The sequence below is a fragment of the Olsenella kribbiana genome (genome assembly GCF_036408795.1).
GTDB lineage: Bacteria > Actinomycetota > Coriobacteriia > Coriobacteriales > Atopobiaceae > Olsenella_L > Olsenella_L kribbiana.
On the sequence record NZ_JAZGJP010000001.1, the window covers coordinates 169,241 to 226,518 of the forward strand.

Genomic DNA, 57,278 nt, shown 5'->3' on the forward strand with positions numbered 1-57,278 from the left:
CAGTTCGCAATGAAATACTATCCCGATCCTGCTCTGGTGGAAGAAGAGATCGTGCGCTCGGGGCGCGCTGTGCAGATGTTCGTGATCGATATCGAGCATATGAGCGGCAAGGAAGTCCAGGAACGGTAGAGAAGGGCAGCGCGAACCCCCCAAGCCATGATCTTTTCGCTGCAGGACATGTCCTGCAAACCTTTACGTCAATGACGCGTCATCACATGCAGGAATGCCTCGTTGAGCATTTGTTCAATCTGCGTGCCCTATGCAGGCAGTTCCTGCATGCAAATGTGCAGCTGCTACAGCGACGCTATGAAGCGCATCTGCCCCGCGCGCCCGGCTTCATCCCATTTGAAGACGCCGGCATCCTCGAGCACATGCGAGAAGACTTCGCCGACAGCATCTTTCACGATGGCCTGGATGTTGTCTTCTGCAAGCTCCGGATGCGTCTGGGCAAGCCCTCTTGCCCAGACGGCATGGGCGGAAGCGAGCTCATCCTGCCTGAGCTCTTCGAGGGAGGCACCCTTGAGGAGGAGCTCCTCAGTGCGCTTGAGCTCGGGCACGAGGCGGGGAGGGAGGATGGCCAGACCCATGACCTCGATGAGGCCGATGTTCTCGCGCTTGATATGGTGCCACTGCTCATGCGGATGGAAGACGCCGAGCGGATGGTCCTTCGAGGTGATATTGCACCTGAGAGCGAGGTAGGCCTCATAGGTGCCGTCATGCTTCCTGACGATAGGCGTGACCGTATTGTGGGCGCCATTCTCGTCGTGGGCGATGATGCCGAGATCGGGGTCGCTCCAGGCTCTCCAGCATGTGATGATGTGCTCTGCTGCATCGAGGATCTGGCTCCGGTTCTGGGAAGTGAGCCTCAGGACCGAGAGCGGCCACTTGAGGACTTCGCCCTTGATGTTGGGATATCCTGGGACCTCGAATGTCTCTGCCGTCTCTGCCTTCATCATCGCGAATTCATGCCTGCCGCCCTGGTAGTGGTCATGCGAGAGGATGGAGCCACCGACGATAGGCAGGTCGGCATTCGAGCCGATGAAGTAGTGGGGGAAGAGGTCCACGAAATCGAGCAGGCAGGAAAGCGACGCCCTGTCCACATGCATCGGGCGGTGGTGCGCGCTCATAGCGATGCAGTGCTCGTTGAAGTAGGCATAAGGGGAGTACTGAAAGCCCCACCGCTCGTGCCCGAGCTCGATCGGGATGATGCGGAGATTCTGGCGCGCTGGATGGGCGCCGAAGGCATCGGACGCAGGACGGCCCGCATATCCTTCGTTCTCGATGCAGAGCTGGCAGGCAGGATATTTCTCGCCTGCAGGCGCCTTGCCGGCTGCTGCAATCTCTCTGGGGTCCTTTTCCGGCTTCGAGAGATTGATCGTGATCTCGAGAGGACCGTAGGCGCTCTCATATGTCCAGCAGATGTTTCTGGCAATGGCTGACCTGCGCACATAGCCGGCATCGCAGCAGAGGCTGTAGAACCAGTCTGTTGCGGCCTGGGCGCCCTTGGTGCTTCTCTGATCAGCGAACTTCTTTACTATCTCAGACGGCCTTGGCATGAGGAGCCCCATGATCTCCATTGCGATGCGGTCGCGTCCCGAGGCAGTATTCTCCTCCTTGCCGGCAGCAATCGCATGCTCGGCAAGATCTGCCAGGAGCTTGTCGGGGACGTCAGATGACGCAGCAGGGGAGACAGCAGGATCTTCTGCATTCTCGGCCAGTGTCCATGCATCTTGAGGTCCAGGGCCGGTGTGTCCTATGGCAGAAAGCACGCTGTTGTATGCCCAGATGCGGTCTTCCCAGGCTAGCAGGCCGTGCACGGCTGCATAGTCGCAGATGGCTTCGATCTCTGCTGCAATGTCTTCAGCTACTCCCATGATGCAAAAGCACCCCTTTCTGCAATGTGATAGCGGCGCGTGGCATCCTTGCCGAGCCAGGCGTCCATCCTCTCCTGGAACTGGCCTGCTTCTGCAAGCGGGACGAAGCACTGGATCGTGCCGCCGAAGCCGCCGCCGTGGATCCGGCAAGCGCCTTTGCCTTCTAGAAGGCGCTCGGCAAGTGCAAGCGCAACCATTGCCGGCTGCTCGGCATTGCCTGTCGTCACATTCTGGAGATACATGGCAGAGCTCTTGCCCGACGCGCGCGTGAGTGCCAGGAACTCTTCGATATTGCCTTCCTGGAGTGCCTGCCACCTCTTCTGAACGAGCCGGTCCTCGTTCCAGTAATGGAGGGCACGGAGCACCGGCCTGTCGCCGAGCTTCTTCCTGAGCTCCGGCACCGCATCAAGGAACTTCTTCTCGTCCACATCGGCGAGACGGACCTTGCCGAAGGTGCGGGCCACTTCCTGCATCTCTTCGGGGATGGCGGCATAGGCGTCGGTCAGGTCCTCATGGCTCGCTCCGACCTTTGCCAAGATCAGGGCGTATCCTGCATCCTCGAAGTCATAGACAAGCTTCTCTGCCTTGGGATTCTCCTTATCGAAGAAATCGATGAAGGCAAGGCCGCCGAGACAGACCGAAGCCTGGTCCATGAGGCCACAGGGCTTGCCGAAATAGACGTTCTCGACTTTCTGGCACATGCGGGCAAGCTCGAGCGCATCGTAGCTCTTTCCGTCCCAAAACGCTTCCATGGCACGGCCGAGCGCCGCTTCGATGGCAGCGGAGGAGGAAAGCCCGCCACCCACGGGAATCGTGCTCGTAAGGGCGATATCGAAGCCGGAGGGCACCCTGCCATCCTCAGCCATGGATGCCGCCATGCCACGCACAAGCGCAGCCGTCGTATTCTTCTCGTCTTCGCGGATCGAGAGGTCGGAGGCATCGACCGTGACGAGAGGGTAGCCATCGCTTGCAAGGCGGATCAGCGTGCCTTCTGTCTTTCTGGCTACGGCGTCGATTGCGACATCGAGGGCGCCCGCAATGACATGGCCACCCTCATGATCGGTGTGATTGCCGGCGATCTCGGAGCGTCCTGGTGCATGCACCTGAAGCAATTTGGCTCCCTTTTCTGGCTCGCCGAATGCTTCGTCGAAGACTTCGTGCGCCCGCATCTGTCCTTCCGTCATCTTTGAGGATTCCATCTTGTGCTCTCCTTGTCTTGTCTGTCCAACATGCGGCAGCCTATCGCTGCGCATACGTGCCAAGCATCCAGGCAATGCCTATTTCGTAAGGCCTCTCTGGCGTGCAGACGGGCTGGGGCCACGACGGGTGATGTACGCAATCGGGGAAGTACTCAGCCTCGGCCGCAAAGCCAGCGCCTGCTACGTAGCTCGTCCCATCTTTCCCCTCCGGATCATCGAGCCAGTTTCCGGGATAGAGCTGGATGCCGGGAGTCGTCACAGAGATGTCGAGCGTACGTCCGGACTTCGGATCATGAGCTGAAAGGGCATGCCTGAGCTTGCCATCAGGCTCCCAGCCCCTTGCGCAGAAGCAGTGGTCGATGCCATGCCCCCGCTCGAGCTGAACCGATGCCTGACCGAGATCTTGGCCCAATGCCTTGGGAGTCCTGAAGTCGAAAGGAGTGCCTGCCACGGGCAGGATGCGTCCATCCGGCACATGGTCGCCTGCTATCGGCAGGAAGCTGTCTGCATCGATTGCGACAACCGTATCGAGGGCAGAACCTGAAGCATGGCCCGCGAGATTGAAATACGTGTGGTTCGTCACGTTCACGAACGTCTCTTTGTCGCTCTCGCACCGGTAGCGTATGTCGACTCTATAGCCATCCTGCTCTTCTACCCGAGAGAATGTTGCGGTGAAGCGGCGGTTGCCCGGAAGGCCAAGCTCTCCGTCTGCCAGATTGCAGGCAAGCGTCAGAGAATCATCCGACTCATCTTCGATGCGTTCCCAGAGCCTCTTGTGGAGGCCTTTCGTCAGGCTCGAGTGGAGGTTGTTTGCGTTGTCAGGCCCATCATTCCTCTCGAGTGCATATGGCTGCGAGCCAATCGTAAGCTCGGCGCCGCGGGTCCTGTTCGCGACAGGTCCGATTGTCGCGCCGTAGCAGGCGGGGTCATTGAGGTAGCCTTCAAGCCCGGAGAAGCCGAGCACGATATCATCCACGTTCCCGTCCCTGTCCGGAACGGAAAGGCCCAGTACCGTTGCGCCGAAATCGGTGACGGTCAGGGCAGCTTTGCCTGCTGGAATCGTATATTTCATGGCGCAGCTGCCATCTGGCAGCATGCCGAACATCGAGCTCTCGACCATATGCATCCTCCCTGCTTCCGCTACAATGTTAACGTACGCATTGCTCAATTGCAGCGAGATTCTTGGCTCTGTGCTACTGTTTTCGCCAATGGAACCAAATGGCAGGGGAGCGGCAGGAGGGATTCGCGTGACGAAGAGAGAGCAGATGCACCGTCCGGTATCGGCAGCGGATGTCGCTCGTGCCGCGGGCGTATCCCAGCAGACTGTCTCCCGCGTCGTGAACCGGCAGCCCAATGTGAGCGAGAAGACGCGCCTCGCTGTGACACGTGCGATGGAGGAGCTCGGGTTCCGCCCCAACTTTGCCGGGCGCTCGCTCAGGAGCGGCCGCTACCATTCGGTGGGCCTCACGATCTACAACATCACGCAGTACGGCAATCTCTCGACGCTTGACGGTATCGCCACTGCTGCACGTGAGCATGGGTATGCCATAACGATGGAAGAGGAACGTGACGACAGCCCTGTCTCGCTCGAAGCGACAACGAGGCGCATGCTTGCCCTTCCTGTCGATGCGATGATCGTCAGCATGAGCATCAAGGCAGAGGACTTCGATGTCTTCCGTCCGGCACAGGGCTTGGGCTGCGTGCTTCTGACCATGTATCCGCACCCCGGCTGCACGTCAATAGATTCTGACCAGTATGGCTGCTCCCGCCTTGTTATGAATCATCTCCTTTCCCATGGACACAGAGAGATCCGCTTCGTTGCCGGCCCCTCATATTCGGTCGACTCCACATTCCGCGAAAAGGGCTGGCGAGATGCGCTGGAAGAGCAGGGGATTGAAGCAGTGGAGCCCCTTGCCGGTGACTGGACCGCAGACAGCGGCTACGAGGCAGGTGCCGCGCTTGCGACAGACGCGTCAATGACCGCCGTCTATGCAGCAAACGATCAGATGGCCTTGGGCGTCATTGCCGCGCTCGAGGATGCCGGAAGGCAGGTGCCGGAAGACGTGAGCGTCGTGGGCGTCGATGATTCCCTTGGCGGCACCGTACCCAGAAACCGCCTTACGACGGTGCGCTTCGATATGTTCCAGCGCGGCACCCGCGCCTTCGAGGAAGCGCTCAAGGCAGGGGAGCCGGGCTACGAGGTCCAGGACATCCGCATTCCCGGCACTCTCATCGAGCGCTCCACGGTACGGGACATCCGATAGCCGAAGCCGCTCTCGGGTACAATTCATTCGTCAAACGTATTGGAAGGAACCTTCCGTGTTCATTGCATTGTTCTCTACGGTCTTCGGGCTGTGGCTCGTCGGCTGCATCATCGCCTTCTTCTTCAAGCTCGTCTGGTGGACCTTTGCCTTCGCCTTCAAGGCACTCGGCTGGCTCATACTTGCCTGCATCGTGCTGGCTCTTCTGAGCGTACCCTTCATAGCCGCTGTCATCGCCTGTGCAGCGCTCCTCGCAGGCCTTGCACACGCGGGTGCCCATTAGGATGCCTTCGCAGGAAGGCGTCTCCTTCATCCTCTATGCAGGTGACACCCCCGTGGAGGTCACGAAGCGCCATGTCAGGAATCTCAATCTGCGTGTAACCCGTGAGGGACGCTGTGTCATGTCGATCCCGCTTCGCTGCTCCCGTGCTTTTGCCCAGTCCTTCCTGGATGAGCGCCAGGCATGGATAGAGGAGAAGATGGCGGCATCCAGGAGAAGGATCTCTGCCATATCCGCCGAGCGCTACCTTTCCGGCTCCCACACGATGCTCTGGGGCGAGCCCTGCACCGTAATGCTCGAGGAAGTCCAATCAAGCAGGCAATCCGTCTCCTTCGATCTGGATAAGAAGACCGTGACGCTCAGACTCGGCCGCACGGCGCTCGAAGACAGCGATGAGGGGTGCCAGATTCGGCATGATGCCATCCGTGAAGTGCGCAGGCTTGCTCTCGAGACGCGGCTTCCCGAGCTGGCAGAGCAGGCCGAAGTACGCGTCGGAGCAGCAGCTTCCGGCTGGCATGTACGGGACATGAAGACGCGGTGGGGCTCCTGCTCGACCGGCACAGGCCAGATCAGGCTCGCCTCGGCACTCTCCGCCTATCCCATATTCTGTGCCGAAGCTGTGGCCTGCCACGAAGCATGCCATCTGATCGTTCCCAACCACAGCGCTGCATTCTATCGGGAGCTCACCCGCGCCTATCCTGACTGGCAGCACGCACGGCAATACCTCAAGCAGGCGCCACGCCCCATCTGACAAAGGCCATTTCCGTTTCTTGTACGTTGCGCCTCTTCCATAAGCGGCTATATGCTGCCATTCTGGAAACATAAACGCCGATGGAGGGAGGCAGCGTGGCAGAGCTTGGCACAGAAGAGCTCAAGAGGCTCTTTGCCGAGGACCATTTCGCGAGCGATGCCTGCGGCTGCAGGATCGAAGAGGCACGTCCTGGATATGCCCGCGTGAGCTTCGAAATCGAGAGGCGCCACAGGAACCAGAGGAACGAAGTAATGGGCGGTGCCATCTTCACGCTCGGCGACTTCGCAATAGCCGTCGCTTCGAATGCCACGGGCACGGCCCATGTGGCAGTGAGCTGCTCGATCGATTTCCTGACGACCGTAAAGGGCACCCGCCTCATCGCAGAAGCCAGAACGGAGCGTGACGGGCGCCACCTTGCCTTCTATTCTGCCAAGATCACAGATGAGCTTGGCACCTACGTGGCACGCATGAGCTCGACCGGCTTTGCCGTCGGAGAGATTCCCGAAGATGTTCTCGCACGCATATCGGGCACAACGGATACTAAGGAGAGATAGCCATGAAGAAAGATACCGCGGTCCTCGTGATCGATGTCCTCGTTTCCGGAGCAGACGACACGCTCTACAAGCAGGACCCCGCAGAAGCGGCTCTCGTAAAGAAGGCCGCTGCGGTCGTCGATGCTGCACGTGCAGCAGAGCTTCCCGTCATCTTCCTCTGCGACCAGCATATCAAGGGCGTGGACAGAGAGCTCGAGCTCTGGGGAGACCATGGCATAAAGGGCGATGCACGTCCGAATCCAGAGTTCGAGGCAGGTTCTGGCGCACTTGACTTCATCATCCCCAAGAGGCGCTATTCGGGATTCTTCGGAACCGACCTCGATCTGACGCTCAGGGAGCTCGGAGTCACCAAGCTCATTGCCGTCGGCGAGGACACGAACATCTGCGTCCTCCACACGCTTGCCGACGCCTGGAACCTGGGCTATGCGACGGAAGTCGTCACCGACGCAACGAGGACCTTCCTTGTCGGGACGCAGGAAGGGGCGCTCGAGCATATGCAGAAGTGCTTCGGCACGAAGCCTGTCACGGCAGATGAAGCAATGGAAGAGCTTGCGTAAGTACTGAACAGGAAATCACGAACAGGGGGAGTCTGCATCAGCAGGCTCCCTTTTTGCACTTTCATGACTCAATCAGGTACCAATTTTCAGATACCTCAGAAAAATATTGAAGAAATTTGTTCAAGTTGTGTACTTCTTTTGTACAATACTGAAATTGCTGTGTTGGGAAAGCAACAGACGGGAGAGGGTCTGTATGGACAAGAACCAGCGTATCTGCATCGTAGGTGGCGGTCCCGCAGGAACATCGATGGCAATGTATCTGCAGAAGCAGGGATTCCATAACTACACGATCTATGAGAAGTCGGGACGTGTCGGCGGCAAGGCATTCTCGCCGAAGATGGAAGTCACGACAAAGGACGGCAAGAAGGAGCAGCGCACCATCGAGATGGGTGCTGTCATGGGCTGCGATACCTACTTCGCCGTGCATGAGTGCGAGGAGTTCGGCGGAGCCACGCATGCCGATGGCCCGGCCATGGGACGCCGCTTCACGAATACCGATGGCACCCCGATCAAGCAGTCGAAGCTTGCTCTTCTCAAGAAGGTCATGAAGATGCGCAAGCTCTCGAAGCTCCTTGCCACGAAGTACAAGGGCTACGACGTGAATGGACACCGTGGAGTCGCCCAGGGCCGCTATGAGGGCCTCTGCCCTTCGCCCGAGCTCAAGCTTGCCCACATCGAGGGAGAGAATCCGAACCTCAAGGACCTCTCGATGCCGTTCTCGGAGTTCCTGAAGCTCAACCACTGCGAGGATGCAGAGCTCGTCTGGAAGGGCCCCTTCACGTCCTTCGGCTATGGCTACTTCGACGAGATACCTGCAGCCTATGTGCTCAAGTATCTCGATGCCTTCACGGTGAAGCAGTTCCTGTCCACCGGCAAGCTTTGGACCTGGAAGAACGGCACCGAGTCCATCTGGCAGGGCGTGAACAGCCATCTCGAGCATCCGGCAGTCCTCAATACCGAGGTCACCGGCATCAAGCGCGAGGACGGCAAGGTCACGGTCACGCTGAACGGCAAGCAGGAGGAAGTCTTCGACAAGCTCATCATCTGCACGCCGCTCGAGATGTTCCTCGGATACGGCGACCCGACCGCAGAAGAGACCGAACTCTTCTCCAAGATCCAGAACAAGGAATACTTCACGATGGCAGTGAGGACAGAAGACGAGAAGTCGCCTGACATCTCCTACTACTATTTCGCGAACATGACGCCTGAGACCCGCGGACATCTCATGGTCTTCTATCACCGCTGGCCGGACTGCGGCCCCCAGCCGCTCGTCACCTTCACGCTCAGGAACCATGAGGGCATGAAGGACGTGCCGTTCGAAGAGGCCCGCGACACGACGCTTGCCGACATGGCAAAATCGGGCCTTCCTGTCGTCAAGACCGAGCGCATCGATGACTGGTACTACTTCCCGCATGTGTCCTGCAAGGACTATGCTGACGGCTGGTACGACAAGGTCGAGGCGCTCCAGGGCGAGAAGAATACCTACTTCGCTGGCGAGGTCATGGCATTCGGCGACATGGAGGAGACTGTCGAGTACTCCAAGGACCTCGTGCGCCGCTTCTTCACTGATTAGACAAGGCTTGGGTCACATGGAAGAAATCAAGATCATCGAGCTCAAGGAGAGCGTCTTTGCCGACAATGATGCCGAGGCAGAGAAGCTCCGCCAGAGCCTCAAGAAGAGGGGCACCTTCCTCATCAATGTGATGAGCTCGCCTGGTGCCGGAAAGACTTCGACGCTCAAGGCCCTCATCCCGAAGCTCGCCCAGAACCACTCCGTTTCCGTCATGGAAGCAGACATCGACGGTGCCATCGACGCCGACGAGATCCAGGAAGAGACAGGTGCCCATGCCGTGCAGCTCCACACGGGCGGCATGTGCCACCTCGATGCCGGCATGACTGAGCAGGGAATCGATTCTCTCGGGGACATGCCTTCTGACATCGTCTTCCTCGAGAACGTGGGCAACCTCGTCTGCCCGGCAGAGTTCGATACCGGTGCAGCCATCAATGCTGTGATCCTTTCTGTTCCTGAGGGAGACGACAAGCCGCTCAAGTACCCGCTCATGTTCGAGAAGGCAGACGTCGTGATCCTCAACAAGTGCGACGTCCTGCCGTACTTCGACTTCGACCTCGATACGTTCAGGAAGTATCTGAGGGACCGGAACGACAGCTGCGACCTCATCCAGATCTCCGCCAAGACAGGAGACGGCACAGATGAGCTTGCTGCCTGGATTGAGCGCACCTACGAAGCATGGAGGGCCTAAGCCATGTCTGAACAGTTCGAATCCCCTCGCTCCATCTACCAGAACGAGGCGGAGCGCAATGCGGCCGTGGCCAAGCTCGGCCGCAAGATCACGGACGTCGTGAAGCACAAGATCACCGGCGTCTCCACCAATGATGCCGAGTACTGGGGCCTCAAGGAGGTCCTGACCGACGAGATGGTCGAGCTCGGCAACAAGATGAAGGTCAGGAAGTTCTACGAGTTCGAGGACCTCATGAAGCTCGAACCGAACATGGAGCCGGTCCATCTGCAGAAGCTCCTGGACGACATGTCCGTCATCGGCATCCTCGAGTATGACTACGGCGACCACTACGACGACAACGGCCCCATCAAGGATGCACCGCACACGAAGCGCTGGAGGCTTCCATACTTCGTGCCAGGCTCTGCCGAGCTCTTCAATTCGACGAAGGACCGCATCGACAAGAATCCTGCCGTCGCTTCATTCTTCGAGCGCATGACGTTCGTGCCTCTGGCCGGCATCACCGAGATGGTTCCACCCGGAGGAGACGGAATCGGCATGCATGTCATCCCCGTCGAGGAGGCTGTGAATTTCCAGAACGAGGCCATCGACAAGGAGCGCATCTCCTACTGGCTCAAGAAGTATGAGGGACACATCTCTGCCGGCATGTGCTCCTGCCGCTACTCGCGCACGAAGCTCGGCGAGGGCTGCGCTGACGACCCCGAAGACTGGTGCATCCAGGTTGGCGATATGGCTGACTACACGGTCGAGACGCACCGTGCCCACTACATCACGTCCGATGAGGCGCTCGAGATCATCCAGAAGGCAGAGGACAACGGCTTCGTCCACCAGATCACGAACATCGACGGCGAGACGAAGATCTTCGACATCTGCAACTGCGATGTGAAGATCTGCAATGCCCTGCGCACGAGCATGCTCTTCAATACGCCGAACCTGTCCCGCTCTGCCTATACGGCAAAGGTCACGCCGGAGAACTGCGTTGCCTGCGGCCTCTGTGTCGAGTCCTGCCCGGCAGGAGCCGTGAAGCTCGGCCAGAAGATCTGCAAGAAGGATGGCACGCTCCCGAAGTATCCGAAGTCCATCCTGCCTGATGCCATCCACTGGGGCAAGTATGCCTGGGACGAGAACTACCGCGATACGGCCCGCATGCACAATACGTGGCCGACGGGCTCCTCTCCCTGCAAGGCGGCCTGCCCGGCACACGTGCCTGTCCAGGCCTATCTCAGGAAGGCGCGCGAGGGCAAGTACCAGGAAGCAGTCGGCCTCATCAAGACGCAGAACCCGTTCCCGGCTGTCTGCGGCAGGATCTGCAACAAGCGCTGCGAGGATGCCTGCACAAGGGGCACGATCGATGCACCGGTCTCCATCGACGAGGTCAAGAAGTTCGTCGCCGACTTCGACCTTGCCCAGGAGAAGCAGTTTGCTGCAAAAAAGGCCGTGCCTTCCGTCGAGGGACACTTCGACGAGAAGATCGCAATCATCGGTGCCGGCCCTGCAGGCCTGAGCTGTGCCTACTACCTGGCCCTCCTCGGCTATAAGCCAACCGTCTTCGAGAAGCATGAGCTTCCTGGCGGCATGATGCAGTACGGCATCCCGACCTACAAGCTCGAGAAGGATGTCATCCAGAAGGAGATCGACCTCATCAGGGATCAGGGCGTCGAGATCCGCTGCGGCGTCGAGATCGGCAAGGACGTCACCCTTGAAGACCTCAAGAAGCAGGGCTATCAGGCCTTCTATATCGCAATCGGCTGCCAGGGCGGACGTCGCCCGGGTGTCGCAAACGATACCGCAGAAGGCACCGATATCGCTGTCCATTATCTGCAGAAGTCCATGGCTGAGGGCAACCCGGCAATGTCGGGCAAGGTTGTCGTGATCGGCGGCGGCAATGTCGCTGTCGACTGCGCGAGGAATGCTGCACGCCGTGGCGCCGACGAGGTCCATATGGTCTCGCTCGAGGCCAGGGATGAGATGCCTGCCTCCGAGGATGAGATCCAGGAGACGCTTGCCGATCATGTCTTAGTCGAGTGCGGCTGGGGACCCAAGGAGGTCCTCGTCGATGCAGCAGGGCATGTCGCGGGCATCGTCCTCAAGAAGTGCACGCGCACGATCGATCCTGAGACCCACCGCTTCTCGCCGCTCTACGACGAGTCCGAGACACGCACGATCGAGTGCGACAAGATCGTCTTTGCTATCGGCCAGGCCATCGATTGGGGCAAGCTGCTTGATGGCACGAAGGTCGAGTTCCACCACGGCAACTATCCGGTTGCTGACGAGCTCACGTTCCAGACGGCTGAGCCTTCGATCTTCGTCGGCGGCGACGTCTACACGGGCCCGAAGTTCGTGATTGACGCAATCGCCGAAGGACACCATGCTGCAGAGTCGCTCCACCGCTTCGTGCATGAGAATGCATCGATGACAATAGGCAGGGACAGGCACGACTACCAGCCCTTCGATAAGGACGACCTCTCCTTCGGCTCCTATGACACCTACCAGCGCCAGGAGCCGGTCGCAAAGCCGGAGGGCAAAGACCGCTTCCGCGATGTCTCCGGCAAGCTTACGCCTGAGCAGGTCGAGCGCGAGTGCTCTCGCTGCCTTGGCTGCGGTGCCTCGGTCGTCGATCCGAACAAGTGCATCGGCTGCGGCATCTGCACGACGCGCTGCCAGTTCGATGCCATCCACCTCTATCGCGACCATCCTGAGATGAGCTCGATGAGGAAGGCAGAGGACAAGGTCGGAGGCCTTGCTGCCTACCAGCTGAAGCGCATGGTCAAGATCGTCGCAAACTCGGGCTCCGAGGAAGCGAAGATCATGCGCGCGAAGCGCAAGGAGTACGAGCGCACGCACGGCAAGGATTGGCAAGCAGCCCATCCGAACACCGGCAATGCGGTCGAAGAGGAAAAGCACTAGCACAAATCTCGGTGCGCCTGGACGTCTGCAATCCAGGCGCACCTTCCAGGAAGGAATCCGCCCATGCATGAGCTCGGCATCGTCGTCCATGTGATCGATATGGTCGAGAAGGCGGCCGAGGAGAACCATGTGCACAAGGTCATGAAGCTCGACCTCGAGGTGGGGGAGGTCTCGACGATCGTTCCCGACTACTTCCGCGACTGCTACCAGTGGGCCATCAAGAAGACCCGCTATATGCAGGAGTGCGAGCTCAACCTCATCGTCGTCGAAGGAAAGTCGTACTGCCAGGACTGCAGGAAGACCTACCGCACGACAGAATATGGCAAGGCATGTCCCTACTGCGGCGGCTACCATACCTACCTCGTAAGCGGCCGCGATGTGATGATCCGGGATATCCAGGCTGTCTGACAGGCATCTGCATATGATTCTGTGGCCCTCCGGTCTCAAGCAGCCGGAGGGCCTTTTCCATGCGTGCAGAATCCCGCATCTCGGATAGGATAGAGGCAGGCAATTCCTAGGTCTCCTATTTGAGGAGGAAGGCCATGTCCATACGTTTCCGCAAGAGCATCAAGCTCGGTCCGGCATTCCGCATCAATATCTCGAAATCGGGACTCTCGTTCTCGGCCCATGTGCCCGGCATGAAGGGCCTCTCGGTCAGCACCGGACAGAAGGGCACCTATCTCAACGCCGGACTGCCTGGCACAGGTCTCTCGTCACGCACGAAGCTCTCCGACAAAGGCGTCGGCGTGAACTTCAAGGACGTCGTGAAGAAGATCCAGGGCGGAAGCGCAGAAGGGGAGTGCGAAGAGAGGGAATCGCGGAAGCTGCCTGAGCGTGACGTTGCATCGGCAGAGACGCACGAGGTGCCGCATCCTCTCAGAGAGGTGCTTGCTCCCTATCTGGACCTCTACCGCACAGCTCCTTCCGTGGGACCGCTCGATGAGGCAGTGCCGCTTTCAGAAGAGCCTGTCGAGGCATCCTGCGAGAAGATCCTGAAGGACGTGCAAGTGCCCTATCTCTTCTCTGCCTCCTATGAGTTCGATGCGGAAGCGAGCACGCTTCTGCTCGATGTGGATCTGCCAGAGATCGAGGATATTCCCGACGAGGAAGAGAGCCTGACCTCCACGGGCAAGCTGACAGAGCACCGGATTCCTGCAGCCGAAGTGCATGAGAACTATGTGCGCTGCATAGAGAGCCTTGCCCTCTATCTGGCTGCATCGATCTTTGCGGCTAATGCTTCGCTTCCTGGCATAATACTTTCCGGCTATACGCAGCGCCGGAACAAGGCAGGGGAGCTCGAGGATGCCTATGTGCTCTCGGTGCGCTTTATACGCGGGAGCTTCGTTGGGGAGAGCCTAGCCGAGACGGACAATCCCGAAGCATTCCTGCTTGGCTTCGAGAACCGCATCGCGAAGACGAAGACCGGGCTCCTCAAGAAGATCGTTCCGTACGGGAGCCTCCACGAAGAGAAGAAGAGCTGAGAGGAAGGATCTGCCATGCTCCTTGCGAACTACCACACCCACACGACGCTCTGCGATGGCTCGGATACGCCCGAAGCGGTAGCTGCCGAAGCCTACTCTCGCGGCATGAGGCATCTCGGCTTCTCCGGACACATGGATCCTGACATACATATGGTCTGGCCGGACTATGTGAAGGCCATCACAGCTCTCGAGCAAGAATACCAGGGCCGCATGGATATCCTCATGGGCGTCGAGCTCGACAACATGTACGATCCTGCCTCCTGCCCCGGAGCGGAATACGTCATCGGCTCCACGCATTTCCTCGATGTCGAGACGCCCGTGCCCATGAGCGTCGACAGCTCCCCCGAGATAATGCAGAAGCTTGCAGACGACTATTACGGCGGGGATTTCTATGCACTCTCGAAAGCCTACTACGAGCTCGAGGCGAAGGTCTATGACAGGACGATGTGCACGTTCATCGGGCATTTCGACCTCGTGACCCGCTTCAACGACGACATGCACTTTCTGGACGAGACCTCGAAGCGCTATCTCGGCCCGGCCCTTGAAGCCATGGAATACCTCGTCTCGGAAGGCGTTCCCTTCGAGATCAACTGCGGCGCCGTGAACAGGGGTAGGAAGAAGGAGCTCTACCCGAGGACGGAGCTTCTTCGTGCGCTCCATGGCTTCGGTGGAGAGATCTTCATCAATTCCGATGCCCACCAGAAAGAGCGGCTCCTCGGTGCCTTTGACCAGGCCGTAGCGGCTGCCATTGCAGCTGGCTTCACGCATGTGAACATCCTCGTGCACGACGATTCAGGCAAGGTATCAGCGAGACAGCTTGCACTTGACAAGCTCTGATTGCCCTCTGCTGCATAGAACAAGGCCCGGATATCTGCAGCGATATCCGGGCCTCATGCATGCATGGGAGAGTTCGGTGAAAGCTATTTCACCTCGAACGGCGTCTCTTCGCCCCTGCTGAAGGCAAGAAGGGCTCCCGTGGAGCTTGTGATCATGTTCTTCACGTCTTCCCTCGTGTAGAACGCCATGTGCGGCGTCACGATCGCGTTCGGGAAGGCATCGAGGATGGCGCGATCGCGGTGGGGGAGGATGTCGCGCGAACGGTCGAGGTAGTAGAGCCCTGCCTCGTTCTCGATCGTATCGAGGGCGCAGGCACCGACGTGTCCACTCTCGAGTGCTGCGATAAGGGCATCTGTATCAATCAGGGAGCCGCGCGCGGCATTCACGAGCACGACGCCCTCCTTCATCTTCGCGAGAGCGGCAGCATCGATAAGATGGTAGTTGTCAGCTGATCCCGGTGCATGGAGGGTGATGATGTCAGAGGAGGCATAGAGCTCGTCGAGCGAGACATAGTCTGCGAACTTTGCCACCTCATCCTTCGGATAGGGATCGTTTGCCAAGAGCTTGCAGCCGAATGACGAGAGATGCTTCACGACCGTAGCGCCGATGCGTCCCGTGCCGATGACGCCGACCGTGGCAGACGAGATATCCAGGCCGATCTTGCCCTTGAGGCCGAAGTCCTGGACAAGGTTCTCGCGCTCGATGAACTTGACCTTCCTTGCTGCCATCATCATGAGCATGATTGCGTAGTTCGCGACGCCTTGGGGCGGGTAGGCGGCATGGGCGATCTTCATGCCGAGCTTGTGTGCATACGCGACATCGATGTGGTCGTAGCCGATGGAACGGGTCGCGATGGCCTTGACGCCAAGCTCATGGAACTGGTCAAGAATCTCGGGCGTCATCGGATTCGTGATGATGGATACTGCGTCAGCGCCTTTGGCAAGGTCGAGATTGGAAGCATCAGGATAGTCGGCCGTCCAGGCAAACCCGAATCCCTGCTCCTTCGCAAAGTCTTCCATATAGCCAAGCTCATCGTATGGTCTCAGAGCATAGGCAAAGAGCTTCATGTGATTGCACCCTCTTCGATAAGCAATTCCTGTCTTTCATTCAAGTCATGTTCCATGGAAACACGCATGTTTTCGGCTACCGAAAGATTTGTGCAATCCGAAATATATTTGGCGCAAAGATTTCAAAGATTTTTGGATTTTTTGACTCCGATTCAATTATTATAGCAACGTGCAGAAAGGTCATCTGAGAGGGCTTGCCCTAGGCAAGAAAGGATGTGCGTGACCATGCAATCGAAGTTGGCACATGCTGCAGAGCGCAAGGCATTCAGCCTTGCCCTCGATGCGGCAATAAAGGGCGTCAAGAGCGACCACCCCGAGGAGGCTGTCGAGAAGTTCCTCGATATGGGCGTGAAGCTTCTTTCCGACACCGCACCGGATATGGCAATTTCGCTCAGGAAGGCTTTCTATCCAGGCTCCAAGTGGGAAAACTTCCTGATCGGGCTTGCCAACCGTCTCGATCCGAACATCCTCAAGACCGCAACGCTCAATGGTGCCTATGAGGCAGCATTCCGCGGCCTGCGCGAGACGACGCAGTCTGCCGAGAAGTATCAGTGCAATGTGCCCTGGATCATCATCTTCGACCCGACGAGCGCCTGCAACATGCATTGCGTCGGTTGCTGGGCTGCTGACTACTCGAAGTCGCTGAACCTTTCCTTCGACGATATGGACAAGATCGTCTCCGAGGCAAAGGAGCTTGGCTGCCACTTCTTCATGATGACTGGCGGCGAGCCGATGGTCCGCTGGAAGGATGTCGCAAAGCTCGCAGAGAAGCACAATGACTGCATCTTCGGCCTCTTCACGAACGGCACGCTCGTGACCCAGAAGGTCTGCGACGACGTCAAGCGCCTCGGCAACATCGTATTCTCGCTCTCCCTCGAGGGCTTCAAGGATGCCAACGACGGCCGCCGTGGCGATGGCTGCTTCGACAAGGTTATGGCTGCCATGGACCTCATGCGCGAGAACGGCCTTGCCTTCGGCGTCTCCACGGCCTACACAAGAAACAACGTCGAGTCTGTCACTTCCGATGAGTACTACGACCTCATCATCGAGAAGGGCGCGCTCTGGGCATGGTACTTCCACTACATGCCGGTGGGCGAGGGCGCCAATGCCGACCTCATGCCGACGCTCGAGCAGCGCAAGTACATGCTGCACCGCATCCGCGAGGTGCGTGACTACGAGGGCGGCAAGCCGATCATGGCAATGGACTTCCAGAATGACGGCGAGTTCGTCGGCGGCTGCATTGCGGGCGGCCGCGTCTTCTGCCACATCACCGCTCGCGGCGATGTCGAGCCCTGCGTCTTCATCCACTACTCGAATGCGAACATCCACGACAAGTCGCTCCTCGAGTGCCTCCAGCAGCCGGTCTTCCAGGCATACCGTGCTCACTGGCCCTGGAACGACAATATGCTCCGTCCGTGCCCGATGCTCGAGAACCCCGAGATCCTTCCTGAGATCGTGCACGAGTCAGGCGCAAAGTCGACCGAGTATGTGACGCCGGAAGATGTCGACCACCTCTGCAAGAGGACCGCTCCTTACGCGAAGGCATGGGCTCCTGTGGCCGATCGCCTGTGGCGTGAAGAGCACCCCACCGGAAAGAAGGTCTATGAGGACAACATCTCGATGATGCCTGTGGACCAGAAGGCAAAGCGCCTTGCCGAAAAGGATGCCGAGCTCGATTCCGCAATTGCAGCCGGCACCGAGTTCACGAAGTAGCCTTCGCAGCCAACACGCAGCAGAGACAGGAAAGAGCCCCGGGTGACCGAGGCTCTTTCTTTCTGCCATGATTGCTGATGGGATGGCCTATTCTACTGCGTGCTGTCTGACCATGCGCAGGAATGCATCCACGGCAGCACGTCGCACGGCGGTGAGCGCAGACGGACGGGCAGCGGACCAGTCTATGGGGTGTTCCTCGATCATCTGGCGCGCTTCCGCTATGACCTGCTCGCCTGTTCCTGCCTGGAACGCGTCGTCTCCTGAGACCGGCAGATTGATATAGATGTCTGCTGCCTGCGAGTAGATGCGGTCAAGCTGGTTGGCTCCGCAGTTCATCGTCTTCTTTGCAATCGAGAGTGGCGTCATGTCAGGAATCGGGCGGGCATGGCGGATCATGCCGACACCGACGACAGCGTCCACCATGGAGCGGTCGAAGAGCGGCGTCGGCAAATTCATGCGGCACCCGCCATCCATGAAGGTACGGCCAATATAGGCGGTAGGCGTGACGACAAGCGGATAGGAAGCGGAGCATGTCACGCACTTTGCGACCTCGAGCTTCTCGTCGGAGAGGATGCGCCAGTTGCCATTCTCGTCGTGGAAGAGTTCAGGGTCGTTCGTGAAGACGCAGAGCTCACCCGTGACCACATCCACAGCACAGAGGGCAACGGGCTTCTTGAAGTCTGCAAAGGTATAGATGCCCGCCTCATCGAGAATGTTTCTTGCAAAGCGCTCCATGATGGCAGAGTCGATGATGCCATGCGTGCCGACAGCATTGAAGAGCTTGATGGGGTTCATCTTGAGGACGCCCTCATCGACGATCTTCTGGTCCATCATGACAAGGAGCTCTTCCATGCGCCGGGAGTCGATGCCTATACCGGCAAGGGCAGCGACAAGGGCACCCATCGATGTGCCAGCAACTGCGCCGATCTCGATATTGTTGCGCTCCATATCCTCGATAGCGGCAACTTCTGCAAACGAGCGGAAGCCGCCACCGCAGAAAGCGACACCTACACCCTGGATTCTGGCCATAGGACCCCCTTTGTCAGAGTCTGTGAAAGCAAGCTTAGTATGCCCGATTTTCTGGAGCATCGACGATAATTGTGGCGCCTGGTGTCCTGAATTGCGTTTCTCGACATTCATTGGGTAGTATGGATAAGTCACGAGCTCGATTGAAAGACATGAGGCAACGCTTTGTCATTGAGGAAACAGATAGAACGCAGCGCAAAGGCGAAGGTCGCACCTGAAGTTCTTGCGAAGCAGGAAGCCGGGCAGGATCTGGGTCCTGTTGGCACTCCCGACAACCCTTCGAACCAGATTCTCACCGCTGCGAACGTCATAACGCTCTGCCGCTTCATCCTGACAATCGTCTTCCTCATGCTCTTCATCCAGCATGAGCACAGGGTGGCAGCGCTCACCTGCTATGCAGTGGCAGCAGTCACCGACTTCCTCGACGGCCAGGTTGCACGCCGCACGCAGACGGTAAGCTGGCTCGGCAAGATTTCCGACCCCGTCATGGACCGCATCCTTCTCTTCACAGGCGTCCTTGGCCTTGTGATCACCGGCGAGCTTCCGCTCTGGGTTGCCATCTTCGTGATCGGACGCGACGTCTACCTGTTCTTCGGCATGCTTGCCCTCCAGAAGTACCGCAAGCGTCCCGTCGATGTCATCTATATCGGCAAGGTCACGACAGCGCTTCTGATGTTCGGCTTCTGCGACCTTCTGCTCGGCGCTCCTGTCATCCACGGGCTGGGGCTTGTCTCTGCCTCCTGGCTGCCAGGACTCAACAGCGTCGCGGCGCCTCTCGGCATCTTCTTCGTCTATGTCGGCATCATCACCTCGACAATCACTGCCGTCATCTATACGAAGGAAGGCATCGGCTACAAGCACGAAGCGCTTGCCGCACGGGAGCAGGAAGAGCAATAGCGAGGCCAGAAGATCGAAGCAGGAAGCCTCTGGCAGGAAAGCAAAGAGCATGAAGCAGCAGCACGCGAAGCATCTTACGAAGCAGCCGGGCAGCAAGGCTGAAAGCCGCAGGCAAGCAGTCCTCATCGCTCTTGTCTGCGCCGCTGCTGCCGTGGCGCTCCTGGCGGTCTGCGTCTTCCTGCCTCGGAACTCAGCCACCCCGGCCCCATCTTCTGCTTCAGCAACAAGGACCGCGACCATCACCCGTGCAGTCAGCGCCTCCAAGGGGACCGCACCTACGCTCTCTGAGGCAAAGGCGGCCATCGTCACGGATAGCGACGGCAATGTGCTCTGGGAAGAGAATGCCGACGCCGAGATGCCCATGGCATCGATTACGAAAATCATGACAGCAATGGTCGTGCTCGACAATGTCGATGATCTTGATATGCCGGTTACCTGTTCTGACATCACGCTCGAGGAAGGCGCCCAGGCTGCCGGCTATGCTGCAGGAGATGTGACGACCGTGCGCGAGCTCTTGAAGGTCATGCTCGTCTATTCGGCAAACGATGCAGCAGAAGAGCTTGCTGCCAATGTCCTTGGCAGCCGCGAGGCCTTTGTCGCAGCCATGAATGCCAAAGCTCAAGAGCTCGACATGACCCACACGCATTTCATGAATCCCTCAGGCCTCGAGGAGGATGGCCACTACTCGGCAGCCGCAGACCTTGCCCTCATGGGCCGGTATGCGCTTGCGAACTATCCCGTCATCGCGCAGACGATACGCCGCTCTTCGGTCACTACCGCAATCGGCGGCACGCAGAAGACGTTCAAGAGCACAGATACGCTGCTCCAGACGGCTGCAGGCATGCTCGGCATCAAGACCGGCGCAGTCGAGAGCGGCACGGCCTTCCTCGGTGCCTATGAGCAGGACGGCACAAGGGTCTATACATGCGTCCTTGGCTGCACAACAGAAGAAGGCCGCTTCACGGATACGAAGGCGCTCATCTCGTGGGCATTCTCCGATGCCTTTGAGACGCTGCCGCTGGCAGAAGCCAGCACGAAGGCAGCCACGCTTGCCTTTGCCGACCACTTCGGCTGGGTTCTCGATGTCACACCTATCGAGTCTGTCACAGGCTATGCAGAGTACGGTGGAGACGACATCGTGGAGACCAGCATCACGAGCACGCAGGCAGCAGCGCTTCCCGGCTCCTGCTGGCAGAGCATCGTCTGGACGCAGGGCACACGCCAGGTTGCCGAGGCCACCTATGTGGCGGGATATCCCTATCCCAAGCAGCGCAGCATCGATGAAATACTCATTCCAATGGAAGCTGGTTTTGCCGCATGGCAGATGAAGTGAACGAAGAAGAGAAGATCGTCCTCGAGGCAGAGCATCTTCTGCTCGGCGCCCTCATGGGATCTCTGGACGAAGAAGGCCCGGACGTGCCTCTTCGCTATGCCGATCAGGACGCAGAGGCATCAGCGCTTGCAGATGGCACGGCGCTCTGCGATCTTTCAGGCCTCTATGCGCTGAGGATCGCAGGAACTGCGGCAGAGGCCTTCTGCTTTGCTGCCTTTGGCGGCAGTAAGCTTGCAGTCGGGGAGTGCGCCTTCGAGCCTGTCTTTATGGGCGATGGCAGGCTGGTCTCCGTGCCGCTTCTGGCAAGGACCGGAGACGAGGAATACGTGCTCTGGGACGCGAGCCCTTCTGCCGATCTTCTTGCAGCATGGCTCTCGTTCCTGTCGGATATCGAGCAGAATGGCTACCGTCCCTACGCTGCACTCGATCTTGAAGAGGAGAGCACCGCACTCGTGCCGCTCCTTCTCTGGGGCGATGCTGCCACATCCATCCTGCACGACTATGTGAGGAAAGACGATGAGCTGCCCCGTGCTGGACATATCTCCGACGTATCGCTCGATGGGACGATAGCGACGCTCGTGCTCTCGCCTGAGCTTGATAGCCGGCCGAGCTACCTCGTGCTCGTTCCTTCTTCATACGCACGCATCGTCTGGAGGAGCCTTCTTTCCTTCCAGGCACTCACACCGGTGGGGCGCGTTGTCTGCCGGCAGCGTCTTTCCGAGACGCTGCCCTGGGGCAAGCTCCTGCTCGATGCAGAACCCCATGAGGTGGATGCATCGAGCCTAAAGGCTTGGGGAATCATGAGGAAGGACCATGATTTCGTCGGCGCTCGCGCGCTTCTGTCCTGAGAGAGCATCTCGAGGAGGTCTTCATGAAGTATGCCATCAATGCCCACGGCTTCCCTGACGCTATGGGATCGAGCTCTCAGGGAACGACTGCAGGACGCTTCGTCTTCATATCGGGACAGATCGCCCTCGACAAGGTCGACCCGGAATGCCTTGTCGCAGGAGGCATCGAAGATCAGACAAACCGCGTCATCGATCTGGCCGAGCAGCTTCTCGCCGAAGTAGGCTGCCAGCTTTCCGATGTCGCGCAGACAACGGTCTATCTTGCGCATATGGAGGACTTTGCCGCAATGGATGCCGTCTATGCAGAACGGTTCGGAAGGCCGGCCCCCGCACGCTCCGTCGTGGAGGTCTCGAAACTTCCTCTTGATGCCCTCATCGAGATGGACTGTGTCGCCTGCAGATAGCGCTAGAATGGAAATGTTGAAGAAGCACTGTGAAGGGAGCCTCAATGCAGCCTCAAGCAAACCCTCCCGAGGGCGATAAGACTGAAATTTTCCGTATGCCAGCAACCGATGCCACGATTCCCGATCTCATGGGTGCGGCACGGCGGAAGCACCCTTCGCTCACCATCGTCAAGGGTCCCCAGAGCGGCGAGACCTTCGAGCTTGAAGATCCCGAGATCACGCTTGGCCGCGATCCTTCCAACAGCATCTTCCTGAACGACATGACGGTTTCCAGGCATCATGCCGTGATCGATCTTTCCGGCCTCGACTCCGGAGCTGTCACGATTCAGGACCTGGGCTCGCTCAACGGCACGTGGGTGGATGGCGCAATCATCAGCAAGGCCTATATCAAGGATGGCTCCACCATCCAGATCGGCACCTTCCGCCTGATCTTCCATACGAACCGCATCCCCTCGAGAATCGAGACCGGAGCGTAGACGCATGGCAGATGCGGGATATCTGACAATCGGCAAGGTCGTCAAGAAGCTGCAGCCTGAATATCCCGAGCTCTCCATCTCGAAGGTACGCTATCTCGAGGATGAAGGGCTCCTGACTCCTGCCAGGACCCCTGGCGGATACCGTCTCTACTCACAGCGCGATGTGAAACGCCTCGAGACGATTCTGTACCTCCAGAAGACGCGCTTCATGCCGCTTTCCGTCATCAAGGAAGAGCTCGGCAAGCACGAGAATGCAACGACTGCGGAGCTCGAGCAGGCGCTCTCCCAGGAAGCGCAGGCACAGGGCGCTAGCACCGTCGCATCTCTTCCTCTGGACGACGAGGAGACGATCTCGAAGCTCCATCCAATCGACCGCATGCCAGAGCTTACCGGAGCTCCCGTGAGCTTCGTGCGCCAGCTAGCCGACGCCGGCGTCCTGGCACTCAGGAAATCGCCTCATGGCAGAGACCTGGTGGACGGCAAGGACTTCACGATCATCCGTGCGGCCGAGCGTCTCCGCCATTACGGCATAGGACCCAGAAATCTCCGCATGTATGTCGTCGCAGCGAACCGCGAGGAGGGCATGTTCGAGCAGGCGCTCGGTACGCTCTATGCCAAGAGGGGAGAGGACCCCTCCGCTTCCCAGCGCATCGAGTTCGCTCAGGCAACCGACGAAGTGCTTGCGCTCACGGACACGATCCGCGATACGCTGATACGCCGCATGCTCAGCAAGGCTTTCAAGGACATGGAGCTCGGCTCAGACCAGCAAGATGTCCTGGAACATAGATAGACCGATCACCCAAGGAAAGGACCTGCATTGTCGAGCGTCGATTACGAGAGCCTGATTGTCAGCATTCCTGACTATCCTGAACCAGGCGTCATCTTCAAGGACATCACCCCGCTGTTCGCCGATGCCCAGGGCATGGCTGCAGCCATCGACGATATCGCCGATCACTTCATCAACAAGGGCATCACGAAGGTCGTCGGCGCCGAGGCCCGCGGCTTCCTCGTGGGCGCCCCTGTCGCCTACAGGCTCAATGCTGGCTTTGTCCCGGCAAGAAAGCCCGGCAAGCTTCCGCGCGAGGTCTATTCGCAGACCTACGCACTCGAGTACGGCACGGATGAGCTCCAGATCCACAAGGACGCTCTCACGCCTGATGACCGCGTTCTGATTGTCGACGACCTCGTCGCCACCGGCGGCACGGCTGTCGCTACGGCAGAGCTCGTCGAGAAGAGCGGCGCCAAGGTCGCCGGCTTCTCCTTCATGCTCGAGCTCACCTATCTCCATCCGCGCGAGGAGATCGCCAAGAAGTACGACGAGGAAGTCTTCACCCTCATCCAGGTGCAGTAGGGCTATCCTAGAGCTAGCATCGATTTCTGGAAGCTGCCGGAATGCATGCCGGCAGCTTCCTTTTCTTTATCTGGGAGGATAGGCCGCGTGAAGCATCTGGGATATCTCGAGAGAAGCCTTTCCCGTCCGAACCAGGCCCGGCTCGTCTTCGAAGGCGCCCTTGTCGGCCTTGCCGGCGGCGGCATCGTCGTGCTCTATCGCATGGCGCTCTCGGGCGCAGAGAAGCTCATGAGAGGCATCACCGGAGCCGCAGCAGGCCATCCTCTCCAGATCCTTCTCTGGTTCGTCACGCTCGCAGCCGTCCTCATCATCGTCTCGAAGCTCCTGCTCTGGGAGCCCTATACGCAGGGCTCGGGCATTCCGCAGACCGATGCAGAAGCCATAGGGCGCATCGATATGCCCTGGTACCGTGTCATGTCAGCAAAGTTCGCCGAAGGCACGCTCTGTGCCTTTGCCGGCCTCTCGCTTGGCCGCGAAGGCCCTTCCGTCATGCTCGGCGGCATGGGAGGAAAGGCAGTCTCGAAGGCCCTCCACAAGGACCGCGACCACGAGTCGCTGTTCGTGACCTGCGGCGCTGCAGCGGGCATGGCAGCAGCCTTCCATGCGCCGCTTACCGGCGTCCTTTTCGCCGTCGAAGAGATCCACAAGGTCTTCTCGGCATCCCTGGTGATCACGGCGATGGCATCAGCGATCATGTCAGACTTCCTTGTCTCTCAGGTGCTCGGCGTGAGGCCAACGCTCAACTTTGCGCTCGTCACGAACCTGCCGCACGTCTCATATCCGCTCGTCGCTGTCATGGGCATCTACTGCGGCATCCTGGGTGCGCTCCACAACGCTGGCATGTTCGGCTGCCAGGCGCTCTATGGGAAGATCAAGCACTGGGTACCCTATAGCAGGCTCGCCATTCCTTTTGCCATCTCCGGCGTCATTGCCTTCACGCTGCCCGACCTCATGTGCGGCGGCGATGCCATCATCGAGAAGCTCATGAATCCGACGGCACTCACCTGGGAGGCAATCCTCTTCCTGCTGATAGGGAAGTATCTCTTCACGACCATCAGCTTCGCTTCGGGCGCACCTGGCGGCACGCTTTTCCCGCTTGTCGTCATGGGTTCGCTTGCAGGCGCGCTCTTCTGCCATCTTGCAAACGCTGTCGGCGGCACGTCGACGCTCTATATGATGAACTTCATCTATCTCGGCATCGCAGGGCTCTTTGCAGCGGTCGTGAGGGCCCCTGTGACCGCAATCGTACTTGTGTTCGAATTGACAGGAAGCCTCGAGAATCTGCTGTCCGTAAGCATCGTCGCAATGATTGCCTTCGTCACGGCGAATCTGCTCAAAATCGACGCATTCTACGAGCATCTGCTCACCAAGCTTCTGGGCAACCTCGACCCGGAAATTGCGGCACAGGAAGAGCACGGCATTGCACTCAGGACCTATCATGTAGCGCTTGGCAGCCAGGCTGAGAACAGGACCGTGGCAGAGCTGCCGTGGCCGAAGGGTACGCTCATCGTACTTGTGGAGCGCGCCGGCGAGCGTATCACGCCGCACGGCACGACGAAGCTCGAACCCACTGATGTCATCACTGCTATAGTCCCCAAATCGTCATTGCTGGAAGATGACCGAAAGATTCAGGAACTCTGCCGGCCGACCATCTTCAGACGCGATATCGAAGGCACGGCAGATGCGGATCGAAGCCCGCAGGACCATTCATAGCCATATTCCTGCTTTGGATTCGTCCGTGAGAAAAATCCATACGGCATGCTGCAAAACAAGGCTCTGAGAGCCTGTTTGAGCAACGCTGGCAGTCATACACGAACATCGGTTATGTTTGGGATATATCGGCGTCTTAGAATGCCTCTCAGAAGCTCTTAGAGGAATATGGCCTAAAGTGCCTTGAAGGCCCCATCATGATAGCAAGGGGAGCATCTATGTAGAAGCTTCTGAGAGTCTTACTTTACATAAGATATATTATCAGACATTTCTGGACGAAAAGAGAGGGGACTGGAGCTGCTCTCTCCAGACCCCTCTCGAAGCATATATACTCTCTCGGAAGCCTTCTCACGAATCGATGTGCTGGCCGAGATACTCTGCTGCAGCAGTCGCAGCGTTTGCGCCATCGGCTGTAGCCGTCACGATCTGGCGGAGCTTCTTCTCGCGGATGTCTCCTGCAACAAAGAGGCCCGGCGTCTTCGTCTTGCCAGTCTCGTCTGCCACAGCATAGCCACGTTCGTCGAGATCTGCCATGCCCTCGATGAGCTTCGTTGCCGGCACGCGGCCGACAAATACGAACACGCCGAAGGAGCCAGCCGGATATGTCTCGGTCGTCTCTTCGCCGGTCTCGTTGTTCCTGAACGTGATGCGCTCAGGAAGCGTCTCGCCCTCGAGCTTCACGACGCTTGTCATGTAGCGAATCTCTACCTTCTCGTTCTCCTCGATCTTCTTGAGGACAGCAGCCTGGGCGCGGACATGGTCCTTGCGGACGATGACAGTGACCTTGGAGGCAAAGCGCGTCAGGAACAGCGCCTCCTCGAGGGCTGAGTTGCCGCCGCCAATCACGAAGACCTGCTTGTTGCGGTAGAACATGCCGTCGCACGTGGCGCAGTACGACACGCCGTGGCCACCAAGCTTCTCTTCGCCCTCGAAGCCGGCATGGCGAGGAGTCGCGCCGCCTGCCAGGATGACGGTCTTGGACTCATAGGTGCCCTCCGCCGTCGTGACCGTGAAGATCTTCGTCTCAGGGTCCTGCGTGATGGAGCTCACCTGGTCGGATACGATTTTTGCACCAAGGTCCTCAGCCTGGCCGCGCATCGCGTCAGCAAGCTCGAAGCCTGACGTATGCGGCACTGCTGGATAGTTGTCCACATCGGCGGTCAGCATAATCTGGCCACCCACGGCCTCCTGCTCGAGGACGACGCTGTCAAGCATTGCGCGCTGTGCATAGATGGATGCAGTGAGTCCTGCAGGACCTGCACCGACAATGACAAGATCGAGTACTTTGTCGCTCATGGCATATCTCCTTGCTCTTGTATTCGCTGCTCAAAGGATGCCCCTTGGGGGCATGGTCTATACATGAGAATGCTATCCCCCACATAGCATATCCATATTATATTGCGCGCAATATATCTTTGCAAGAGAAAAGAGCCTTCCAGCAGCAGATAGACTGCATGTCAGAAGGCTCTGAGAGGCGATTTGAGGCCCTATCTGCTAGACAAGCAGGAAGTAGACCACAAAGGCAATGGTTGCAACCCACATGAGCGGCTTGATGTTCTTTGCCTTGCCGGTCGCGAGGTTGATGAGGACATAGGCGATGAAGCCGAAGCCGATGCCGTTGGAGATCGAGTACGTCATCGGGATGCCAGCGATGATGAGGAATGCCGGGAAGGCATCCGTGATCTTCGTCCAGTCGATGTCGACGACGTCGCCCATCATGAGGTAGCCGACGACCACGAGGGCGCCGCAGGTTGCAGCGGAGCTCACGATGGTGATGATCGGTGCGAAGAAGGCAGCGATGATGAAGAAGATGCCGGTGAAGACCGAGGTCAAGCCGGAGCGGCCACCATCAGCTGCGCCCGAGGAAGATTCGACGAATGTCGTGATGGAGGAAGCGCCGCAGAAGCCGCCCACAGCAGCAGCTGCGGAGTCGACGACCAGAATCTGCTTGATGTCCTCGACAGAGCCATCGTCGTTCAGGAAGTCGCCCTGCTTGGCGACTGCCATGGCAGTGCCCATCGTGTCGAAGAAGTCGGACATCATGAGCGAGAAGGCATAGACAAGAAGGATGGGCGTCGTTATGACTTTCGCAATGCCCATGACACCATTGGCATCGGTCTGGAACGGAGCGCCGAAGCTCGAGAAGTCGAGAGCGGAAACGACGCCGTTAGGAGCAGCCGTGACGCCCAGAGGGATGCCGGCGATGACAGCGATGATGATGCCGATGAGAAGGGAGCCCGGCACCTCCATCGTATAAAGGATGACCGTGGCGATGATGGAGATGAGGCCGACGATGAAGGTCGGGCTCGTCACCTCGCCGAGGCTCACCATCGTGGACTCACTGGCGACGATGATGCCGCCGTCCTTGAGGCCGATCATTGCGATGAAAAGGCCAAGGCCGACGGAGATGGCATGGCGAAGAGGCACAGGGATTGCATCCATGACAGCCTCGCGCAGGCCACAGAGAACGAGGACGAGGATCGCGATGCCCTCGATGAAGATGACTGCCATGGAGGCATGCCAGTCTCCGCCATCAAGAGCGGTGAGCGAAAAGGCAACAATTGCGTTGATGCCCATGCCGGAAGCGCAGGCAAGCGGGCGGTTTGCGAAGACGCCCATGAGAATCGTCATGATGCCGGCGCCGATGCACGTTGCCGTGACAGCAGCATTGGCAGGCACGCCTGCGATGACCATGAGCGCGGGGTTGACGGCGATGATGTAGGCCATCGCCAGGAACGTTGTAAGGCCGGCACGTGCTTCCTGGCCGACAGACGTTCCACGCTCCTTGAGCTTGAAGAATTGCTCCATCCTTGAGGTCCTTTCCTATTTGAAAAACCTTGCAGGGAAAGCATGCGGCGCCCGGCTCGGAAACGGGCGCTGCATGCCGATCGACGACGCCCCTCTCAGGCGCCGGAAGATCCGAATCCGCCCACTCCGCGGTCTGTCTCATCAAGCGAATCGACTTCCATGAGGCTGACGCGGGGGACTTTCTGTATGACAAGCTGGGCTATGCGCTCGCCCTTCGTGATATGAATCTCTCTTTCAGGGTCGAGATTGATGGCGCAGACCTTGAGCTCGCCACGGTAATGGGCATCGATGAGGCCTGGCGTGTTTGCCATCGACAGGCCCTCACGAAGCGCGAGACCGCTTCTAGGCTGCACGAAGCCTGCATAGCCATCAGGAATGGCGATGGCGAGGCCTGTACTCACAAGACGGCGCTCGAACGGCTTAAGGACCACATCTTCGGCGGAACGCAGATCGAGACCAGCATCACCCTCATAGGCGTAGCTTGGCAGTTCCACTTCTTCGTCAAGGCGCTTTATCGGCAGGATGATATGGTCTTCGCTCATTTGCTCAGGCTCCTCAGCTCTTCGTTGAACTCATCGATATCTTTGAAGTCGCGATAGACGGAAGCGAAGCGCACATAGGCAACCTTGTCGAGGTTCACGAGGCGCTTGAGCACCATGTCGCCAATCTCTTTCGAGCTCACTTCGGAGACGCCGGAATCACGAAGCTCCGATTCCATATCGTCGATAAGCGAATCGAGCTTCGATATAGGTATGTTCCTCTTGACGGTTGCGGCAACAAGGCCGCGCATGAGCTTCTGGCGGTTGAATGTCTCCTTGGTGCCATCCTTCTTGAGGACAGTAAGCGGAGTCTCCTCTCGCCTTTCATAGGTCGTGAACCTGTAGCCGCACTGGATGCACTCACGCCTGCGGCGAATGGCATCGTTGTTTTCAGAGGGCCTCGAATCTACTACCTTCGATTCTTCGCACCCGCACTTTGGACAGCGCATGAATCCCCCTTGTGCTCTTCAACAGAAAGAACATATCACATAAAGCGGGGTCCGCGCTGTCCGTATTTAAATTTGAGTCGAAATGTAATACAGCAATTCGTCGTGCAGACGGTCGCAGCTTATGCCTGAGCAGCAGAAACGGTAAGCGTCTGGCCCGGCTGGAGGAAAGAGGAATCTAGGTCGTTCTCGTCCTGGAGCCAGTGTACCATCTGGTCGGTGCTCATGCCTTCAGCACCATGTGCCGCAGCAATGCTCCAGAGCGTATCCTGGTCCTTCACTGTATAGCTCTCCGTTTCGATGGAAGCCTCTGCCTGGCGAAGCCTTGCATTCTGGAGTGCGTCTCCTGCATACCAAGCGCCGAGGAAGGCAGCGGCGATCGCTCCGGCAGCCAGAACAGTGAAGACCTTGCTGCCGCGTCCAGGCTTTGCCTGTTCCTCGCGATGCGCCCTTCCCTCGTGCAGGACGAATGCGGGTGCTGGGTCCATTGCAAGTGCTGCGTTGCCATCGAACAGTGCGCTGTTTCCATCGATCATGTTGGAGCCTTTCTCTCATCGTTGCTGCTGACGTTTATAGCAATCGCCGCCGACAGCATTGCATGAGCGAACATCTGTTTTGTATACTATTGCTCGAACACTAGTACGTGTCAATAGTTATCAGAACATTTGTTTGCAGATTAATGTGAAATATCGTATGATGGAACCAGGGAAAAGGAGGACTCCCATGAAGAAGAAGCTCAGCAAGCGCCAGCAAAGCATCTACGAGTACATCTGCTCCTATAGCGCCGAGCATGGCTATCCACCCTCGGTACGCGAGATTGGCGCCGCAGTCGGTCTGGCATCGCCTTCGACCGTGCATATGCATCTCCAGGTCCTCCAGGAGCAGGGCCTCATCAAGAGGGATTCAAAGAAACCCCGTGCCATCGAGGTCGTGAACAATCCTTCCGAGCACGACGAGGGCCTGCATCTTGCCAAGGTCACCGAAGACCCAGACAGCAATACGATCTCGCTTCCGCTCGTCGGCCGCGTCGCTGCAGGCCAGCCGATTCTGGCTGAGCAGAATGTTGAAGAGCGCCTCAATCTGCCAACCAGCATCGTCGGCGATGCATCATCTTTCGTCCTGCGCGTTCATGGCGAGTCCATGATCAATGCCGGCATCTTCGACGGTGACTACATCGTCGTGAAGGAAGAGCACGATGCACATGACGGCGAGATCGTCGTCGCGCTTATCGACGATTCTGCAACCGTGAAGACGTTCTACCGCGAAGATGGCCGTATCCGCCTCCAGCCGGAGAACGACACGATGGAGCCGATCTACGCCGAGAACCCGCGCATCCTGGGTCGTGTGACGGCACTCATCCGCTCAATCAGCTAGCGCCGTGTCGGAATCCAGGCGTCTCCGCCTCTTCGATATCATCCGTGGCTTCTCTGTCATTTCGATGATGGGGTTTCATGTCTGTTATGACCTGACTGCTATCTTCGGCTTCAGGCTTGCATGGTTCGCGCCGCCTTTCGAGGATATCTGGCGAGACTCCATCTCCTGGACTTTCCTCTTCATCGCAGGCGTCATGTGCAGCTTCTCGAGGAACAACCTGAAGCGCGCAGGACGCTATTTGGCACTTGCTGCAGCCATCTGGACTGTCACGACCATTGCAGCTGTCGATACGCCGATAAATTTCGGCATCATTTTCTGCATGGGCGCCTGCACGCTCATCTATGCGCTCCTGCAGAAGGCAGGGCATGTTCCTGATGGATGGAAAGCTGCCATCCTTCTCTGGGTCGCCTTCTTCATCTCTTATGGACTGCCGAGAGAATCTTTCGGGTTTCCTCCCCTTGCCGTGCCGTTCCCCCGCGCCCTCTATCAGATACGTGGCCTTGCATGGCTCGGCATTCCTGGACCAGGCTTTGCCTCGGGCGACTACTATCCCGTGCTCCCCTTCCTCTTCATGTATCTCTCGGGGGCAGCGTTGGGAAAGCTCTGGAAGCGGCAGGGATATCCTGATGCCGCAAGGAAGCTTGCCTGCCCGCCACTCGAATTCGTCGGCAGGCACCCGCTTGCGTTCTATATCTTCCACCAGCCTGCAATTCTTCTCATCTGCGCAGCTGCTACCGGGACACAGCTCTTATGATGCATCCCGGCACCACGAGGCTTTCTCAGCTCTCCAGACGGTAAGGCTCGAAAGTGCCTGCAAGGCGCTCAGGAACCTTGGCAGTGGCTCTAAGCCCGCCTTCGTGGTATTCCTCATGAAGTATCTGGCATCTCTCATGGAGCATGCTCATGAGGATGCCCTTTTCATACGGCACTTCCACCGTCATCGTTATATCGCCCTTTGCAGCTTCCTGTGCGATGCGGAAGAGCAGGCCGCGAAGTCCCTTGCCATCGAGTGCCGAGATGAAGACAGCATCCGGATGCATTGCCTCGAGCTGGCGCAGAGCCTCCTCAGGCACAAGGTCGCTCTTGTTATAGACAACGACGCTTCTGATCTTGTCGGCACCGATCTCTTTCAGGATGCTGTCGACGACCGAGAGTTCCTTCTCCGCATGCGGGTCCGAAATATCGACGACCTTGAGTATCAGGTCGGCGTTGATAGCCTCGGAGAGTGTCGACTTGAATGATTCCACCAGCAGGGTCGGAAGCTTCTGGATGAAGCCGACGGTATCCGTGATAGTGATCTTTCGGCCTTCTTCAAGCTCGATGGCACGTGTTGTCGGATCCAGCGTCGCGAAGAGCTCGTCCTTCGCATATACCGAAGATCCGGTAAGCTTGTTGAGTATGGTCGATTTGCCTGCATTCGTATAGCCGACGAGGGCGACCCTCCAGACACCGGATTCCCAGCGTGCCTTCGACTGGGTATGGCGCTGGGAGGAGAGCTCCTTCAGCTCCTGCGTGAGGAAGCTGATGCGCTTCCTGACAAGACGGCGGTCCACCTCGAGCTGGCTCTCGCCCTGGCCGAACCTGGAACCGATGCCACCTCTCGTCTGCTCGCCGACAAGGTGGCTCCACATGCCTCTCAGACGCGGCAGCAGGTAGTTTGCCTGGGCCAGCTGAACCTGGAGACGTCCTTCCTTCGTCGTTGCATGGGCAGCGAAGATATCGAGAATGAGGGCGGTACGGTCGATGACCTTCACATGGAAGCCGACAATCTTCTCGAGATTTGACTGCTGTGACGGAGAGAGCTCGTCGTCGAATACGACGACATCCGCGTCGAGAGAGCGCGCAAGGTCCCTGAGCTCCTCAGCCTTGCCAGAACCCAGATAGGTGCGCGCCACAGGAACCTCGAGACGCTGTGCAAGCGTGGCGACAACCTCTCCCCCATCTGTCTCGACCAGGCGCCCCAGCTCAGCCAGCGACTCGTCGAGAGACCATTCGCCGGTCCCAGTATCGACACCGACAAGAATCGCGCGATCCGGTTCGAGCTTTGTCGGCTGCGCCTTGAATCGGGGCATCAGAGCATCTCCTTCTCCATGATCATATCTGCAGCGCCGTTCGTGTCCATCTGGTCCAGATCGAGCCATTTCACGCGGCCATCGCGCTTGAACCAGGAGAGCTGCCGCTTTGCATAGCGGCGAGTGCGCTTCTTGATCTCTTCGGTCGCTTCGGGAAGCGTGCAGGAGCCTTCGAGGCAGTCCACGATCTCCTTGTAGCCGATGGCCTGCATCGCGGTAAGCGTGTCTCTGAACCCAGCAGCGACAAGACCTTCCACCTCATCCACGAGGCCGTCTTGAAGCATCTGGTCCACGCGTACTGAGATCCTCCTGTAGAGCCGCTCGCGATCCATGGCTATGCCCCAGATCGAAGCGTCATACCATGGTGCCCGTTCATGGAGGCCAGCGTGCTGCACGGCGTAGCTCTTTCCCTCATCGAGGAGCTCAAGCGCCCTGATGACACGTCTCACATTGTTCGGGTGTATGAGTTCGGCAGAAGCAGGGTCCCGGCTCTCGAGGAGTGCATATACGGCCTCGCTGCCCTCGTCTTCAGCCATCTTCTCATAGCGCTTGCGCGTCTCGGACGACGTATCGCCCTTCGGGAAGACCATATCGTCTATCGTGGCATCAAGGTAGAGTCCCGTACCACCGCAGAGGATGGGGAGCTTTCCTTCCGAGCAGAGGCTATCGATGCAGCTGCGCGCTTCCTCCTGGAAGAGCTGCGCAGAATAGGCATCGCCAATATCTGCGACATCGACCATAAGGAGCGGACGCCTGCGTTCCGATACCGGTGTCTTTGCTGTGCCGATATCCATGCCGCGATAGACCTGCATCGCATCGACAGAGATGACGGAGGTTGCAAGACGGCATGCCAGCTCATCTGCAAGCGCACTCTTGCCCGATGCAGTAGGGCCGACGATGCAGAGGACACGGTCGCCTTTCACCGGGGATCGCCTGTCTGCATGCCTTCGAGATACCAGGACTTCGCTTCATCGACCTTCACATCGACGAGCTTGCCGACGAGGTCTTCTGCCTTCTGGCCTTCGCGCAGCGGGAAGTGGACGGTCTGAAGCTTGCGGCTGTGGCCGACAAGCATCTCGTCATTCCTCTTGGAGGGACCCTCGACAAGCACTTCGGAGACCGTACCAAGATCGCGCTGGTTTGATGCGTAGGAGAGGTCCTCGACGAGGCGTGCCAGCCTGTCGAAGCGCTCCTGGATGACCTCGTGAGGCGTCGTATCTTCGATCTTCGCTGCAGGAGTTCCCGGACGCTTCGAGTAGATGAAGGTATAGGCCGCATCGAAGGCTGCCTCGCGGACGAGCGAAAGCGTATCCTCGAAGTCCTCTTCTGTCTCTCCCGGGAAGCCGACGATAAGGTCGGTCGTGAGAGCAAGGTCCGGCATGGCAGAGCGCAGGCGTCCGACAAGGTCGAGATACTGCTCTCTCGTATAGCGCCTGTTCATGGCCTTCAGGACTCTCGTAGAGCCGCTCTGGACAGCAAGATGGAGCTGGGGCATCACATTGGGCGTCTCTGCCATGGCGGCAATGACATCGTCTGTGAGGTCCATGGGATTCGAAGACGTGAAGCGGATGCGGTCGACACCGGTCTCTCCTACCTTGCGGAGAAGCTCTGCGAACCGGGGCTTCCCGTAGATGTTCGTGCCGTAGGAGTTCACGTTCTGGCCCAGAAGCGTGATTTCGCGCACGCCGTCAGCGACAAGCCCGCTGCATTCGAGGAGGATGGACTCCATCGTGCGCGAGCGCTCGCGTCCACGGACATACGGCACGATGCAGTAGGTGCAGAAGTTGTTGCACCCCGTCATGATCGGCACCCAGGCGTGATAGCGGAGCTCTCGATGGCTCGGAAGCTCGGTCGAGAAATGCTCGGTGTCTTCCTTCGTATCGACGAGCACCTTGTGCTTCTTCTCCGAGTAGGCCTCGACAAGAAGCTCAGGCAGCGATGCCAAGGCGCCGGTGCCGAAGACGACATCGACACTTGGTATGTTCTTCTTGAGCTCTGCGCCTGCACGCTGAGCTACGCAGCCACCGACGGCCACGATGCGTTTGCCAGAAGGCGGAAGCGCAGCCCCTGCTGCATTCGCTGCAGTGCCATAGAGCCTCGTATCGGCTCCTTCACGCACTGAGCACGTCATGAATACGACGATATCTGCCTCTTCGACGGTACCGACCTCGAGGCAGCCACACGAATCAAGCAGGCCCGCCACCCGCTCAGCATCGTGGAAGTTCATCTGGCACCCGAACGTCTTTACATAGTAGGTCTTTCCTGCCAACTGCGGGTAATGCTGCATGCTATGAAACCGTCCTCGTATCAGTAGGGGCTGTCTGTGAAAGTGTCTGCGGCGTCAGCTTGTGGACGTAGATTGCAATGCGGATTGCCGTCCTGTTCTCGCCGCAGATCTCGATATCGGAGAAGGTGGGAGCGCAGGAGATGTCGACTCCTGTCGGTATGAGAAATCCGCGGGCGATGGCAACAGCCTTGATGGCCTGGTTCACCGCACCTGCACCGACGCACTGCACATTCACGGGCACGCCGTCCTTCACCATGCCGGCAATGGCGCCCGCGACCGATGCGGGGGAAGATTTGCTCGAAACCTTGAGGAAGTCCATACCTGCTCCTGGAAGTTCGCTCTATCTTGTGCCCCTCATTCTCGGGACACACTGCATATGGTCTTGCCATATACCACTTCGTACATCTTATACTTTACGGCCTAGTCATCCTCGGCAAATTCGAACGTACAGGAAAGCCGGCCTGAAGAAACACGGACCTCGGGCGGTGCTGCAAGCTCGATATAGTAGCGATCCTCCAGATACTGGAAATCGCGCGCCAGCATGCCACGGAACTTGTCGAGATCCTCCTTCGAGATCTTGATACTTCGGGCATCCTTCTCGAGGTCCACTTTCCGGGGACTGCGGCGTGCTGAAACCTTCTTGCCTCTGAGATACGCATAGGCGCCCTGCGCCGGCGCAATCTCGCCAGAAAGAATCCTTTGCGCGGTCCTCTCGGAGATTTCGAGGCCGAGAGCTGAGGCAATATCGGCAAGCTCCTCAGCGTCAGGCGCGAGCCGGAGCTGGAGCAGAAGCGGCATGTCGCAGATCTTCATCTGGAGGATGCGTTCGCGTACAGCGCGCGGAATGCGGACATGTCTGCGTGCTGCCGCTATGGTCTCTGCAGGAGAGCCTATATAGACCTCGCAGGCGCCCTTGTCCTCGAGCGCAAACTCGCAGGAGCAGCGCAGGAGGTTATGCGGGCCGCGGACAATCTTGATTGCTCCGTCTTCGTCCCGCTCGCACTCGGGCCAGGACGACTGGTCTGCCTTTTCGGGAATCTTTGCCGTATCGAAGGAAACCTGGATCGAGGTGCCCTTGCCTGGATCTGATGCAACGACATGGGATGCTTCGGCGTTCTGCCTTATCGAGAAGAGCGCCATGCCCCTTCCATGCACGCCCCAAGCGTCCATATGCATCGTATCGAGCTTCGAGGTGACACGGGCATCGAAGATCCGTTCCTGCATGTCGTGAGGGATTCCTCCGCCATCATCCACAACCGTGAGCGTCCGCGTGCCTTCGGTCTTCTGGAGCGCAAAGAGAATCGTATGGGCTCCGGCATCGCGGGCATTCCGCAGAAGCTCTATTGCTGCATCTTCGACAGAACGGATATCATGCTTCGCCTGACGACGCTCGGCTTCGTCCACCCGAAGGCGGACGAAGCCGTCACCGTAGCTCTCTTCGACGCGAAGCGAAGCTGCATGTCCCGTCTTTGCAATGAAGGCGGCAAGGCTCTCAGCGTCTGTGCCCATTGCCTACTTTGCCGTATCCACTGCGCGTGATTCGCGTATGACGACGACGCGGACCTGGCCAGGATATTCCATCTCGTCCTCGATCTGCTTCGCGATATCGTGTGCAAGCACCGTTGCCTGGGCATCGGAGATCTTCTCGGGCTCGACCATCACATGGAGCTCGCGGCCTGCCTGCATCGCGTAGGTGCGTTCGACGCCCTCATGGGCATTGGCGATCTCCTCGAGCTTCTCGAGGCGCTTGATGTAGTTCTCGGCAGACTCGCGGCGGGCACCCGGACGTGCAGCGGAGATGGCATCGGCTGCCTGGACAAGCACATCGAGGACTGTATCCGGCTCGACATCTGCGTGGTGTGCCTCGATAGCGTGGACGATCTCCGGCTTCTCGCCGTAGCGGCGGGCAAGGTCTGCACCGATGACGGCATGCGGACCTTCCACCTCATGGTCGATGGCCTTGCCGATGTCATGCAGGAGTCCTGCACGCTTTGCCGGTGCCTCGTCCATGCCGAGCTCGGAAGCCATGATTCCGCAGAGCGTCGCGACCTGGACGGAGTGCGAAAGGACATTCTGGCCATAGGACGTGCGGTAGCGAAGGGCACCCAAGGTCTTGATGAGTTCAGGATGCAGGTCGTGGATACCCATATCGAAGGCAGCCTGCTCGCCAGCCTCGCGGACGCGCTCGTTCACGAGGGTCTCGGCCTTCTTGTACATGTCCTCGATGCGGGCAGGATGGATGCGTCCGTCTGCGATGAGGTTCTCGAGCGTGACGCGTGCCGTCTCTCGGCGGACCGGATCAAAGCTCGAGAGCACGACGGTCTCAGGCGTATCGTCGATGACAAGGGAGACGCCGGTTACCTGCTCGAAGGTGCGGATGTTCCTGCCCTCGCGGCCAATGATGCGGCCCTTAAGGTCGTCAGACGGAATATGGACGGACGTGACCGTGATCTCGCCTGCCTGGTCGGCAGCACAGCGCTGGATGGCCGTTGAGACGATCTCGCGTGCCGTCTTGTCGGCCTTGGCACGGACGCGCTGCTCGGACTCGCGCAGGATCTGTGCCTCCTCGCGCACGCTCTGCTGGCGGATCTTGCCGATGAGCTCGTCGTGGGCCTCGTCGCTCGAGAGGCCAGCAATGCGCTCGAGCTCGGTTGTCGTCTTCTCTTCCATCTTGTCGAGATCGGACTTCCTGCGGTCGAGCTGGCCCTGATAGCTCTGGAGCTGGTGCTCGCGGCGGTCGAGGGAGTCGTTCCTCTTGTCGAGGGACTCCTCGCGCTGGACGAGACGGTTCTCGAGCGTATGGATCTCGTTCTTGCGCTGCTCCTCCTCATTGAGGGAAGCCTGTCGCATCTGCATGATCTTCTCTTTGGCTTCGATCAGGGCCTCGCGCTTCGCGCTCTCGGCTGCGCTCTTGGCATCGGCAGTGATCTTCTCTGCCTGGGTGCGGGCATCGCCGAGCTGCTTCTCTGCCTCGGCCTTTGCATCATCGACCTGTCGGCGTGCTTCCTGCACCTTCGTGCTGCTCTGCCTTGTCACGGCGAAATAGCAGACGAGGGCACCCACCGCCAGACATGCAATCGCAACTAGTACTGTCATGGTGACTCCTCAGTCGTTCATCTTCTCATCAGCGGAGTCCGCACATGCGGGCCCCTCCCACCTGAGGTGTCACTGCCGGCAGCAGGGAAGACTGCCAGAACGCACATACCATTGTTATATGGACAACGTCTTGCGGAGCTTGCCGAAGGCGTGAATCACCAAAGCTGGTAATTCAATCGTATGTTCGACATCTGATACTGTCAAATGTTCGTAAGGTCACAAGCTCTTCTTTTTTTGTGGATGGCAGCTCAGATATCTTCTGAGCCGCGCCTCTCGGCAAGCGCCTGCTTTGCGGCACGCGTCGCGAGCTCGAAGCTGTAGCCTCTGCCTGCAAGATAGCGTACAAGCTTCTGGTACTCGTTGCCAGAAGAGACGTGCTTCCTGCGCGCAAACGCAAGGGCGCGCTCAGCCTCGTCCTCGTCGCCTGCCGCCTCGCTCCAGCCGATGTCCTCGCCGAGTGCAACGCCGCGCCGCGCCAGCTCGAGCTCAATCTTGCGCCTTCCCCATCCCGCACGGATCTTCTGCTCGCAGAAGCGCTTCGCGTATCTCCTGTCATCTACGAGGTGCTTCTTCTGGGCAATCGCAAGGGCAGAGTCGATGGCAGGACGTCCGTAGCCCCGCTCGGCCAGGCGCTCTGTGAGCTCCGATACCGTGCAGTCGCGCCTGTTCAGGGTCTCGGCCGTCTTCTGCCAGGCGCACTGCTCCTCGATCTGGCCCTCGGCTTCAAGGAGCTCGTCTGCCGACATATAGCCAGAGCTCCTGTCAGCCTCAGCCTTCTTGAGGGCACGGGCGACTTCGACAGGAATCTTCCTCTTTCCCATGCCATCGGCTTCAAGCGTCGCCTGCGGCCGCCTGCGGTCGAAGGAGGATGCCTTCTTCTCGGGCATCGTGCAGGACCAGCTGAATGCCTCTGCTTCGGTTGCCATCTCGCCTATTCCTCGTCAGACGGCTTCTTGCCAGCGTCCACGACAGGCTCGCCGACACGTTCGTCTCCCAGCACGAGGCCGCAGGCAACGCGTACCTTGTGGTCGATTTCCTGGGAAAGATCGGGGTTCTCGCGCAGGAACTCCTTGGCAGCCTCGCGTCCCTGTCCCAAGCGCTCCCCCTCATAGGTGAACCAGGCACCGGACTTGTCGACGATACCGTAATCGACACCCATGTCGAGGATGGAGCCTTCCTTCGAGATGCCCGTGCCATACATGATGTCGAACTCGGCCTGCTTGAAGGGAGCTGCGACCTTGTTCTTGACGACCTTGACGCGCACACGGTTGCCGACGACCTCGCCGTTCTGCTTGATGGAGTCGATGCGGCGGATATCCATGCGGACCGATGCGAAGAACTTGAGCGCACGGCCGCCTGGCGTCGTCTCGGGGTTGCCGAACATGACGCCGATCTTCTCGCGAAGCTGGTTGATGAAGATGCAGGTCGTGTTCGACTTGGCAAGCGATCCGGCAAGCTTTCGGAGCGCCTGGCTCATGAGACGTGCCTGCGCGCCGACCGTCGTCTCGCCAATCTCGCCCTCGATTTCGGCACGGGGCACGAGCGCTGCGACAGAGTCGACGACCACGACGTCTATGGCGCCGGAGCGCACGAGCATGTCGCAGATCTCGAGCGCCTGCTCGCCGGTATCCGGCTGCGAGATGAGCACCTCATCGATATCGACACCGATGCGTGCTGCATAGCCCGGATCCAGGGCGTGCTCGGCGTCGATGAAGGCGACAACACCGCCCATGGCCTGGGCCTCAGCGAGAATCTCGAGCGAGAGCGTCGTCTTGCCCGAAGACTCGGGACCGTAGATCTCTACGATACGTCCGCGTGGCACGCCGCCGATGCCGAGCGCCGCGTCGAGCGCCAGAGATCCTGTCGGAATCGCCTCGATATCGAGATTCTGCGCACCGTCGCCGTACTTCATGATGGAACCCTTGCCGAACTTCTTCTCGATCTCGGCGGTCGTCGCTTCCACCATCTTGTCGCGCTCTTCGCCGTACATCTTCTGATGGACTTCACGTGTCACGGTCTTCTTAGCCATTGCTACTCCTTGCTCTGTGCCAGCCTCTGCCATGCTAGACGAACAATCGTTCGCCGTCAATCGTCTTTGTCCAGCATACAGGAACTGCCTGACAGCCTTCGCATGCCGGGAAGGCAGGTTTCTGGCACGAATCTTCCATGAGCAGAAAGCCGGCCGGAGACCTTGGCCCCCAGCCGGCTTCATCTTCGATCAGAGCGATTCGAGCCCCTCGGCGAGAAGGCCCAAGGCAATCCGTACTGCCTTCAGGCGTACGGTCTTGCGGTCGCCTGAAAGGAGGTGCATCTCGCTTCTCGTGAATCCGCCGCAGGAGAGCCCGAACCAGACCGTGCCGACAGGCTTTCCCGGCTCCTCGCCGCCAGGGCCTGCGATGCCCGTCACCGACACAGCGACATCGGTCAGAAGGACGCGCCTGGCGCCTTCTGCCATGGCCTCAGCACACTCGGAGGAGACAGCACCGACACCAGGAGCATCGAGGATGCCATCAGACACGCCGAGCACGGCGTGCTTTACGGGAATCGCATAGCTCGTGATGCCGCCCTTCACGACAGCGGACGAGCCAGGCACTGCCGTGAGCGCACCTGTCACAAGGCCGCCTGTGCAGGACTCGGCCGTTCCGACCGTGAGGCCTTTCCTGTGTCCGAAATCGAGCACGCGCTCTGCTGCCTTGTAGAGCTCCTGATCGTCTGGAACCTCGATATCGCCTTGATCTCCCTGCATGATCTATCCCTCCGTAATGTAGCTCCAAGATTTCACGAGATAGTCCACACCGGACCAGATGGTGAGGATCGTCGCCGCAACGAGTATCCACCAGCTGAGGCCGTAGAGCACCGTCTGGAAGAGGCCCGCTCCGAAGGAGCGCGCCAGAAGCATGACGCAGATGCCCACCATTGTCGTGGCGGTCTTCGCCTTGCCGAGATTGCTTGCGGCAATCACGACCCCCTTGGCTGCAACGACCATGCGCAGGCCCGATACAAGCAGCTCGCGCACGATGACAACAAGCAGCATGAAGGGTCCCATGGAACCCTCCATGAGGAGATAGACAAGGGCAAAGATCACGACGAGCTTGTCGGCAATCGGATCGAGGAACTTGCCGAATGTCGTGACCTCGTTTCTCGAGCGCGCGAGATACCCATCGAGTTTGTCTGTTCCCGATATCACGATGTAGAAGAGCGCGATGCCGAAGGCGGGCACCGAGAAGCTGCTTGTGGCAGCTGGTAGCTGTGCTGCGAGGATGAACCACACCGGAATGAGGACGATACGGATGCAGGTGACGATGTTTGCGGGTGTCCAGAGCTTCTTCGACGATGCTGCCACGTCACTCGCTCCCCAGGAGCTCGCCGACGAGCTCGTAGCAGAAGCTGTCCACGAGCTTCACGCGCACGATATCGCCGACAGATGCCTCGCCGCTCTCGATATGCACCGCGCCATCGGAATCAGGCGCCTGGAACCAGGCATGTCCGATGAGCTCGGGGCCGTTGTCGCCTTCCTCGATGCCGTCGACGATCACATCGACCGTCTCGCCGATATGCTTGGCCGTTGCAGAGAAGCCCATCTCCTCGGCGAGGTCGATGAGGCGCTGGGTGCGCTCCATCTTCACATCTTCGGGGACCTGGTCCTCCATCTCGGCAGCGCGGGTGCCTTCCTCGGGCGAGTAGGCAAAGACCGAGGTGTAGTCGAACTCCTCATCCTTCAGGAAATCGAGAAGCTCCTCTGCCTCCTCGTCGGTCTCTCCCGGGAAACCTGCCATACCGGTCGTCCTGAGCACCATGCCAGGAATCTCGCGGCGGAGCCTGGCGAAGAGCTCGCGGAGCTCAGGCTCTGAGCCGGAGCGGCCCATGCGTGCCAGGATCCTCTCGGAGCAGTGCTGGATGGGGATATCGATATAGGGAAGCACTTCAGGCGTATCGCGAATCGTCGCGATGAGCTCGTCGGTCATGCCCTCTGGCTGAAGATAGAGCACGCGGATCCAGCCATGATAGGGACGCACAGCCTCTGCAACCTGGCGAAGGAGCCAGGCAAGCGTCTTCTTGTCTTCGAAGTCGGAGCCCCAGATGCCGGTGTCCTGGCCGATGAGCACGACCTCACGGACACCGCCCTCCATAAGGTGCCTCACCTCTTCGAGAATCTCCTCGACCGGACGCGAATGGTAGCGGCCGCGGATATAAGGAATGGCGCAGAACGCGCAGAAGCGGTCGCACCCTTCAGAGATCTTCACATAGGCGCTTGCGCCCTCGATCGTACGGAGCGCCCCGGCGTCGATGGCAGGACCCTCCTTGGGCACTTCGCGACCGAGGACCTTCGACACGACCGAGACGATGCCGTCCTCCTCGTCAGCCTTCACGAAGGCCGAGACCTCCGGAAGCTCTTCGGGAAGCTCTGCACCATAGCGGGACGGCACGCAGCCACACATGACGATGGGAAGGCCACGGACGCCTTCGTCTGTCGCTTCCTCGGCAAGCTGGAGCGTTGTCTCGATCGACTCGGACGTCGCCGAAGCGAGGAACGAGCACGTATTGATCAGTGCCAGATCGGCGTCTGCCACCTCATGGGTCTCCGCATACCCAGCACGTCCGAGAAGCGAGCGCATGCGGTCGGTATCGACCTCGTTCTTTGCGCAGCCGAGCGTGATATAGAGGATGCGGGGATCTTCGGTGCTAGCGGTAGTTGACATATTGGAGCGGCTGTCCATATTCCTGCTCTCTGAGATAGGCGATGGTGGCCTGCAGCGCATCACGCGAGGCGGAGCTCACGCGGAGCTTGTCGCCTTCGACGGTCGCCTTGACCTTCTGCTTGGTGCCTCGGATATCCTTGGCAATGCGCTTTGCCGTGTCCTGGTCGATGCCCTGGACAAGGGTAGCGCACTTCTTCACGGTTGCTCCTGCTGCCGGCACGGCCTCCTGCCACTTGATGGCAGAAAGATCGATGCCGCGCTTTGCAGCCTTCGAATTCATGATGTCGGCAACCTGGCCAGCGACGAACTCGGACGGTGCACTGATGGTGATGGTGCCGTCCTTCTTCGAGTACTCGATCGAAGAGCCGGTGCCCTTGAGGTCATAGCGCTGCGAAAGCTCCTTCTGAGCCTGCTGGAAGGCGTTGTCGACCTCCATGAGATCGACTTCGGAAACGATATCGAAGCTCGATTCCTTTGCCATGTTCCCTCCTTAAGCCTTGCTGGTCGTGGTGGAGGCGCTCTTCGTGCTCGTAGCCGAAGCGCCGTTCGTAGTGGCAGACGTGCTGCCCGTGCTGGTCGTGCCGTTCGTCGAGCTGGACGTGCCGGACTGTGTGGAGTCGGTCGATGTGCTCGAGGAATCCGTACCCTTCGAATCCTTGCTCGCATCGGTCGATGTTCCATCGGTCGTGGTCGTCTGCGTCTGCGGCACCTTGATCGTTATGGTACCAAGACCCGAAGTCTTCGCATCGAAGCTCTGGTTCTCGCCGTTCTTCGTGACCGTCACTGCAGACGTATCTCCGACCTGGATGCTCATCGACTGCTTCGGCTCGTAGGTCTGCGTCCAGGGACCCGTCACGGACTCGGCGACGACGCTCTTGCCGTCGACGACGATCTCAACCCAGGAGACGCTGCTGTCGGTGACCGTCACGACGACTTCCGTCTTCTCCGGCGTCGTCGTGGTGCTCGAAGACGTGCCGTCAGACTTCGTGCTCGTCGTCTGGGCAGAGGTATTCGAAGAGGAGCTCTTCGTCCCGGAAGCATCAGAGCTCGATGAGGTCGAGCTCTGCGAGCTCGTAGTGTCAGCTGTGGAAACCGGTACCGAGGAGCTTGCTGCCGAGCTGCTCTCCCCTGCTGCCATATTCACGCAGGAGCTCACCGACATCACGATGATGATCGTCAGAAGGATTGCGACGAGTATGCCAAGGCCGATCACCATGTTCTCGTTCGAGAGGAACGACTTCGGACGCTGGGGATGGCGTCCAGGCTGCGGACGCCTCCTGTCCACATTCGGACGCTGGACGTTCGCGATGTTCCTCGACGACACGCGGCCACGGACAGAGTTTGCTGCCTCATAGGGAGAGGTCGTCTGTCCGTACTTCATATCGTCGGTGTAGCCCCGCTCGACAGGGCGCGTCTCTATGCGCTGGCCCTGCCTCCCGAAGCGCTCTGTCCCATCGATGTAGGGATTTCGCTGCTGCGAAGGATAGCCCTGCTGCGGCACACGCTGCGAATAAGGCTGTCCCTGCGATGGACGTCCATATCCTCCCTGCGGAGCAGCGCTCCTGCTCCTCGCAGCGGCACCCGAGCGCTCACGGCTGCTGCGGTCCGAATAGCTTGAGCGCACCTGCTCGCGGGAGCGTCTTCGCCTTTCATTGTTTCCGTGCTCGTACACGTATAGGTCCTCATTGAATTGACGTACGACTGCAGAATCATCAAGTCCAAGATAGCGCGCATAGGAGGCAAGCATCCCCTGCGTATAGCCATTGCTCGGAATGGACGCAAAATCGCCTTCCTCGAATGCCTGGAGTATTTGCTCCTTCATGCGCAGGTCGCGGGCTGCCTTGCCGAGCGTGATGCCCAGCTGCCTGCGGCGTTCAAGAAGTATAGCGCTATAGCGTGCTGCCATTGCTATACGACCTCCCGGTACTTTTCCTCAGCTATCCTGAGCTCTTCGAGGCCTGCCTCGTCGAGCAGGACTTCGCGCGGCTTCGAGCCATCAGGCGGCCCGACGATGCCCTTTGCCTCGAGCATGTCCATGATCCTTCCGGCACGGGCATAGCCGACCTTGAGGCGGCGCTGGAGGCCAGATGTGGAGCCGAGCTGCGAATCCACGACAATCTGCGCTGCCTCCCAGACGAGCGGGTCGTCGTCCTCAGGCCCCTGCGAGCCGCTCGACTCTCCAGGAAGAGCTCCCGGAGCGACAGCGGAAAGAATCTCGTCGTGCATGTCGCTCTCGAAGTGGTCCTTCACGAAGGCGACGACGGATTCAATCTCATCGTCCGAAACATAGCAGCCAAGCGCACGCTTCGGCTTCCTGCCGCGGAGACGGTAGAGCATGTCGCCGGAGCCGAGCAGGCGCTCTGCTCCCGTCGCATCGAGGATGATGCGGGAGTTCACGGACGAGTCGACAGAGAGCGCGACGCGGTTGTCGATGTTCGCCTTGATGAGGCCTGTCACGACATCGGCCGAAGGCCTCTGCGTTGCGACAATCAGATGTATGCCCGCAGCGCGGCCGAGCTGAGCGATACGGACAATCGAGGCTTCGACATCCTTGCGGGCGACCATCATGAGGTCAGAGAGCTCGTCGATCACGATCACGAAGTACGGCATGTGCTCGGGCGGATGCTCCATGTCAGCCCACTTGTCGCCGTCGATATTCGCATTGAATGTCTTGATGTCGCGGACCTTGTAGTGCTCGAAGACCTTGAGTCTGCGCTCCATCTCGGAGACGCCCCACTGGAGCGCTCCTGCAGCCTGGTGCGGATCGGTCACGACCGGAACATAGAGATGTGGCAGGCCATTGTAGCCCGTGAACTCGACGCGTTTCGGGTCGATCATGATCATGCGGACCTGCTGGGGCGTCGCCCTCATGAGCATCGAGACGATGATCGTGTTCAGAAGGACCGACTTGCCCGAGCCGGTCGTACCAGCAACAAGCAGGTGCGGAAGCTTTGCGATATCGACCGTGATCGGCTTTCCTTCCGTATCGCGGCCGAAGGCGACCTCGAGCGGGCTCTTGCTCTTTGCATACGGCAGGACATCGCCCAGGCACACGCTCTGCCTCTCATGGTTCGGAATCTCGATGCCGACAAGCGAGGTGCCGGGAATCGGCGCGAAGATGCGGACCGAGGTAGCGGCAAGCGAGAGCGCGATATCGTCTTCGAGGTTCGTGATGCGGCTCACACGCTCGCCCTCGCCCATGGAGATCTGGAACGTCGTGACGATAGGGCCAGAGACCCACCCCGTGACCTTGGCCGTGAGGCCGAACTCCTCAAGCGTGCTCTGGAGCTTCTCTGCCGTGGACCTGAGCTCTTCCTGCGAGCTCATGGACTGGGCAGAATCAGGATTCGATTCAAGAAGGGAAAGCGGCGGAAGCTCTCCGGGCTCGGCTGAGGAAGCTGCCGCAGTCTGGGCGGGAGCTGACGCATCCTTCTTCTGGATCTGTGTCTTCTTGCCCTCGGCACGCGCCGCTGCCTTCTTCAGGAAGTCAGGCACTGCCTCATGCGCAGGTGCTGCTGCAGGTGCAGGGGCTGCTGCCTGCGCTGCAGGCTCATCCTCATCGGGCGTCTCGTTTGCTGCATCGGAGGAATCCTCGATATCGGCAGCGGGCTGCACATGCTTGAGCGAAAGACGCGGATGGCGCCTCTTCTGTGCCTTCTCCGTCTTGCTGTCTGCATTCTCTTCTGCATCGACAGGCTTCTCGGTCTCCACCGGAGCCTTATTGCGGTTCCTCTTGAGCACGGTCGTCTTGCGGTCGCCGATATAGGTCGTCTTGCCGTCACCCAAAGGATCGAAGAGCGTCGTCGGCGCGGTGCCATCAGGATCCTGTGCATCGGCAAAGAGCTCGTCGAGATCTGCAACAGATGCCGGAGCAGCCTCCGCCTTCTGGGCACGGGACATTTCGCGGCTCTGCTTCAGGGCGGACATCTTCTCCTGCATCTCGGACTTCAGCTTCGTGAGCGAAAGGCCGCAGACAAGGGCGCCCGTGACAATGAGGCCCACGAGCACGACATTGGAAACGATGCGTCCGACAAGGACGAGGAGCACCCAGGCAAGCGCTCCGCCGAGAAGGCCTCCTGCCCTCTCCATATAGGCAGGGTCGAGCACCTGCTGAGGTGCTGATTCAGGAACGCCGGCATTCACGGAGATCAGGGCGAGGACGGCAAGCACGATGAGGCCAAGGCCCACTGCCACGCGCTTCGAGCCCAGGATCGAGCGGTCCATGAAATGCGTCGCAGCAAAAAGCGCAATGGCGAGCGGACAGAGTATGGCACCAACGCCGAAGAGCAGCGACAGCGCACGTCCGAGAAGCGTCGTCACGACGGCAGAGGTCGGCGTGACGAGCGCTACGATCATCGCGACGGCAAGCACGATCAGCAGCACGGCGAGGATGTCCTGCTTGACAGAGGGCTCTATCACAGGCGCTGCACGATGCTGCACCTGCGGCTTCTGGGCCCTGGCAATATTCTTCTGTGCTGCTGTCTTGCTCTTTGCTGCCAACCTACACCTCCAGCACGACCGGAATCACCATCGGCCGCGTGTGCGTCTTGTTCCAGAGATAGTTCGAAAGGCCGTTCCTTGCCGCCTTGCGCATGGCATCGACCGTTGCCGTATCGGCAATCTTCATGACTGCCGTGCGTACGGAATCGACCGCGCCATCGGAGAGCTCCACATCGTTTGCCGAAGAGAAGCCACGGCTCGAAAGCTCGATATCGGCGACCTTGTGCGTGCGGCTCGAGATCGTGACGACGCAGGTGACGATGCCATCAGTTGCCAGGCGCTTGCGGTCGCGCAGCACGACAGGATCGGCATCGGACACAGAGCCGCCGTCGACGTAGACGACACCGGAATCGACCGAAGGGCCACGGCGGACCTTGTGGCGGCGCATCTCGAGCGTATCGCCGTTGTCGACGACGAAGATGTGGTCGTCGTCCATGCCCATGTCGCGGGCAAGCTGAGCGTGTGCCCTCAGGTGCACTGCCTCGCCGTGCACCGGCATGAAGTACTTCGGGTGCACCATAGCGAGCATGAGCTTGAGCTCCTCCTGGGAACCATGGCCGGAGACATGCACGAGCGTGTTGCTCTTGTCGTAGATGTAGCAGCCGAGCTTCGAGAGCGAGTTGATGACGCCCTGGACGCTCTTCTCGTTGCCAGGGACCGGCGTTGCAGAGATGATGACGGTATCGCCCTTGTGGATCGAGAGCGACTTGTGCTCGCCGTTTGCCATCCTCGAGAGTGCCGAGAGCGGCTCGCCCTGGGAGCCTGTGCACATGACGACGATTTTGTCGTCAGGGATGTTCTCGACGTCGTAGGCATCGATGATGTTCTCGTCTGCGATCCTGAGGTAGCCAAGCTCGCGTGCGATGGCCGTGTTCGTCACCATGGACCTGCCGGTCACGACGACCTTGCGGCCGACAGCCGTCGCAGCGTCGCAGATCTGCTGGAGACGGTGGATGTGGCTCGAGAACGAGGCGACAAAGACGCGGCCCGGCGCATTCTTGATGATGTGGCGAAGAGCGGGGCCGACGGCTGCCTCAGAAGGGGTGAAGCCGGGCCTTGTCGCATTCGTCGAATCGGAGAGCAGAAGGTCTACGCCCATGGAGGCGAAGCGGTTGATGGCGGCGTAGTCGGGACGCACGCCGTCGATCGGCGTCTGATCGAGCTTGAAGTCGCCCGTGTGCATGACGGTGCCGGCAGGCGTCTTGATGTAGACGCCGAGAGATGCCGGAATCGAGTGCGTCATCGAGAAGAAGCTCACCGTGAAGGCGCCGAGCTCGATCTTCGTGCCATCGGTCACCTCGCGGAAGTCCGGGTTCTTGAGACGATGCTCTTCGAGCTTGCCCTCGATGAGCTTCAGGGTGAGCTTGCTCGAGAAGATGGGCACGCGGTGTGTGAGGTCCATGATGAGGTACGGAAGCGCGCCGGTGTGGTCCTCATGGCCGTGGGTCACGATGATGCCACGGAGCTTGTCCTCGTTCTCGAGGACATAGGTATAGTCGGGAAGCACGAGGTCGACGCCCGGCATATCGTCATCCGGGAACATGATGCCGGCATCGACGAGGATCATATCGTCGCCGTATTCGAATGCCGTCATGTTCTTTCCGATGCCATCGAGGCCTCCGAGAGGAATGACTTTGAGAGGTATGGATTCAGTTCTTGCCATATATCTGCCTGCTCCTTCCATGTAGCGATGTGATGCAGATCATTTCATGCAGCCAGCTGCGTCGATTCTGCCAGGCTGCATTCCCATGCTGATAGCGTGCGGCCAAAGGGCCGGCACAAGGCTTTCTATGATAGTACCCGAGCAGGCAGTGCCAAACGACGCTACCAGCAAAGCGCCATGATTATTCTTGAGAACAAGGGCGGGAACCCCGAAGAGCTCCCGCCCATGCTGGATGGAACTTTGATTCTGGCTTGCTTCAGGCCTTATGCGTCGTGGTGGCGACGGGGCTGGCGTCCACGGGGAGCATCGCCCTCATTGGACTGTGCCCTGCGGCCGCCATTGTCGCCCGGACGGCGCGTGTGGCGCGTCCTGTGCTCGTCGTGCTCGCCGTTCTCGCGGCCCTTGCCGGAGCCTTGAGGTGCCTCAGGCTTGTCGAGGCGATCGAGGCTGATCTTGCCCTTCTCGTCGACCTCGAGGACCTTGACCTTGACCTCGTCGCCGATGTTCAGGACATCCTCGACCTTGTCGACACGGCCCTTTGCGACACGGGAGATGTGGAGCAGGCCGTCCTTGCCCGGAAGGAGCTCGACGAAGGCGCCGAACGGCTGGATGCCGACGACACGGCCGGTGTACTCCTCGCCGACCTCGGGGACCTTCACGATAGCCTTGATGCGCTCGGCCGCTGCATCTCCTGCACCATTGATGCCGGAGATGAAGACAGTGCCGTCCTCCTGGACGTCGACGGTGGCTCCCGTCTCCTCCTGGATGCCACGGATGACCTTGCCGCCAGAGCCGATGACATCGCGGATCTTGTCGGTCGGAATGTGGAGGCTGATGATCTGCGGAGCCGTCGGCTTCGTGTGCTCGCGCGGTGCAGGGATGGCATCGAGCATCGCATCGAGGATGAACATGCGGCCCTCGTGTGCCTGCATGAGTGCAGCGCGCAGGATCTCAGGCGTGAGTCCCGTAGCCTTGTTGTCCATCTGCATGGCCGTAATGCCCTTGGTCGTGCCCGTGACCTTGAAGTCCATGTCGCCGAGGAAGTCCTCGAGGCCCTGGATGTCGGTCAGGACGACGGTCTTGCCTTCCTCCTGGATGAGGCCCATGGCAACGCCGGAGACCGGACGCTTGATGGGGACGCCTGCATCCATGAGGGCAAGGGTGGAACCGCACGTCGATGCCATCGACGAGGAGCCATTGGACTCCATGACCTCGGAGACGACGCGGATCGTGTACGGGAATTCCTCCTCGGAGGGGATCACCGGCAGAAGGGCGCGCTCGGCAAGGTTGCCGTGGCCGATCTCGCGGCGCTTCGGGCTGCCCATGCGGCCCGTCTCGCCCGTGCAGAACGGCGGGAAGTTGTAGTGGTGGATGTAGCGCTTGCCCTCGACCGGCTCGATCGTGTCAAGGCGCTGCCACTCGTTGAGCATGCCAAGCGTGCAGACCGAGAGGACCTGGGTCTGTCCACGCTGGAAGAGGCCGGAGCCATGGACGCGCGGCAGATAGTCCGGCTTCACCATGAGTGGCCTGACCTCGGTGGCCTTGCGGCCATCGACACGCTCGCCGGTCTCGACGACCATGCGGCGCATTGCATGCTTCTCGAGGCTCTTGAGCTCGACCGGAATGGCACGGCTCCAGGTCTCCTGCTCTTCGTCGGTGAACTCTGCCGTGATCTTGGCCTTGAGGTCCTCGACCTTGTCGATGCGGGAGAGCTTGTCCGGATCCTTGAGGGCTGCGCTCATCTCGTCGTAGTGCGCGAAGATGCGGTCGTGCACCTCAGGGATGGGCTCGTCGAGGATGTAGTCATGCTTCGGGAACGGGCCGTTGGCCTCCTGGACCTTCTGGAAGAAGATCTTCTCCTGCTCGCAGAAGGCAGCGATGGCCTCCTGGCCGAATGCCATGGCTGCGAGCATGTCGTCCTCGGAGATCTCCTGAGCGCCAGCCTCGAGCATGGAGATGAACGTGGCGGAACCGCCGAGCTCGAGGTCGAGGTCGCTCGTCTTGCGCTCCTCGTACGTCGGGTTCACGAGCCACTCGCCCGTCTCGGTGTTGCGGCCGATCCTCACGCAGGCAAGCGGACCCTCAAACGGCACGCCGCCGACGGTGAGGGCAGCAGATGCTGCCATGACGCAGATGGTGTCGACCGGGTTGATCTGGTCTGCGACGAGCGTCGTCGCGACGATCTGGACCTCGTTCCTGAAGCCATCCGGGAAGGACGGGCGCAGAGGACGGTCGATCATGCGGGCTGTGAGGGTTGCCTTCTCGCTCGGACGCGCCTCGCGCTTGAGGTAGCCGCCCGGGATGCGGCCCACGGCGTACATCTTCTCAATGAAATCGACCGTCAGCGGGAAGAAGTCGTAGTCCTTGCGCTCCTTGGAGACGACCGCCGTCAGAAGGACGGTGGAATCCCCAGCCTTCACGAGGCAGGAACCGGTAGCCTGCTTCGCGAGCTCGCCTGTCTCGAGCGTGTAGTGCTTGCCGTACAGGTCGAATTCATGGGTTACTTTCATTTTTCCCCTTATCTCCGTCTGCCCCATTGCAGACGGGCCGTCTTGCATGCATCTCTGCATGCGGCATCCCCGCTTCTCGGGGATGCATATGAAAGAAGAGGACGCCTCGATGGCGCCCTCTTCCAATGACCCACTTACTGGATGTTGTCGCGGATGCCCAGGCTCTTGATGAGGCTACGGTACTCTTCGATGTCCTGTGCCTTGATGTAGCCAAGCAGACGACGACGCTTGCCGACGAGCATCAGCAGGCCGCGGCGGGTGTGGAAGTCCTTCTGATGGGACTTCATGTGCTCGGTCAGGCCCTTGATACGCTCGGTGAGGAGAGCGACCTGGACGGCGGCGGAGCCGGAGTCCTTCTCGTTCTTGCCGTACTGAGCCATGAGCTCGGCCTTGCGCTCCTTGGTAACTGCCATGTGTGGAACCACCTTTCATGAGATTCGCCCTGAACTGGGTTCGCCGTCTGGCATGAACGTGCGACCAGGTACAGGGTACGTACAACGAGAAGTACTTTACCACAGGGAAAGGCGTGAGCGTCCAAGAACCTCGAGCCGCATGCGAACTCACAGGCTCCGCACAAGCAGACGCCGCACGTCCTAGAGCCCGCGCCAGAACTCCCATGCCTTGAGGCGGCAGTCGAGATGGGTCTGCCCCCATTCATGGGCAAGCATCAGAAGAAGGCGGGCGGTCGCTGCATCGATTGGAGCGTCCTTCAGCTCCTTGAAGGTCGCCGCCAGAAGCGCCCGCATCCAGGCGAAATCGTTCTCTGTGAGCTCATGCGCCCCAGCAACCTCGCGGGCACAGGATGCACAGAGCGCACCTCCTGCAGCCGCAGAGAAGAGCGTCGGATGCGGGTCTCCGCAGGCGATGCAGGACTCAAGCTCCGGCTTCCACCCTTCATGTGCAAGCACCTTGAAGGCATAGGCAGAGACCAGCACTATCTGGTGCGGTTCATCCGCTCCTTCGAGCGAGGAAAGCAGGGCCGACAGGATCTTGAAGAGGAAGGGGTCCGGCATGTCCTCGTAGGAGCTCTTCTCGGCAAGCTCTGCTGCCGCCGATGCGGCGCTCAGGCTGTCGAGATCTTCCCTGAGCGGTGCATGGGCACTGACCAGCGAGGCTTCCGAGACGATTGGAAGAGGTCCTCTTCCGGCAGAGAGCAGAAGGTCCGACTCGCAGAGGATGTCGCAGCGCGATGCAAAGCGGCCGCCGGGCTTTCTGGCACCCTTCGCGACCGCCCGCCTCTTCTGGCCATCCTCCCCGATCATCGTGAGGATGAGGTCCTGCTCCTTGAGCTTTACCGTATCGAGCACGATTGCCTTCGTGTGGAGCGTGCGGCGCACTGCTACTCGTCCGCCTCGAGTCCGAGCTCGCGGATCTCGTTCGCATCGCGGCGCCACTCGGGCTGGACGCGGACCTTGAGATCGAGATAGGCCTTAGCGCCGAAGAGGCGCTCGATGTCCTTGCGGGCTGCCGTGCCGATCTTCTTGATCATGGAGCCGCGGCGCCCGATAAGGATGGCCTTCTGTCCCTCGCGTTCGACGAGGATCGTCGCCGTGACGGAGAGCTGGTCGCGCTTCGGCCATGAGATGTCTTCGACCTTCACAGCCACCGAGTGCGGCACCTCCTGGCGGCAGTTCAGGAGCACCTTCTCGCGGATGAACTCGCCGACGAGGTCTTCGTCCGTCATGTCCGTATCCATGCCTTCGGGGAACCAGCGCGGACCATATGGCAGGTGTGCGCTCACTATATCGATGAAGGAATCAACATTGAAGCCTTCGCGGGCAGATACGACAAGCTCGTCATCGAAGGGGGCAAGGGCACGGGCCGCTTCGAGCTGCTGCTGCACGGTCTCGGGCTCTGCCTTGTCTGCCTTTGTTATCACGAGCAGCTTGAAGGGAGCCTTCGAGGCCGCGACATGCTTTGCGACCCACTCGTCTCCCCTGCCGACCGGACGCGTCGCATCGATCAGGAAGGCCACGACATCCACATCGGCAAGCTCTGCCAGGGCGACCTTGTTGAGCTCCTTGCCGAGGGCATCCTTCGGCTTGTGGAGGCCCGGGGTATCGACGACGACGAGCTGGCAGCCGGGGCGGTCGATGACAGCACGCATGCGCTTCCTCGTCGTCTGGGCGACAGGAGAGGTGATAGCGATCTTCTCGCCCATGCAGGCATTGAGAAGCGTCGACTTGCCGACAGACGGCCTGCCGACTAGGGCGACAAAGCCGCTCCTGAAGTCAGAATCCTCCTCGCCTTTCGCCGGAGCTGCTGCGGCCCCGAACTTCTCCATCATTGCACGCTCTTCCTCATCGAGGTCGAGCCCGTCTTCATCCATCTCGTTCATGGGCACCTTCTTCTAGGTCAGGAGGGCATTCAGGAATACGATCGCGCCGACAATAGCGACGATCACGGAGAGCACATAGACCGCTGCGGCCGCGATATCCTTCGCGTGTCCTGCAAGCGGATGGTATTCAGGAGAGACGAGGTCGACGACCGTCTCGATAGCGGTGTTCATGAGCTCGGCAGAGATCACGCAGGCACAGCACAGAAGCACGATGGCCCAGGAAAGAGGATCGAGGCCTACGATGAAGCCGCAGACGATGACAAGAGCGCCTGCCGCAAGCATGACCTTGATGTTGCGCTCGGTCCTGAGCGTGAAGCGGAATCCCTGCATGGCGAAGAGGAAGCTCCGGCGGAAGGTCGGATGGTTTCCCTTCTGTCCGGGGATCATGCATCCTCCCGGTGCCTTGTAAGTATCACATGGCCCAGGTTCTCGTCGGTCGCGACCTTCTGGAGAAGCTCGTCCTCGCGGGCCTCCATGACCTCAGCCTCGTCGTCTGCGATATGGTCATAGCCCAGAAGATGGAGCATGCCATGCACGAAGAGGAGCCGCGTCTCATCGGCTGCGGTCGTGCCGAGCTCTTCTGCCTGGCGTTCGATATAGGCAGGGGCAAGCACGATGTCGCCGAGCTCGCAGGGCTCCCCGTCAGCCAGATCGGGGTCGTCTGGACGCTCGCATTCGAGCGAGAGCACGTCGGTCGCACGGTCCTTGCCGCGCCACTCGAGGTTGAGCTCATGCATCCTGTCATCGTCGACCACAGAGACCGACACGAGGCAGGGACGCGTCACCCCTTCCTCATCGAGCACGAGCGCAGCAATCCGCTCCATCTCGTCTTCCGCGATGGCAGGGGTCGTGCCTTCCTCCACATCGATGTCAACCTCATGCTCCATGGGGACCATCCTTCCTGGCTGCCTTGTCATAGGCTTCGATGATGCGTGCAACGAGCGAGTGCCTGACCACATCGGCACGGCCAAGATCGCAGAAGGCGATGCCCGGTATGCCGGAAAGTATCTGGCGGGCCGATTCCATGCCGCTTGGACCCTTGAGGTCGCGCTGGGTGCTGTCGCCGGTGACGACGAAGCGTGAATGGAATCCGAGACGGGTCAGGAACATCTTCATCTGGACCGGCGTCGTGTTCTGCGCCTCGTCCAATATCACATAGGCATTCGAGAACGTGCGCCCGCGCATGAAGGCAAGCGGTGCCACCTCGATCGTCCCCTGCTCGACAAGCGAGAGCGTCGTCTCCTGGCCAATGAGGTCGAAGAGTGCATCGTAGAGGGGCCGCACATAGGGATCGATCTTCTCTTCGAGCGTGCCGGGAAGATAGCCCAGAGACTCCCCTGCCTCGACGACCGGACGGGTGAGCACGATGCGCTCCACCTCATGTCTTCTGAGTGCAGCCACTGCCAGCGCTACCGCGAGATAGGTCTTGCCTGTGCCAGCAGGCCCCGCTGCAAACGTGATCTCATGCGTGCGCGCTGCCTCGACATAGCGCTTCTGGCCCTCGGTCTTCGGCTTGACGGCGATGCCTTTCCAGCTCAAGAGGATGGCATCGCGCTCGCGCAGGAGCGGCGCGCCCTTCTCTGCCACCGCCGCAAGCGCCAGGTCCACATCGGTCTCGTTCGGAACCTCTCCCGCCTCGGCAAGCTGGATGAGCTGTGTGAAGACAGCCGTGAGGTCGTGGATCTCCTCAGGGTCGCCTTCGATGGAGACGACATTGCCGCGCACCGTGATGATTGCATCAGTGGCAGCTTCGATACGCCTGAGCAGGCTGTCGGCAGGCCCCATGAGAAGCGCTGCATCGACAGAATCAGGTATGGTCAGACGGACGTGTGTGGGCTCCATGCTCCTCCTTGCTGGTTCATCTCAAAGGATAGCGCGACTCTCGCCGAGAGCAAAGAGCGCGATATTCCTAGAGATGTTCGGCAACGACATGTCCCCGCTCATCGGAAGAGGCAATCCTCATGCGCTCGAGCGTATCCACAGGAAGCGCGGGGTCGACCTCTGCCTCGAAGAGGCCGCCTGTGACGCCTCTGCCCTTTGCCTGGACAAGCACGAGCTCTTCCTCGCCGACAAGGCGCTTCGCCTCAGCTGCGCGCATCTGGGCCGCCAGGTCATGCATGCGCTTTGCACGCTCTGCCATGATGTGGGGATCGACCTGGTCGGGCGCCTCTGCGGCGGGCGTGCCGGGACGCTTCGAATAGCGGAAGATGTGCATCTTGGCGAACTGCATGCGCCGGCAGAATTCGAGCGACTCCTCGAACTCTTCATCCGTCTCGCCCGGGAAGCCGACAATGAGGTCGCAGCCCAGCGCCAGATGGGGAATCTTCGCCTTCGCAGCTCTGACAGCATTCTCATAGAGCGCCGTATCGTACTTCCTGCCCATACGGGAAAGCACGGAGTCCGATCCTGACTGGAGGCAGATATGAAGGAAGGGGGCAATCCGGTCAGGATGCGCAGCCATCACATCGATGAGACGCTCGTCCACATCAGGCGGCTCGATCGAGGAGAGACGGATCCTGCCAACCGCGGTCTTCTCGAGGATTGCTTCCAGAAGCTCCGGCAGGCGGAGCTCTGCCCCCTCTTCCACGACATGGTACTGGCCCAGGTTGATGCCCGTGAGCACGACTTCCTTGGCGCCCATGGCAAGGGTCTTCTCGACCTCTGCGATGACCTGGCCAAGCGGCACGGAACGCCCGGTGCCACGCGCCTTCCAGACGATGCAGAACGTGCAGCGGTTGTCACAGCCATCCTGCACCTTGATGCCAGGACGGGTCCTTCCGGTAGGCGTCGGGGCAGCACCCGTGCAGGGCAGCGCATCGGTTGCCGTCTCCGGAAGCTTTGCAAGCACATGAGACGGCACCTCGGCCTTGAGCGGCACGACCTCGAGCGTATCGCCGAGCTCTGAGAGCTCGTCAGCAAAGAGGCTTGCCGCGCAGCCTGTCGCCACGACATAGGGCTTGTTCGGCAGGTTCATGGTATGGCGGAGGGTATGGCGGGTCTTCGCTTCGGCCTCGCCTGTGACGGCACAGGTGTTCACGACGACCGCATCGGCCTCTTCAGGCGTGCCTATCTGGCAGCCTGCCTCCTCGAGCGCAAGCGCAATCGTATCCGTCTCGACCCTGTTCACGCGGCAGCCCAGATTGATGAAGGCTACCACCGGT

Annotated in this window: 56 protein-coding genes (2 of these 56 running past the window's edge); 23 read left to right on the forward strand and 33 right to left on the reverse strand. The window is 59.6% G+C overall.

Annotation, left to right across the window (positions count from 1 at the left end; genetic code table 11):
- Positions 1 to 129: the 3' portion of a pyridoxamine 5'-phosphate oxidase family protein gene (locus VXJ24_RS00770; RefSeq protein ID WP_330971012.1), read on the forward strand. The gene continues 351 nt to the left of window position 1, outside the view; only the last 129 of its 480 coding nucleotides appear in the window; its start codon lies off the left edge, out of view; the stop codon is at positions 127 to 129.
- 164 nt (positions 130 to 293) lie between these two features.
- Here the strand turns inward: VXJ24_RS00770 and VXJ24_RS00775 are convergent, their stop codons facing one another.
- From VXJ24_RS00775 to VXJ24_RS00785, 3 genes are read right to left on the reverse strand one after another with little or no spacing between them, the layout of a single operon-like run.
- Entirely contained in the window at positions 294 to 1,874 is a 1,581-nt protein-coding gene (locus tag VXJ24_RS00775; protein WP_330971013.1) for a UDP-glucose--hexose-1-phosphate uridylyltransferase, read from the reverse strand.
- Positions 1,865 to 3,073, reverse strand: coding sequence for a galactokinase (locus VXJ24_RS00780; RefSeq protein ID WP_330971014.1), 1,209 nt, complete (start codon positions 3,071 to 3,073; stop codon positions 1,865 to 1,867). Before VXJ24_RS00780 ends, VXJ24_RS00775 begins: the two co-directional genes overlap by 10 nt.
- Positions 3,074 to 3,113: 40 nt before the next feature.
- Positions 3,114 to 4,193, reverse strand: a complete 1,080-nt coding sequence (locus tag VXJ24_RS00785) for an aldose epimerase family protein (RefSeq protein WP_330971015.1) — start codon at positions 4,191 to 4,193, stop codon at positions 3,114 to 3,116.
- 127 nt (positions 4,194 to 4,320) lie between these two features.
- Between VXJ24_RS00785 and VXJ24_RS00790 the strand changes: the two genes are divergently transcribed.
- The 11 genes from VXJ24_RS00790 (at position 4,321) to VXJ24_RS00840 (ending at position 14,959) form a co-directional block, all read left to right on the forward strand.
- Positions 4,321 to 5,337, forward strand: coding sequence for a LacI family DNA-binding transcriptional regulator (locus VXJ24_RS00790; protein WP_430623801.1), 1,017 nt, complete (start codon positions 4,321 to 4,323; stop codon positions 5,335 to 5,337).
- 55 nt (positions 5,338 to 5,392) lie between these two features.
- Positions 5,393 to 5,617, forward strand: coding sequence for a hypothetical protein (locus VXJ24_RS00795; protein WP_330971016.1), 225 nt, complete (start codon positions 5,393 to 5,395; stop codon positions 5,615 to 5,617).
- 1 nt (position 5,618) lies between these two features.
- On the forward strand, positions 5,619 to 6,365 hold the full coding sequence (locus VXJ24_RS00800; RefSeq protein WP_330971017.1) for a M48 family metallopeptidase: 747 nt from the start codon (positions 5,619 to 5,621) through the stop codon (positions 6,363 to 6,365).
- Between the two features lie 95 nt (positions 6,366 to 6,460).
- A complete protein-coding gene (locus VXJ24_RS00805) occupies positions 6,461 to 6,919 on the forward strand; it encodes a PaaI family thioesterase (protein ID WP_330971018.1) in 459 nt (152 codons plus the stop codon).
- A 2-nt stretch (positions 6,920 to 6,921) separates the two neighbouring features.
- A complete protein-coding gene (locus VXJ24_RS00810; RefSeq protein WP_330971019.1) occupies positions 6,922 to 7,476 on the forward strand; it encodes a cysteine hydrolase family protein in 555 nt (184 codons plus the stop codon).
- Positions 7,477 to 7,669: 193 nt separating this feature from the next.
- Positions 7,670 to 9,049, forward strand: coding sequence for an FAD-dependent oxidoreductase (locus VXJ24_RS00815; RefSeq protein WP_330971020.1), 1,380 nt, complete (start codon positions 7,670 to 7,672; stop codon positions 9,047 to 9,049).
- 16 nt (positions 9,050 to 9,065) lie between these two features.
- Positions 9,066 to 9,737, forward strand: a complete 672-nt coding sequence (gene hypB / locus VXJ24_RS00820) for a hydrogenase nickel incorporation protein HypB (protein ID WP_330971021.1) — start codon at positions 9,066 to 9,068, stop codon at positions 9,735 to 9,737.
- 3 nt (positions 9,738 to 9,740) lie between these two features.
- Positions 9,741 to 12,641 carry an FAD-dependent oxidoreductase gene (locus VXJ24_RS00825; RefSeq protein ID WP_330971022.1) on the forward strand — a complete coding sequence of 967 codons (2,901 nt, stop codon included), beginning with the start codon at positions 9,741 to 9,743 and terminating at the stop codon, positions 12,639 to 12,641.
- A gap of 63 nt (positions 12,642 to 12,704) precedes the next feature.
- A complete protein-coding gene (locus tag VXJ24_RS00830) occupies positions 12,705 to 13,049 on the forward strand; it encodes a hydrogenase maturation nickel metallochaperone HypA/HybF (protein ID WP_330971023.1) in 345 nt (114 codons plus the stop codon).
- Between the two features lie 134 nt (positions 13,050 to 13,183).
- On the forward strand, positions 13,184 to 14,122 hold the full coding sequence (locus VXJ24_RS00835) for a DUF4236 domain-containing protein (protein WP_330971024.1): 939 nt from the start codon (positions 13,184 to 13,186) through the stop codon (positions 14,120 to 14,122).
- Positions 14,123 to 14,137: 15 nt separating this feature from the next.
- Complete coding sequence (locus VXJ24_RS00840; RefSeq protein ID WP_330971025.1) at positions 14,138 to 14,959, forward strand: PHP domain-containing protein; 822 nt, start codon at positions 14,138 to 14,140, stop codon at positions 14,957 to 14,959.
- Between the two features lie 83 nt (positions 14,960 to 15,042).
- Here the strand turns inward: VXJ24_RS00840 and VXJ24_RS00845 are convergent, their stop codons facing one another.
- Complete coding sequence (locus VXJ24_RS00845; RefSeq protein WP_330971026.1) at positions 15,043 to 16,026, reverse strand: D-isomer specific 2-hydroxyacid dehydrogenase family protein; 984 nt, start codon at positions 16,024 to 16,026, stop codon at positions 15,043 to 15,045.
- Positions 16,027 to 16,251: 225 nt separating this feature from the next.
- Between VXJ24_RS00845 and VXJ24_RS00850 the strand changes: the two genes are divergently transcribed.
- Positions 16,252 to 17,739 carry a radical SAM/SPASM domain-containing protein gene (locus tag VXJ24_RS00850; RefSeq protein WP_330971027.1) on the forward strand — a complete coding sequence of 496 codons (1,488 nt, stop codon included), beginning with the start codon at positions 16,252 to 16,254 and terminating at the stop codon, positions 17,737 to 17,739.
- A gap of 87 nt (positions 17,740 to 17,826) precedes the next feature.
- Here the strand turns inward: VXJ24_RS00850 and VXJ24_RS00855 are convergent, their stop codons facing one another.
- Entirely contained in the window at positions 17,827 to 18,768 is a 942-nt protein-coding gene (locus tag VXJ24_RS00855) for a patatin-like phospholipase family protein (protein ID WP_330971028.1), read from the reverse strand.
- A gap of 168 nt (positions 18,769 to 18,936) precedes the next feature.
- Here VXJ24_RS00855 and VXJ24_RS00860 point away from each other — a divergent pair, with 168 nt between their 5' ends.
- The 8 genes from VXJ24_RS00860 to VXJ24_RS00895 all read left to right on the forward strand — a co-directional run bounded on the left by VXJ24_RS00860 (position 18,937) and on the right by VXJ24_RS00895 (position 25,787).
- Positions 18,937 to 19,662, forward strand: coding sequence for a CDP-alcohol phosphatidyltransferase family protein (locus tag VXJ24_RS00860; protein WP_430623802.1), 726 nt, complete (start codon positions 18,937 to 18,939; stop codon positions 19,660 to 19,662).
- A gap of 49 nt (positions 19,663 to 19,711) precedes the next feature.
- Positions 19,712 to 20,995, forward strand: coding sequence for a D-alanyl-D-alanine carboxypeptidase family protein (locus tag VXJ24_RS00865; protein ID WP_330971030.1), 1,284 nt, complete (start codon positions 19,712 to 19,714; stop codon positions 20,993 to 20,995).
- Positions 20,980 to 21,843, forward strand: coding sequence for a hypothetical protein (locus tag VXJ24_RS00870; protein ID WP_330971031.1), 864 nt, complete (start codon positions 20,980 to 20,982; stop codon positions 21,841 to 21,843). Before VXJ24_RS00865 ends, VXJ24_RS00870 begins: the two co-directional genes overlap by 16 nt.
- A 23-nt stretch (positions 21,844 to 21,866) precedes the next feature.
- Positions 21,867 to 22,247 (forward strand): RidA family protein, encoded by a 381-nt coding sequence (locus VXJ24_RS00875; RefSeq protein WP_330971032.1) that lies wholly within the window; start codon positions 21,867 to 21,869, stop codon positions 22,245 to 22,247.
- Positions 22,248 to 22,342: 95 nt separating this feature from the next.
- Positions 22,343 to 22,723 (forward strand): FHA domain-containing protein, encoded by a 381-nt coding sequence (locus VXJ24_RS00880; protein WP_330971033.1) that lies wholly within the window; start codon positions 22,343 to 22,345, stop codon positions 22,721 to 22,723.
- 4 nt (positions 22,724 to 22,727) lie between these two features.
- Complete coding sequence (gene ftsR / locus VXJ24_RS00885; RefSeq protein ID WP_330971034.1) at positions 22,728 to 23,513, forward strand: transcriptional regulator FtsR; 786 nt, start codon at positions 22,728 to 22,730, stop codon at positions 23,511 to 23,513.
- Between the two features lie 27 nt (positions 23,514 to 23,540).
- Entirely contained in the window at positions 23,541 to 24,074 is a 534-nt protein-coding gene (locus VXJ24_RS00890) for an adenine phosphoribosyltransferase (RefSeq protein WP_330971035.1), read from the forward strand.
- Positions 24,075 to 24,161: 87 nt separating this feature from the next.
- On the forward strand, positions 24,162 to 25,787 hold the full coding sequence (locus VXJ24_RS00895) for a ClC family H(+)/Cl(-) exchange transporter (protein WP_330971036.1): 1,626 nt from the start codon (positions 24,162 to 24,164) through the stop codon (positions 25,785 to 25,787).
- A gap of 345 nt (positions 25,788 to 26,132) precedes the next feature.
- Here the strand turns inward: VXJ24_RS00895 and VXJ24_RS00900 are convergent, their stop codons facing one another.
- From VXJ24_RS00900 to VXJ24_RS00920, 5 genes are all read right to left on the reverse strand, one after another.
- Entirely contained in the window at positions 26,133 to 27,080 is a 948-nt protein-coding gene (locus tag VXJ24_RS00900; protein WP_330971037.1) for an NAD(P)/FAD-dependent oxidoreductase, read from the reverse strand.
- A 198-nt stretch (positions 27,081 to 27,278) separates the two neighbouring features.
- Complete coding sequence (locus VXJ24_RS00905) at positions 27,279 to 28,592, reverse strand: NCS2 family permease (RefSeq protein ID WP_330971038.1); 1,314 nt, start codon at positions 28,590 to 28,592, stop codon at positions 27,279 to 27,281.
- A 95-nt stretch (positions 28,593 to 28,687) separates the two neighbouring features.
- A complete protein-coding gene (gene dut / locus VXJ24_RS00910) occupies positions 28,688 to 29,134 on the reverse strand; it encodes a dUTP diphosphatase (RefSeq protein WP_330971039.1) in 447 nt (148 codons plus the stop codon).
- Entirely contained in the window at positions 29,131 to 29,580 is a 450-nt protein-coding gene (gene nrdR, locus VXJ24_RS00915; protein WP_330971040.1) for a transcriptional regulator NrdR, read from the reverse strand. Before nrdR ends, dut begins: the two co-directional genes overlap by 4 nt.
- Before the next feature lie 119 nt (positions 29,581 to 29,699).
- Positions 29,700 to 30,113, reverse strand: coding sequence for a LysM peptidoglycan-binding domain-containing protein (locus VXJ24_RS00920; RefSeq protein WP_330971041.1), 414 nt, complete (start codon positions 30,111 to 30,113; stop codon positions 29,700 to 29,702).
- Between the two features lie 187 nt (positions 30,114 to 30,300).
- On the opposite strand from VXJ24_RS00920, the gene lexA reads away from it, so the two are divergent.
- Positions 30,301 to 30,951: a transcriptional repressor LexA gene (lexA, locus tag VXJ24_RS00925; protein WP_330971042.1), complete on the forward strand. Its 651-nt coding sequence runs from the start codon at positions 30,301 to 30,303 to the stop codon at positions 30,949 to 30,951.
- Between the two features lie 4 nt (positions 30,952 to 30,955).
- Positions 30,956 to 31,705: a heparan-alpha-glucosaminide N-acetyltransferase gene (locus tag VXJ24_RS00930; RefSeq protein WP_330971043.1), complete on the forward strand. Its 750-nt coding sequence runs from the start codon at positions 30,956 to 30,958 to the stop codon at positions 31,703 to 31,705.
- Positions 31,706 to 31,730: 25 nt separating this feature from the next.
- Here VXJ24_RS00930 and hflX read toward each other — a convergent pair whose 3' ends face one another.
- The 23 genes from hflX to mtaB form a co-directional block, all read right to left on the reverse strand.
- Positions 31,731 to 33,023, reverse strand: coding sequence for a GTPase HflX (gene hflX / locus VXJ24_RS00935; RefSeq protein ID WP_330971044.1), 1,293 nt, complete (start codon positions 33,021 to 33,023; stop codon positions 31,731 to 31,733).
- Positions 33,023 to 33,946: a tRNA (adenosine(37)-N6)-dimethylallyltransferase MiaA gene (gene miaA, locus VXJ24_RS00940; RefSeq protein WP_330971045.1), complete on the reverse strand. Its 924-nt coding sequence runs from the start codon at positions 33,944 to 33,946 to the stop codon at positions 33,023 to 33,025. Before miaA ends, hflX begins: the two co-directional genes overlap by 1 nt.
- Positions 33,943 to 35,310 carry a tRNA (N6-isopentenyl adenosine(37)-C2)-methylthiotransferase MiaB gene (gene miaB / locus VXJ24_RS00945; protein WP_330971046.1) on the reverse strand — a complete coding sequence of 456 codons (1,368 nt, stop codon included), beginning with the start codon at positions 35,308 to 35,310 and terminating at the stop codon, positions 33,943 to 33,945. Before miaB ends, miaA begins: the two co-directional genes overlap by 4 nt.
- 1 nt (position 35,311) lies before the next feature.
- A complete protein-coding gene (locus VXJ24_RS00950) occupies positions 35,312 to 35,629 on the reverse strand; it encodes a stage V sporulation protein S (RefSeq protein WP_330971047.1) in 318 nt (105 codons plus the stop codon).
- Positions 35,630 to 35,730: 101 nt separating this feature from the next.
- Entirely contained in the window at positions 35,731 to 36,819 is a 1,089-nt protein-coding gene (locus VXJ24_RS00955; protein WP_330971048.1) for an ATP-binding protein, read from the reverse strand.
- Positions 36,820 to 36,822: 3 nt separating this feature from the next.
- A complete protein-coding gene (gene rny / locus VXJ24_RS00960; protein ID WP_330971049.1) occupies positions 36,823 to 38,406 on the reverse strand; it encodes a ribonuclease Y in 1,584 nt (527 codons plus the stop codon).
- A 248-nt stretch (positions 38,407 to 38,654) separates the two neighbouring features.
- The gene (locus VXJ24_RS00965) at positions 38,655 to 39,332 is read right to left on the reverse strand and encodes a regulatory protein RecX (protein WP_330971050.1); all 678 of its coding nucleotides are present in this window, start codon (positions 39,330 to 39,332) and stop codon (positions 38,655 to 38,657) included.
- Positions 39,333 to 39,337: 5 nt separating this feature from the next.
- Positions 39,338 to 40,435, reverse strand: coding sequence for a recombinase RecA (gene recA / locus VXJ24_RS00970; RefSeq protein ID WP_330971051.1), 1,098 nt, complete (start codon positions 40,433 to 40,435; stop codon positions 39,338 to 39,340).
- A 189-nt stretch (positions 40,436 to 40,624) separates the two neighbouring features.
- Complete coding sequence (locus VXJ24_RS00975) at positions 40,625 to 41,152, reverse strand: CinA family protein (RefSeq protein WP_330971052.1); 528 nt, start codon at positions 41,150 to 41,152, stop codon at positions 40,625 to 40,627.
- Between the two features lie 3 nt (positions 41,153 to 41,155).
- Complete coding sequence (gene pgsA / locus VXJ24_RS00980; RefSeq protein ID WP_330971053.1) at positions 41,156 to 41,749, reverse strand: CDP-diacylglycerol--glycerol-3-phosphate 3-phosphatidyltransferase; 594 nt, start codon at positions 41,747 to 41,749, stop codon at positions 41,156 to 41,158.
- A 1-nt stretch (position 41,750) separates the two neighbouring features.
- Positions 41,751 to 43,106, reverse strand: a complete 1,356-nt coding sequence (rimO, locus tag VXJ24_RS00985; RefSeq protein WP_330971054.1) for a 30S ribosomal protein S12 methylthiotransferase RimO — start codon at positions 43,104 to 43,106, stop codon at positions 41,751 to 41,753.
- Positions 43,090 to 43,587 carry a YajQ family cyclic di-GMP-binding protein gene (locus tag VXJ24_RS00990; protein ID WP_330971055.1) on the reverse strand — a complete coding sequence of 166 codons (498 nt, stop codon included), beginning with the start codon at positions 43,585 to 43,587 and terminating at the stop codon, positions 43,090 to 43,092. The genes rimO and VXJ24_RS00990 overlap by 17 nt, the downstream gene beginning before the upstream one ends.
- 9 nt (positions 43,588 to 43,596) lie before the next feature.
- Complete coding sequence (locus tag VXJ24_RS00995; RefSeq protein WP_330971056.1) at positions 43,597 to 45,012, reverse strand: helix-turn-helix domain-containing protein; 1,416 nt, start codon at positions 45,010 to 45,012, stop codon at positions 43,597 to 43,599.
- A gap of 2 nt (positions 45,013 to 45,014) precedes the next feature.
- Positions 45,015 to 47,462 (reverse strand): FtsK/SpoIIIE family DNA translocase, encoded by a 2,448-nt coding sequence (locus VXJ24_RS01000; protein WP_430623803.1) that lies wholly within the window; start codon positions 47,460 to 47,462, stop codon positions 45,015 to 45,017.
- A gap of 145 nt (positions 47,463 to 47,607) precedes the next feature.
- Complete coding sequence (locus VXJ24_RS01005) at positions 47,608 to 49,269, reverse strand: ribonuclease J (RefSeq protein ID WP_330971058.1); 1,662 nt, start codon at positions 49,267 to 49,269, stop codon at positions 47,608 to 47,610.
- Between the two features lie 263 nt (positions 49,270 to 49,532).
- Positions 49,533 to 51,779, reverse strand: a complete 2,247-nt coding sequence (locus VXJ24_RS01010; RefSeq protein WP_330971059.1) for a polyribonucleotide nucleotidyltransferase — start codon at positions 51,777 to 51,779, stop codon at positions 49,533 to 49,535.
- Between the two features lie 134 nt (positions 51,780 to 51,913).
- Entirely contained in the window at positions 51,914 to 52,192 is a 279-nt protein-coding gene (gene rpsO / locus VXJ24_RS01015; protein ID WP_330971060.1) for a 30S ribosomal protein S15, read from the reverse strand.
- 180 nt (positions 52,193 to 52,372) lie between these two features.
- Complete coding sequence (recO, locus tag VXJ24_RS01020; protein WP_330971061.1) at positions 52,373 to 53,116, reverse strand: DNA repair protein RecO; 744 nt, start codon at positions 53,114 to 53,116, stop codon at positions 52,373 to 52,375.
- A gap of 2 nt (positions 53,117 to 53,118) precedes the next feature.
- A complete protein-coding gene (gene era / locus VXJ24_RS01025; RefSeq protein ID WP_330971162.1) occupies positions 53,119 to 54,063 on the reverse strand; it encodes a GTPase Era in 945 nt (314 codons plus the stop codon).
- Positions 54,064 to 54,129: 66 nt separating this feature from the next.
- Entirely contained in the window at positions 54,130 to 54,504 is a 375-nt protein-coding gene (locus tag VXJ24_RS01030; RefSeq protein WP_330971062.1) for a diacylglycerol kinase family protein, read from the reverse strand.
- Positions 54,501 to 55,004, reverse strand: a complete 504-nt coding sequence (gene ybeY, locus VXJ24_RS01035) for an rRNA maturation RNase YbeY (RefSeq protein WP_330971063.1) — start codon at positions 55,002 to 55,004, stop codon at positions 54,501 to 54,503. Before ybeY ends, VXJ24_RS01030 begins: the two co-directional genes overlap by 4 nt.
- Positions 54,994 to 55,959: a PhoH family protein gene (locus tag VXJ24_RS01040; protein WP_330971064.1), complete on the reverse strand. Its 966-nt coding sequence runs from the start codon at positions 55,957 to 55,959 to the stop codon at positions 54,994 to 54,996. Before VXJ24_RS01040 ends, ybeY begins: the two co-directional genes overlap by 11 nt.
- Positions 55,960 to 56,026: 67 nt before the next feature.
- Positions 56,027 to 57,278 carry the 3' portion of a tRNA (N(6)-L-threonylcarbamoyladenosine(37)-C(2))-methylthiotransferase MtaB gene (mtaB, locus tag VXJ24_RS01045; protein WP_330971065.1) on the reverse strand. The gene runs 14 nt beyond the window's last position, so the window shows 1,252 of its 1,266 coding nt (coding positions 15-1,266); the start codon falls outside the window, past its right edge; its stop codon occupies positions 56,027 to 56,029.

Coding starts and splice junctions, on each gene's coding strand:
- VXJ24_RS01005 (WP_330971058.1), bottom strand. CDS start 49,269: ATGGCAAGAACTGAATCCATACCTCTCAAAGTCATTCCTCTCGGAGGC.
- VXJ24_RS01010 (WP_330971059.1), bottom strand. CDS start 51,779: ATGAAAGTAACCCATGAATTCGACCTGTACGGCAAGCACTACACGCTC.
- VXJ24_RS00830 (WP_330971023.1), top strand. CDS start 12,705: ATGCATGAGCTCGGCATCGTCGTCCATGTGATCGATATGGTCGAGAAG.
- VXJ24_RS00850 (WP_330971027.1), top strand. CDS start 16,252: ATGCAATCGAAGTTGGCACATGCTGCAGAGCGCAAGGCATTCAGCCTT.
- VXJ24_RS00900 (WP_330971037.1), bottom strand. CDS start 27,080: ATGAGCGACAAAGTACTCGATCTTGTCATTGTCGGTGCAGGTCCTGCA.
- VXJ24_RS00800 (WP_330971017.1), top strand. CDS start 5,619: ATGCCTTCGCAGGAAGGCGTCTCCTTCATCCTCTATGCAGGTGACACC.
- VXJ24_RS01030 (WP_330971062.1), bottom strand. CDS start 54,504: ATGATCCCCGGACAGAAGGGAAACCATCCGACCTTCCGCCGGAGCTTC.
- VXJ24_RS00950 (WP_330971047.1), bottom strand. CDS start 35,629: ATGGACTTCCTCAAGGTTTCGAGCAAATCTTCCCCCGCATCGGTCGCG.
- recA (WP_330971051.1), bottom strand. CDS start 40,435: ATGGCTAAGAAGACCGTGACACGTGAAGTCCATCAGAAGATGTACGGC.
- rpsO (WP_330971060.1), bottom strand. CDS start 52,192: ATGGCAGTTACCAAGGAGCGCAAGGCCGAGCTCATGGCTCAGTACGGC.
- rimO (WP_330971054.1), bottom strand. CDS start 43,106: ATGTCAACTACCGCTAGCACCGAAGATCCCCGCATCCTCTATATCACG.
- VXJ24_RS00920 (WP_330971041.1), bottom strand. CDS start 30,113: ATGATCGATGGAAACAGCGCACTGTTCGATGGCAACGCAGCACTTGCA.
- lexA (WP_330971042.1), top strand. CDS start 30,301: ATGAAGAAGAAGCTCAGCAAGCGCCAGCAAAGCATCTACGAGTACATC.
- VXJ24_RS00870 (WP_330971031.1), top strand. CDS start 20,980: ATGGCAGATGAAGTGAACGAAGAAGAGAAGATCGTCCTCGAGGCAGAG.
- VXJ24_RS00775 (WP_330971013.1), bottom strand. CDS start 1,874: ATGGGAGTAGCTGAAGACATTGCAGCAGAGATCGAAGCCATCTGCGAC.
- VXJ24_RS00965 (WP_330971050.1), bottom strand. CDS start 39,332: ATGGCAACCGAAGCAGAGGCATTCAGCTGGTCCTGCACGATGCCCGAG.
- VXJ24_RS00875 (WP_330971032.1), top strand. CDS start 21,867: ATGAAGTATGCCATCAATGCCCACGGCTTCCCTGACGCTATGGGATCG.
- VXJ24_RS00840 (WP_330971025.1), top strand. CDS start 14,138: ATGCTCCTTGCGAACTACCACACCCACACGACGCTCTGCGATGGCTCG.
- era (WP_330971162.1), bottom strand. CDS start 54,063: ATGGAGAAGTTCGGGGCCGCAGCAGCTCCGGCGAAAGGCGAGGAGGAT.
- hflX (WP_330971044.1), bottom strand. CDS start 33,023: ATGCCCCGATTCAAGGCGCAGCCGACAAAGCTCGAACCGGATCGCGCG.
- VXJ24_RS00865 (WP_330971030.1), top strand. CDS start 19,712: ATGAAGCAGCAGCACGCGAAGCATCTTACGAAGCAGCCGGGCAGCAAG.
- VXJ24_RS00785 (WP_330971015.1), bottom strand. CDS start 4,193: ATGGTCGAGAGCTCGATGTTCGGCATGCTGCCAGATGGCAGCTGCGCC.
- VXJ24_RS00845 (WP_330971026.1), bottom strand. CDS start 16,026: ATGAAGCTCTTTGCCTATGCTCTGAGACCATACGATGAGCTTGGCTAT.
- VXJ24_RS00975 (WP_330971052.1), bottom strand. CDS start 41,152: ATGCAGGGAGATCAAGGCGATATCGAGGTTCCAGACGATCAGGAGCTC.
- VXJ24_RS00905 (WP_330971038.1), bottom strand. CDS start 28,592: ATGGAGCAATTCTTCAAGCTCAAGGAGCGTGGAACGTCTGTCGGCCAG.
- VXJ24_RS01000 (WP_430623803.1), bottom strand. CDS start 47,462: ATGATCGTAGCGCTCGTCACGCCGACCTCTGCCGTCGTGACGACGCTT.
- VXJ24_RS00955 (WP_330971048.1), bottom strand. CDS start 36,819: ATGGGCACAGACGCTGAGAGCCTTGCCGCCTTCATTGCAAAGACGGGA.
- VXJ24_RS00990 (WP_330971055.1), bottom strand. CDS start 43,587: ATGGCAAAGGAATCGAGCTTCGATATCGTTTCCGAAGTCGATCTCATG.
- VXJ24_RS00835 (WP_330971024.1), top strand. CDS start 13,184: ATGTCCATACGTTTCCGCAAGAGCATCAAGCTCGGTCCGGCATTCCGC.
- ftsR (WP_330971034.1), top strand. CDS start 22,728: ATGGCAGATGCGGGATATCTGACAATCGGCAAGGTCGTCAAGAAGCTG.
- hypB (WP_330971021.1), top strand. CDS start 9,066: ATGGAAGAAATCAAGATCATCGAGCTCAAGGAGAGCGTCTTTGCCGAC.
- ybeY (WP_330971063.1), bottom strand. CDS start 55,004: ATGGAGCATGAGGTTGACATCGATGTGGAGGAAGGCACGACCCCTGCC.
- VXJ24_RS00825 (WP_330971022.1), top strand. CDS start 9,741: ATGTCTGAACAGTTCGAATCCCCTCGCTCCATCTACCAGAACGAGGCG.
- VXJ24_RS00780 (WP_330971014.1), bottom strand. CDS start 3,073: ATGGAATCCTCAAAGATGACGGAAGGACAGATGCGGGCGCACGAAGTC.
- VXJ24_RS01040 (WP_330971064.1), bottom strand. CDS start 55,959: ATGGAGCCCACACACGTCCGTCTGACCATACCTGATTCTGTCGATGCA.
- VXJ24_RS00810 (WP_330971019.1), top strand. CDS start 6,922: ATGAAGAAAGATACCGCGGTCCTCGTGATCGATGTCCTCGTTTCCGGA.
- VXJ24_RS00855 (WP_330971028.1), bottom strand. CDS start 18,768: ATGGCCAGAATCCAGGGTGTAGGTGTCGCTTTCTGCGGTGGCGGCTTC.
- dut (WP_330971039.1), bottom strand. CDS start 29,134: ATGAGCGAAGACCATATCATCCTGCCGATAAAGCGCCTTGACGAAGAA.
- VXJ24_RS00995 (WP_330971056.1), bottom strand. CDS start 45,012: ATGGCAGCACGCTATAGCGCTATACTTCTTGAACGCCGCAGGCAGCTG.
- miaB (WP_330971046.1), bottom strand. CDS start 35,310: ATGCAGCATTACCCGCAGTTGGCAGGAAAGACCTACTATGTAAAGACG.
- VXJ24_RS00880 (WP_330971033.1), top strand. CDS start 22,343: ATGCCAGCAACCGATGCCACGATTCCCGATCTCATGGGTGCGGCACGG.
- nrdR (WP_330971040.1), bottom strand. CDS start 29,580: ATGCGCTGTCCAAAGTGCGGGTGCGAAGAATCGAAGGTAGTAGATTCG.
- rny (WP_330971049.1), bottom strand. CDS start 38,406: ATGACAGTACTAGTTGCGATTGCATGTCTGGCGGTGGGTGCCCTCGTC.
- VXJ24_RS00815 (WP_330971020.1), top strand. CDS start 7,670: ATGGACAAGAACCAGCGTATCTGCATCGTAGGTGGCGGTCCCGCAGGA.